The organism is Mesorhizobium sp. WSM4816, assembly GCF_055811535.1.
Genome location: NZ_JBVVQR010000017.1, coordinates 57,672 through 114,860, shown reverse-complemented (window position 1 = coordinate 114,860; position 57,189 = coordinate 57,672). Strand labels below are relative to the sequence as shown.

General features: G+C 60.0%; 50 protein-coding genes and 5 pseudogenes (1 of these 55 cut by a window edge). 32 read left to right on the top strand and 23 right to left on the bottom strand.

Features of this window, described 5'->3' with window-relative positions:
* From AC0L3H_RS19230 to AC0L3H_RS19200, 7 genes and pseudogenes are all read right to left on the bottom strand, one after another.
* Positions 1-601, bottom strand: partial view of a hypothetical protein gene (locus AC0L3H_RS19230; protein WP_473586515.1) — the 5' portion only. 1,640 nt of this gene lie to the left of the window's left edge; the window shows 601 of its 2,241 coding nt (coding positions 1-601); its start codon is at positions 599-601; its stop codon lies off the left edge, out of view.
* A gap of 7 nt (positions 602-608) precedes the next feature.
* The gene (locus AC0L3H_RS19225) at positions 609-1,808 is read right to left on the bottom strand and encodes an MBL fold metallo-hydrolase (RefSeq protein ID WP_473586528.1); all 1,200 of its coding nucleotides are present in this window, start codon (positions 1,806-1,808) and stop codon (positions 609-611) included.
* A 916-nt stretch (positions 1,809-2,724) separates the two neighbouring features.
* On the bottom strand, positions 2,725-3,213 hold the full coding sequence (locus AC0L3H_RS19220) for a hypothetical protein (RefSeq protein ID WP_473586514.1): 489 nt from the start codon (positions 3,211-3,213) through the stop codon (positions 2,725-2,727).
* A gap of 140 nt (positions 3,214-3,353) precedes the next feature.
* A complete protein-coding gene (locus AC0L3H_RS19215) occupies positions 3,354-3,542 on the bottom strand; it encodes a hypothetical protein (RefSeq protein WP_473586513.1) in 189 nt (62 codons plus the stop codon).
* Entirely contained in the window at positions 3,539-4,066 is a 528-nt protein-coding gene (locus AC0L3H_RS19210; RefSeq protein WP_473586512.1) for a hypothetical protein, read from the bottom strand. Before AC0L3H_RS19210 ends, AC0L3H_RS19215 begins: the two co-directional genes overlap by 4 nt.
* 103 nt (positions 4,067-4,169) lie before the next feature.
* A complete protein-coding gene (locus tag AC0L3H_RS19205) occupies positions 4,170-4,460 on the bottom strand; it encodes a hypothetical protein (RefSeq protein WP_473586511.1) in 291 nt (96 codons plus the stop codon).
* A 693-nt stretch (positions 4,461-5,153) separates the two neighbouring features.
* Positions 5,154-5,347: pseudogene (locus AC0L3H_RS19200) on the bottom strand (IS630 family transposase); the annotation flags it as partial.
* 114 nt (positions 5,348-5,461) lie between these two features.
* Between AC0L3H_RS19200 and AC0L3H_RS19195 the strand changes: the two are divergent.
* Positions 5,462-5,917 carry a toll/interleukin-1 receptor domain-containing protein gene (locus tag AC0L3H_RS19195; protein WP_473586510.1) on the top strand — a complete coding sequence of 152 codons (456 nt, stop codon included), beginning with the start codon at positions 5,462-5,464 and terminating at the stop codon, positions 5,915-5,917.
* A gap of 21 nt (positions 5,918-5,938) precedes the next feature.
* Positions 5,939-6,466, top strand: coding sequence for an nSTAND1 domain-containing NTPase (locus AC0L3H_RS19190; RefSeq protein ID WP_473586527.1), 528 nt, complete (start codon positions 5,939-5,941; stop codon positions 6,464-6,466).
* Here the strand turns inward: AC0L3H_RS19190 and gmd are convergent.
* The 9 genes from gmd to AC0L3H_RS19145 all read right to left on the bottom strand — a co-directional run bounded on the left by gmd (position 6,353) and on the right by AC0L3H_RS19145 (position 16,144).
* Complete coding sequence (gene gmd / locus AC0L3H_RS19185) at positions 6,353-7,423, bottom strand: GDP-mannose 4,6-dehydratase (RefSeq protein ID WP_473586509.1); 1,071 nt, start codon at positions 7,421-7,423, stop codon at positions 6,353-6,355. The genes AC0L3H_RS19190 and gmd overlap by 114 nt on opposite strands.
* Positions 7,424-7,884: 461 nt before the next feature.
* Entirely contained in the window at positions 7,885-8,457 is a 573-nt protein-coding gene (locus AC0L3H_RS19180) for an FkbM family methyltransferase (RefSeq protein WP_473586508.1), read from the bottom strand.
* An 800-nt stretch (positions 8,458-9,257) separates the two neighbouring features.
* The gene (locus AC0L3H_RS19175; RefSeq protein WP_473586507.1) at positions 9,258-10,046 is read right to left on the bottom strand and encodes a hypothetical protein; all 789 of its coding nucleotides are present in this window, start codon (positions 10,044-10,046) and stop codon (positions 9,258-9,260) included.
* Between the two features lie 37 nt (positions 10,047-10,083).
* Positions 10,084-11,424: an NAD(P)H-dependent oxidoreductase gene (locus tag AC0L3H_RS19170; protein ID WP_473586506.1), complete on the bottom strand. Its 1,341-nt coding sequence runs from the start codon at positions 11,422-11,424 to the stop codon at positions 10,084-10,086.
* Between the two features lie 46 nt (positions 11,425-11,470).
* Positions 11,471-12,004, bottom strand: coding sequence for a dTDP-4-dehydrorhamnose 3,5-epimerase (rfbC, locus tag AC0L3H_RS19165; RefSeq protein ID WP_473586505.1), 534 nt, complete (start codon positions 12,002-12,004; stop codon positions 11,471-11,473).
* A 102-nt stretch (positions 12,005-12,106) separates the two neighbouring features.
* On the bottom strand, positions 12,107-13,189 hold the full coding sequence (locus AC0L3H_RS19160) for a GHMP family kinase ATP-binding protein (protein WP_287120579.1): 1,083 nt from the start codon (positions 13,187-13,189) through the stop codon (positions 12,107-12,109).
* A gap of 33 nt (positions 13,190-13,222) precedes the next feature.
* On the bottom strand, positions 13,223-14,278 hold the full coding sequence (locus AC0L3H_RS19155) for an NAD-dependent epimerase/dehydratase family protein (RefSeq protein WP_473586504.1): 1,056 nt from the start codon (positions 14,276-14,278) through the stop codon (positions 13,223-13,225).
* Entirely contained in the window at positions 14,271-15,539 is a 1,269-nt protein-coding gene (locus AC0L3H_RS19150; RefSeq protein WP_473586503.1) for an HAD-IIIA family hydrolase, read from the bottom strand. The genes AC0L3H_RS19155 and AC0L3H_RS19150 overlap by 8 nt, the downstream gene beginning before the upstream one ends.
* Positions 15,536-16,144, bottom strand: a complete 609-nt coding sequence (locus tag AC0L3H_RS19145; protein WP_165848545.1) for an SIS domain-containing protein — start codon at positions 16,142-16,144, stop codon at positions 15,536-15,538. The genes AC0L3H_RS19150 and AC0L3H_RS19145 overlap by 4 nt, the downstream gene beginning before the upstream one ends.
* 184 nt (positions 16,145-16,328) lie before the next feature.
* On the opposite strand from AC0L3H_RS19145, the pseudogene AC0L3H_RS19140 reads away from it, so the two are divergent.
* From AC0L3H_RS19140 to AC0L3H_RS19100, 9 genes and pseudogenes are all read left to right on the top strand, one after another.
* A pseudogene (locus AC0L3H_RS19140) lies at positions 16,329-16,424 on the top strand (bifunctional Delta(1)-pyrroline-2-carboxylate/Delta(1)-piperideine-2-carboxylate reductase); the annotation flags it as partial.
* A 180-nt stretch (positions 16,425-16,604) separates the two neighbouring features.
* Positions 16,605-17,411, top strand: a complete 807-nt coding sequence (locus AC0L3H_RS19135; RefSeq protein WP_473586502.1) for a WecB/TagA/CpsF family glycosyltransferase — start codon at positions 16,605-16,607, stop codon at positions 17,409-17,411.
* A gap of 163 nt (positions 17,412-17,574) precedes the next feature.
* Positions 17,575-18,894 carry an oligosaccharide flippase family protein gene (locus tag AC0L3H_RS19130; protein WP_473586501.1) on the top strand — a complete coding sequence of 440 codons (1,320 nt, stop codon included), beginning with the start codon at positions 17,575-17,577 and terminating at the stop codon, positions 18,892-18,894.
* An 11-nt stretch (positions 18,895-18,905) separates the two neighbouring features.
* Complete coding sequence (locus tag AC0L3H_RS19125) at positions 18,906-20,675, top strand: Wzz/FepE/Etk N-terminal domain-containing protein (protein ID WP_473586500.1); 1,770 nt, start codon at positions 18,906-18,908, stop codon at positions 20,673-20,675.
* Positions 20,672-21,982 carry an O-antigen ligase family protein gene (locus tag AC0L3H_RS19120; RefSeq protein ID WP_473586499.1) on the top strand — a complete coding sequence of 437 codons (1,311 nt, stop codon included), beginning with the start codon at positions 20,672-20,674 and terminating at the stop codon, positions 21,980-21,982. Before AC0L3H_RS19125 ends, AC0L3H_RS19120 begins: the two co-directional genes overlap by 4 nt.
* Before the next feature lie 307 nt (positions 21,983-22,289).
* The gene (locus AC0L3H_RS19115; protein ID WP_287237975.1) at positions 22,290-23,588 is read left to right on the top strand and encodes a polysaccharide biosynthesis/export family protein; all 1,299 of its coding nucleotides are present in this window, start codon (positions 22,290-22,292) and stop codon (positions 23,586-23,588) included.
* A complete protein-coding gene (locus AC0L3H_RS19110; RefSeq protein WP_473586498.1) occupies positions 23,494-24,792 on the top strand; it encodes a glycosyltransferase family 4 protein in 1,299 nt (432 codons plus the stop codon). The genes AC0L3H_RS19115 and AC0L3H_RS19110 overlap by 95 nt, the downstream gene beginning before the upstream one ends.
* 243 nt (positions 24,793-25,035) lie before the next feature.
* Entirely contained in the window at positions 25,036-26,241 is a 1,206-nt protein-coding gene (locus tag AC0L3H_RS19105; protein ID WP_473586497.1) for a glycosyltransferase family 4 protein, read from the top strand.
* Complete coding sequence (locus AC0L3H_RS19100) at positions 26,238-26,642, top strand: recombinase family protein (RefSeq protein ID WP_473586496.1); 405 nt, start codon at positions 26,238-26,240, stop codon at positions 26,640-26,642. Before AC0L3H_RS19105 ends, AC0L3H_RS19100 begins: the two co-directional genes overlap by 4 nt.
* Before the next feature lie 34 nt (positions 26,643-26,676).
* Here the strand turns inward: AC0L3H_RS19100 and AC0L3H_RS19095 are convergent, their stop codons facing one another.
* The gene (locus tag AC0L3H_RS19095; protein WP_473586495.1) at positions 26,677-27,768 is read right to left on the bottom strand and encodes a hypothetical protein; all 1,092 of its coding nucleotides are present in this window, start codon (positions 27,766-27,768) and stop codon (positions 26,677-26,679) included.
* Positions 27,769-28,103: 335 nt separating this feature from the next.
* Here AC0L3H_RS19095 and AC0L3H_RS19090 point away from each other — a divergent pair, with 335 nt between their 5' ends.
* The 6 genes and pseudogenes from AC0L3H_RS19090 to AC0L3H_RS19065 form a co-directional block, all read left to right on the top strand.
* A complete protein-coding gene (locus tag AC0L3H_RS19090; RefSeq protein WP_473586494.1) occupies positions 28,104-29,762 on the top strand; it encodes a GMC family oxidoreductase in 1,659 nt (552 codons plus the stop codon).
* A 34-nt stretch (positions 29,763-29,796) separates the two neighbouring features.
* Positions 29,797-31,119, top strand: a complete 1,323-nt coding sequence (locus tag AC0L3H_RS19085; protein WP_473586493.1) for a glycosyltransferase — start codon at positions 29,797-29,799, stop codon at positions 31,117-31,119.
* A 276-nt stretch (positions 31,120-31,395) separates the two neighbouring features.
* Complete coding sequence (locus AC0L3H_RS19080; RefSeq protein WP_473586492.1) at positions 31,396-32,835, top strand: exopolysaccharide biosynthesis polyprenyl glycosylphosphotransferase; 1,440 nt, start codon at positions 31,396-31,398, stop codon at positions 32,833-32,835.
* Between the two features lie 326 nt (positions 32,836-33,161).
* Positions 33,162-34,421 (top strand): PqqD family peptide modification chaperone, encoded by a 1,260-nt coding sequence (locus tag AC0L3H_RS19075; RefSeq protein WP_473586491.1) that lies wholly within the window; start codon positions 33,162-33,164, stop codon positions 34,419-34,421.
* The gene (locus tag AC0L3H_RS19070; RefSeq protein ID WP_473586490.1) at positions 34,418-35,419 is read left to right on the top strand and encodes a nucleotidyltransferase family protein; all 1,002 of its coding nucleotides are present in this window, start codon (positions 34,418-34,420) and stop codon (positions 35,417-35,419) included. Before AC0L3H_RS19075 ends, AC0L3H_RS19070 begins: the two co-directional genes overlap by 4 nt.
* A 102-nt stretch (positions 35,420-35,521) precedes the next feature.
* Positions 35,522-35,719 (top strand): annotated as a pseudogene (locus tag AC0L3H_RS19065) (hypothetical protein); the annotation flags it as partial.
* Between the two features lie 256 nt (positions 35,720-35,975).
* On the opposite strand, the gene AC0L3H_RS19060 reads toward AC0L3H_RS19065, so the two are convergent.
* From AC0L3H_RS19060 to AC0L3H_RS19050, 3 genes are all read right to left on the bottom strand, one after another.
* On the bottom strand, positions 35,976-37,229 hold the full coding sequence (locus AC0L3H_RS19060) for an HlyD family type I secretion periplasmic adaptor subunit (RefSeq protein ID WP_473586526.1): 1,254 nt from the start codon (positions 37,227-37,229) through the stop codon (positions 35,976-35,978).
* Between the two features lie 265 nt (positions 37,230-37,494).
* Positions 37,495-39,288 (bottom strand): type I secretion system permease/ATPase, encoded by a 1,794-nt coding sequence (locus AC0L3H_RS19055; RefSeq protein ID WP_473586489.1) that lies wholly within the window; start codon positions 39,286-39,288, stop codon positions 37,495-37,497.
* Positions 39,289-39,502: 214 nt separating this feature from the next.
* A complete protein-coding gene (locus tag AC0L3H_RS19050; RefSeq protein ID WP_473586488.1) occupies positions 39,503-40,378 on the bottom strand; it encodes a right-handed parallel beta-helix repeat-containing protein in 876 nt (291 codons plus the stop codon).
* On the opposite strand from AC0L3H_RS19050, the gene AC0L3H_RS19045 reads away from it, so the two are divergent.
* The 3 genes and pseudogenes from AC0L3H_RS19045 to AC0L3H_RS19035 all read left to right on the top strand — a co-directional run.
* Positions 40,359-40,898 carry a hypothetical protein gene (locus AC0L3H_RS19045; RefSeq protein ID WP_473586487.1) on the top strand — a complete coding sequence of 180 codons (540 nt, stop codon included), beginning with the start codon at positions 40,359-40,361 and terminating at the stop codon, positions 40,896-40,898. The genes AC0L3H_RS19050 and AC0L3H_RS19045 overlap by 20 nt on opposite strands.
* Before the next feature lie 296 nt (positions 40,899-41,194).
* Positions 41,195-41,434, top strand: a complete 240-nt coding sequence (locus AC0L3H_RS19040) for a hypothetical protein (protein WP_473586486.1) — start codon at positions 41,195-41,197, stop codon at positions 41,432-41,434.
* A gap of 36 nt (positions 41,435-41,470) precedes the next feature.
* Positions 41,471-41,688 (top strand): annotated as a pseudogene (locus tag AC0L3H_RS19035) (transposase); the annotation flags it as partial.
* A gap of 1,339 nt (positions 41,689-43,027) precedes the next feature.
* Here the strand turns inward: AC0L3H_RS19035 and AC0L3H_RS19030 are convergent.
* Together AC0L3H_RS19030 and AC0L3H_RS19025 are read right to left on the bottom strand one after the other, a co-directional pair.
* On the bottom strand, positions 43,028-43,867 hold the full coding sequence (locus tag AC0L3H_RS19030) for a LuxR C-terminal-related transcriptional regulator (RefSeq protein WP_473586485.1): 840 nt from the start codon (positions 43,865-43,867) through the stop codon (positions 43,028-43,030).
* A gap of 680 nt (positions 43,868-44,547) precedes the next feature.
* The gene (locus AC0L3H_RS19025) at positions 44,548-44,706 is read right to left on the bottom strand and encodes a hypothetical protein (RefSeq protein WP_473586484.1); all 159 of its coding nucleotides are present in this window, start codon (positions 44,704-44,706) and stop codon (positions 44,548-44,550) included.
* A gap of 1,541 nt (positions 44,707-46,247) precedes the next feature.
* Between AC0L3H_RS19025 and AC0L3H_RS19020 the strand changes: the two genes are divergently transcribed.
* The 5 genes from AC0L3H_RS19020 (at position 46,248) to AC0L3H_RS19000 (ending at position 50,721) form a co-directional block, all read left to right on the top strand.
* Positions 46,248-47,207, top strand: coding sequence for an MBL fold metallo-hydrolase (locus tag AC0L3H_RS19020; protein ID WP_473586483.1), 960 nt, complete (start codon positions 46,248-46,250; stop codon positions 47,205-47,207).
* 51 nt (positions 47,208-47,258) lie between these two features.
* On the top strand, positions 47,259-47,510 hold the full coding sequence (locus AC0L3H_RS19015) for a (2Fe-2S)-binding protein (protein ID WP_473586482.1): 252 nt from the start codon (positions 47,259-47,261) through the stop codon (positions 47,508-47,510).
* A gap of 99 nt (positions 47,511-47,609) precedes the next feature.
* Positions 47,610-47,777 carry a hypothetical protein gene (locus AC0L3H_RS19010; protein ID WP_473514872.1) on the top strand — a complete coding sequence of 56 codons (168 nt, stop codon included), beginning with the start codon at positions 47,610-47,612 and terminating at the stop codon, positions 47,775-47,777.
* Between the two features lie 85 nt (positions 47,778-47,862).
* Complete coding sequence (locus tag AC0L3H_RS19005) at positions 47,863-49,116, top strand: cytochrome b (RefSeq protein ID WP_473586481.1); 1,254 nt, start codon at positions 47,863-47,865, stop codon at positions 49,114-49,116.
* 51 nt (positions 49,117-49,167) lie between these two features.
* Complete coding sequence (locus tag AC0L3H_RS19000) at positions 49,168-50,721, top strand: mechanosensitive ion channel family protein (protein WP_473586480.1); 1,554 nt, start codon at positions 49,168-49,170, stop codon at positions 50,719-50,721.
* A gap of 353 nt (positions 50,722-51,074) precedes the next feature.
* On the opposite strand, the gene AC0L3H_RS18995 is transcribed toward AC0L3H_RS19000, so the two are convergent.
* The gene (locus AC0L3H_RS18995) at positions 51,075-51,515 is read right to left on the bottom strand and encodes a sensor histidine kinase (protein WP_473586479.1); all 441 of its coding nucleotides are present in this window, start codon (positions 51,513-51,515) and stop codon (positions 51,075-51,077) included.
* Between the two features lie 677 nt (positions 51,516-52,192).
* Here AC0L3H_RS18995 and AC0L3H_RS18990 point away from each other — a divergent pair.
* The 7 genes and pseudogenes from AC0L3H_RS18990 to AC0L3H_RS18960 all read left to right on the top strand — a co-directional run bounded on the left by AC0L3H_RS18990 (position 52,193) and on the right by AC0L3H_RS18960 (position 57,001).
* A complete protein-coding gene (locus AC0L3H_RS18990; RefSeq protein ID WP_473586478.1) occupies positions 52,193-52,978 on the top strand; it encodes an alpha/beta fold hydrolase in 786 nt (261 codons plus the stop codon).
* Positions 52,979-53,039: 61 nt separating this feature from the next.
* A pseudogene (locus AC0L3H_RS18985) lies at positions 53,040-53,135 on the top strand (NmrA family transcriptional regulator); the annotation flags it as partial.
* Positions 53,136-53,471: 336 nt separating this feature from the next.
* Positions 53,472-54,242 (top strand): SDR family oxidoreductase, encoded by a 771-nt coding sequence (locus AC0L3H_RS18980; RefSeq protein WP_473586477.1) that lies wholly within the window; start codon positions 53,472-53,474, stop codon positions 54,240-54,242.
* Positions 54,243-54,441: 199 nt separating this feature from the next.
* Entirely contained in the window at positions 54,442-55,272 is an 831-nt protein-coding gene (locus tag AC0L3H_RS18975; RefSeq protein ID WP_473586476.1) for an alpha/beta fold hydrolase, read from the top strand.
* 97 nt (positions 55,273-55,369) lie between these two features.
* Entirely contained in the window at positions 55,370-55,786 is a 417-nt protein-coding gene (locus AC0L3H_RS18970; protein ID WP_473586475.1) for a cupin domain-containing protein, read from the top strand.
* A 97-nt stretch (positions 55,787-55,883) separates the two neighbouring features.
* Positions 55,884-56,321, top strand: a complete 438-nt coding sequence (locus AC0L3H_RS18965; RefSeq protein WP_473586474.1) for a CBS domain-containing protein — start codon at positions 55,884-55,886, stop codon at positions 56,319-56,321.
* 62 nt (positions 56,322-56,383) lie between these two features.
* Complete coding sequence (locus AC0L3H_RS18960) at positions 56,384-57,001, top strand: glutathione binding-like protein (RefSeq protein ID WP_473586473.1); 618 nt, start codon at positions 56,384-56,386, stop codon at positions 56,999-57,001.
* Positions 57,002-57,189 lie beyond the last annotated feature (188 nt).

The window sequence follows — 57,189 nt, the reverse complement described above, 5'->3', positions numbered from 1 at the left end:
AATCCCCGCGGTCGACCTGGAAGAGCCACCGTATGAAGTTTGAGCGAAGCCAGACGCTGCCGGCATCTTTGCCGATCCGCTTGGCGAGGAGATACTCGCGGTCGACCACGACTTCATGCAGCACGATGTCGCGGTTGACCGGTTCCCAGCCATGCTTGGCATTGGCAAGGCTGCCGATCGCGGCTCGCTTGAACCAGACGCACATCTGCTCGACGATCGCCATGATGCCTGCATCCACGAGGTCGTGCTGGGCAAAGAATTCATCCGGAGAGCCGTCGACCAGGCACGGCACCGGAAGGGACTTTCCGTCGCCCGGGGCGAGGTGGGGCATGGCCGCCGGGAAGTCAGCCCGCAGTCGGAATGAAGGGCAACGGCGCGGGTAGTCGCCGCGCAGCACGACGTCGACGCGTTCAACTGCCCGCACGCCCGTATCGCTTTGCCCGGCCAATCTGGCCGCGTTGGGCAGCTCGATGGCGAGCTCGAGCGTCAGGGCCGCCTGGGCATCATCAACGCCGGCGAGGCCGGCGCTGACGACGTAGGGATAGCCTGATACGACACGCAGGAAGTGGTCTGCGTGTCGCTGCATGTCAGCCTTGGCCATAGCCGTGCTACCTGCGGCCCCGCGACCCGTGGCCCCGGGCCACCGTGGGGATCGCCGAAATGCCGATCGCTGCGGCAACCTTCTTGGCGGCCACTCGGTGGCTGAAGGAAGGGCCGGCGTGGGTGATCGAGAACTCGACCGGGCGGGAGTTCTTTTCCCAGTATTCCTCGGTACAATGGAACCGGTCGGATGCCGTGATCGAGACGTACTCGCGCTTAGCACGCTCGTGCGGCGGATTCGGCTCTTCCTTCTTGATCGGGTTGCAACTGGCGACGATGTGAGCACCCTTGCGGGTCTGCGACAGGGCATTGCGGGCATCCGGCGAGACCTTCACGTCCTCGCCCATTTCCGACCAGCGATCATGGCTCAGCGTCCGCCACGAACAGTGGTGCGGGGTTTCCATGACGTCGTAGCTGAACCAGTCCGGATTGATGTCCTTGTGGCGTCGCCACAGGCGGTCCCAGATCTCGACGCTAGCATCGCCGCCGGTCAGGAAGCGGCAGGCGTCGTCCGTGCCGTCGGCCATGATCGAGAACCGCAGGATCACCGAGGAGTTGTTCTTCGACAGTAGCTCGATCAGTTCTTCGGCGTCTTCCTGGTTCGGGTCGATGTAGATCGGGGCCAGCAAGCGCGCCTCGAACTGGCCGTCCTCGTTGCGGTTGGCGGCGGTGATCAACTCATCCTGCAGGATGACGATCTCCATGATCTCGTCGGTGTTGCCGTCACGATCCTTGCCGATGATCAGGATCCGGTCGCCGTCACCGGTGCCGTCAAGTCCCTTTTCGCGGAAAAGAGCGACGCGCCGCCGCGCTTCCTTCGCCCATGCCTTGGCGTCGTCGCCCAGCTTGTGCTGGGAGCTCGCGCGGCGGAACACGATCGGCGATGACCACATTTCCCGGATCAGGATGCGGTCGTCGTCCTCGTCTTCCGGGTACTCGTCCGGCGGCCCGAGATGGAAGTGGTTGCGAAGGCCGCTGACATGGTCGACGTCTGGATGCGAGATGAGGAGGGCGTCGACATAGGGGCGTCCCTCGTCATCGCGCGGCAGCCGGTCCTTCAGGTCCTGTGCAACATCGTGGACATCCTCGTCCTCACCATCCGCCGACGCGCGGATGTTGACGTCGATGAGGATGTTCTGGCCGTTGTCGAGGGCAATAAGTGCCATGTCCCCGTTGCCCACGGGGTAAAACGTAAGATTCGCCGACATTTGACGCGGTCCTGTGCTTGCCTGTCCGGTCGTCTTGGGAGGACTCGACCGGAGCGGGCTCATGGAGCCCAGGCTTGTCACTGGGGCCTTGGAGCACTAGGACCGTACTTGTTGAAGGTCTCGGGCTAGCGGTGAGCTGCGAGCGACAGCGTCTGGGCAATACCGCAGCTCGAAACAAACGAAGGCAGTCGGCGCAATATGCCGGCTGCCTTTTTTAGTGGCATGGCTCGAGTTTGATGTAAATACGGAGATGGCGTGCGTGCACTGTGTCAACAAGAAAATGGTCTACATTGCTGACATATTGTCACAGACTCAATCCATCACATTGGGACGTTCCTGCAGTTGCACAAGGGCTGGCTGTCGGCGGTCAGGACTTTTTCGAGCCAACCCAGACCGTCGGTCCAAGTTAACCTTGATCTGGTCTTCGACCTGACAAGCACGATGCGGCCGCGAAGCGGCTTGTTCGGTCGGCAGAGATACGTCGGCCTCACGATGGTGTAGCACCGAAACCCGACAGTCCGCTGCGGGCCACTGCTGCCATTCTGGAGCATAGCTCCGACCGTTCGCTAATGAGGTTAGCTAAAGTCGACTGTATGGCGTCACGGGTCCATGCGGAACGATACGGGAAGATTTCTGATTTTGGCCCACGAAAAACTCAACAAAACCAACGATTTTAATACACCCTCCGGGCCCACCATTCAGTCCGCCGGATTTCCGGGTTTTTCGCCCGTCTCAGAATAGCTACGACATGTCCGTGGGTTAGCGCCGAGTAGTGGCCAACACTTGGCTGGGGCTCCGCAGTGAGCGTCCAAAACACCTGACTTTTGGCCCGCCCGTCTCTGTCGGGCGAATTCCGTAGCCAAGTGTTTGGCAAAGCGATGGTTGGCTGATCAGCCAGATGCACGCCGGATTGGTGTCAGAAGCCGAGGAGTGCAGTCTGGCTGGTCCAGGCGTGTGGCAGGTCAGAGACCCGCGAGAGTCTGTGCGCCGTCAGTTGGACAGGCTGATCACCGGCAACGATGCTGGCCGTTACTTTCGGAGCGAGGAACGCGAAGGGAAGAAGTCGGCTCACCTCAGACGTGTCGGTGCCGTTGAGCATGGCAACGTCGGTGAGGCTGCGGTTGGCTCCGTCCGTAAGTTGCTCCAGGTAGAGGCGGGCTCGACGCACAAGGTCGATCAAGGCGCCATCTGGTTCTCGGCTGATGTTGGACCCGTCTGTAAGCACGATCCGCGTCTCGACACCGCGCCGCTTCATACCGATTGGACATTCGATCGAAGTTACTTGGGCGCTATCGTTGGGAGGCAGAGTACGGTCGAGAAGCAATTCCGATAGCGAGCGGCGATCGAGTTCGATCGTCAACGATCCGGGCTTGAGGGTGATTCTCCGAACGATCTTTCGAAGCATAAATCGCTTCGCTTCCGCAGTGTCTGATGCCCAGCACAACCGCATCACTTCTGCCCGCCGCATCGCCGACTGAATTTCGCCACCGTCGGCCCATTGCTGAATCCAACCAGACAGTTGGGCCTGATCACTGAGAATTCGATTCAGGCGATGCTCAACAACTGATTCAAGTGCGGGCGCTGGAAGACGCCAAGGGGGTTCATTCCTCCGGCGACCTCATACCCGTTCAGAAAATGGGCAAAGCGGCCCGACTGATCCCAGTCGAATGGTGCGGGCATCGCCGAGAAGTCACCCTTCAGGGCCTGCCGTTCCCATTTGAGAAGCCTCGTCATTCGGCGGCCTCCGCCAGCACGCTGAGCCGCGGCCGGATCAACGAGACAAATCGATTTGCGGCATCGCAGAGCCAGTCGAGTTGCTGTTCGTCGCCGGCAAGGTCCGACCGTGGCCTGAACATGCCGAGTTCAGCATGGAAGGGTGCGGCGGATTTCAATCGGGTGACCAGGTCAAGGCCACTTTCGCTGCGCAATTCTGCAATGTCGTTGTGGAACCCATCAAAAAGGTTCTGACCGTCCTCGCCGTGAAAGGTCAGGAACAGGCCGACCTCGGCTCTGGTGCCGGCTGAGCGAAAGCCAGTTATCCAGCCAAGCGGCTCGGGCAGCGGAATCCTGACCCAATTGTCGCCGCCGTGGCGTGGCGGCAGCTGGTCGGCATGGTCGAACTGAACCTGGTCTATGAAGCGCTGCCAGAATGCGCGATTGACGCCTCGCCGGTTGGCTCGCTCTGGATCGACAACACTTTCCATAGTTTCGTCAGAAGCGGCACTGACAATTTCTGGAGCCTCCAGCTGGAGCGGCATGCCGCCGCCGTCGACCAAAACCCTTTGCTGGAGAACTTCGGTGCGTAGCGGCACGGAAGGCAATACAACCAGGTTTCCGGAGGCCGCCTGCCAAAGCTGGATCTCAAGCAATGTCAGCTGCGCCAGGCCGGCGCCTTGCGAATTTAGATGCTCGGCAATCGCGCGTATCCGAGCGGATGCCATCTCCGGCGATAATGAGCTGAAAGTCACCGAGCTTCAGTGACCGCGTCACGGCATCGACGAAAGGGGCCTCTTTAAGCTCAGGCCATTTTGCCTTCGCCAGGTCAAAGATCCGATTTTGTCCAGCAATGGCCAACTTGCGTTTCAGCCCCGCGGTCAGATCGCCAAAGCTCCAGCGGCGCAGTAGGGCGGCATATTCGACGACTTGTGCCAATACCTCGCGGCGTGCCTGCGGATTGCGCCAAAGCTTGCACTCAATAATCGGCCGGTCCTTGCCACGCCCAGAATATCCGCGAACACTGTCCCGCCAGCGCGGGGAATGGCCAGCTCCCGGCACAGGGGGACGACATCGCCCCCACCGCCATCAAGGCGATCGGCCACGATCAAGGCGGGATGCCGAAACAGCAAGTCTTGCAGCCAATGCTCGTCATAAGCATGCTGCGACAGAGCATTCCAACCTGGCGCTTGGCCTGAGGCAGGCGATGGGTTTCGTATTAGAGATCGGCGGGCCAATGGTTCGGTAACCGTCGAATTGAGGTCTGAAAATAATAAAGCACACATTTTGAAGATCTCCATCTAATCATATCGTCATGAAGACGGAAGTCATCATTGACGAATTCCGAAATTTAGTTTCGAAAAACTTCGATAGGTCATGACAATTTGTTAGAGTTACTTGTGCTCGTTGTGTTTGACAGTCAACTCGAATTGTTGGTGTCAATTTCTTCCGGCGAGCGAATTGGCTGTTAAGAGCTGTTTCGAAAGTCGCTCCGGCGAGTCATACGGTGGTGGTTTCGAGAGCCGGAGCGCAGCGGACATTTGGGTCCGTTAGCACCGGAAGCGCAGAAAACGCCATCAGATGGTCGTCGGAGCAGAATTTCCAAACAGGCTCTTAGCCAAGCACACTGCGTCCAAGGAGCCGCGCGCCAAGCAGCATTGGCCCCGTCATGCCGCCCAGCCGCAGGCCGGCCGTGAAGGTGGTGATCTTCCAATGGCCGTGAGGAACGGCCGCCCGGCATCGTTCGCCGCTCAGGCTGCGTCCAGCATCCGCGCCATCTTTGTGGATGCCGCGGTCTCATCGATGAAGATCAGCCTGTCGGGGTCGAAAGAGGCAACCTGCAGCCTAGTGCTCGACCATTTCTGCACAGGCTTCAGGGGGCACCCAGCTTACATGTGCGTCAATGTAAGAGCCCAACGCCAACTTCCGAGAGATGGCTGATGATGGGCGTGGCGAGGAATAGTATGTTCTTCAAAGGGTTTCGCTTGTGGTGTATTGTCTACTGGAACTTTGCGGACAACCACAGGAATCCCGATCAAAGCGGATGGGCTTGGGGTCCGAAAGTGTCTCGCATTTTGTCAGTCACTCAAGCCGGGACGGCCCCGCGGGCCGTCGAGGTGCGCGATTGGTTGGTCGCCAACGGCTGGGACGATGTGTTCCTCGATCTCGACCCGGTGCGCGGACTGGCCCCGGGTGAGCGGTGGCAGAACGCCTTGAGGGCGGCGGCCGACCGCTGGGAGGCGGTGGTGTTTCTAATTTCGCTAGATTGGCTGAACTCGCGCTGGTGCCTGTCGGAATATCTGCTTGCCAAGCAACTCGGCAAGCGATTGTTTCCGGTAATCATAGATGACGTCGAGATCTCCGGCGGACATGGCGGCCGACCACCAGGCCGTTGACTTAGTGCTCGATGTGCAAGGCTGGGAACGGCTCAAGCAGGGCCTCAACGTCTTGATGCCAAAAGCTTCAGCTTTCCGCCCGGCCGACGGCCATATCCGGGATTCGAACCTCTGACCGAGGAAGACGCTGCCATCTTCTTCGGCCGCGACACTCAGGTTCTTCGCGCTCTGGACCGGCTGCGGCTGATGCGCGATGCCGGCGCCGAGCGGGCGCTCGTGGTTCTGGGCGCTTCAGGAGCCGGCAAGTCGTCGTTCCTGGAAGCGGGGTTGTGGCCGCGCCTACGCCGGATGACATTCGCTTCGATCAGCAAGTTGTCGAGCAGGATCGGCCGGGACCTCGCAGTTTTCTTCTCCAATCGCCGCGCCGCGGTGGCCAGCCACGAATACGCGTTTTGCGTCGAGCCGATAAGTGTAGTCCATAACCGGTGGCCCACTCTAGACGCTACTGTCCATGTGCCAGGTCTCTCGCTCCAGACGTTTCAGATCGGCGGCCACCATTTCCGCCACCAGGTCGCTGAACGTCGTCTTAGGCGACCAGCCGAGCTTTGAGCGGGCTTTCGCCGGATTTCCCATCAGGAGATCGACGTCCGTCGGACGGAAATGGCGTGGGTCGACTCGGACGAGGATCTCTCCTGTCTTGCGATCCCGGCCGATCTCGTCCACCCCCTTACCTTCCCAGACGATGACGCGGCCGACTGCCCGAAAGGCACGTTCCACGAACTCGCGCACCGAATGGATTTCGCCCGTGGCGAGGACGAAGTCGTCAGGCTCGGCGTGCAGGAGAATCCGCCACATGCCCTCCACATAGTCGCGAGCATGCCCCCAGTCGCGTTTCGCGTCCAGATTTCCAAGATAGAGGGTGGACTGAAAGCCTCGCTCGATACCTGCAACCGCACGTGTGATCTTGCGGGTCACAAACGTCTCGCCGCGCGTGGGGCCTTCATGATTAAACAGTATGCCATTGGAAGCGAACATTCCGTACGCTTCACGGTAAGTGATCGTGATCCAATAGGCATAGAGTTTGGCCGCCGCATAGGGAGAGCGCGGGTAGAACGGCGTCTTCTCCGTCTGGGGCACCTCCTGGACTTTGCCGAACAGCTCGGAGGTTGACGCTTGATAAAAGCGCACCCGCTCTTCCATCTTCAGGATGCGTATGGCTTCAAGCAGCCTGAGTGTGCCAAGGGCATCGGCGTTGCCGGTATATTCCGGCGTCTCGAAGCTTACCTGGACATGGCTTTGAGCCGCAAGATTGTAGATTTCGGTAGGGCGCGTCTGCTGAATGATACGAATGAGATTGGTCGCATCGGTCAGGTCGGCGTAGTGGAGAAAGAAGCGTGCGTCCGGTTCGTGCGGATCGACGTAGATGTCGTCGATGCGTTCGGTATTGAAGGAGGACGATCTGCGTTTCAGTCCGTGGACAGTATAGCCTTTCTCCAGCAGCAGTCTGGCAAGGTAGGCACCGTCCTGACCGGTCACACCAGTTATGAGCGCAATGCGATCTGTCATCGTGTCCCATCCAATCGTTGAGGGCTGTGGTGGCGCCGTCGACCTACGGTCCGCCCCCGCGCTCCTCAAATGAAAGGCGAAAGCGCTTTGTTCGACCAGAGTGTCATTGTGGGAGGCACGCCACCAAACGGAGGTAATCCCACCGCTCAATGCCCGTCACAGCTACTTCCCGTGCGTCCCTTTCTGCTTGGCTAGCCTCGTCGGACGTAGCCGCCCGCCGCGAGCCGTCAGTTCACAAGCGCTTGCGCCACCGCTTCTCCGCGAGCTGCTTGCCGCCCATGCTGCCGTCGGCAATGCCGAACATGTGGGTCGTCTGACCAGTGCGGCGCGGGCCATGCCGGCTGAGAAACGTTCGCGTCCAGCCTGCATCTCGGGTCACCTGGCAAGCGTGGCGTCGGGGCGCTTGTTGCCGACGATCCCCGCCACCGGCGGCGGCTTGTCGAAAATTCTCGTAAGGCTTGTTATCGCGTCAGCAAAAATGACAATTCGTGGCCCGCAGGAGAAACATGGAACAGGGTGTACCCCTGGCCCTTTATCGCTTCTACTGTTCGGTAGGTTTGCTCCACCGGAGTGCGGTGCCACCAGTGGTGAAACTCGACGAGAATCTGTCTCGGTAAGACATCAGATCCAAGCACCTGTGGAAGGACGTCGTGCTCTGCCCCCTCAACGTCGAGTTTCAGCACATCGATAGTTGCCAGTCCGAGCATATCCAGGATAGTAGAGTAACGCCTCACGTTGCAGATAATGCTCTTGCCTGTAACCATCTTCGTGGAAAAATTGCCGCGTGTATCATCTTCGGACACAGCAAACGTCTGCTCCCCGTCGAAATTAGATATTCCAAAGGGGTAGATCCGCACAGTGGGGGGTAATTCCTGAGCGGCAATCCAGTCAAGACTGGCCGGAGTCGGATCAAACCCAAAGACCTTTGCGCCGAATACTTTGCTGATTTCCTGATCAAATGAGATGTCATCCCCTAAGCCAAAGGAAAGAACAATAGGGGAGGGAGTACCTAGAAGAGGTTCGACCGCAACCACCCAACCTCCATATACGGAACCGAGTTTTTGTGTAGGAACAGAGCATTCGGGCCGGAGAAGATGATCGAAGCCTAAGGCCGCTCTTACAACGCGCTTACAATACCGGAGCCAATCTGGATTGTACATCAATAGTGCCTTTGGCTTATTCGTAGTAGCTGTTCCGCTTGACTGCGCCGTCCTCACCATGTCCAAAATGGACAAGAGCGCCAGATGGGTTCAGTCTGGCCTAACGCGGAGGGGCTATCGCCCTGTGAATTTTACATCAATTCCCTCCCGCGACCAGAGTGTCATTGTGGCCGGCACTCCAGCAAAAGGAGGTAATCCCCATCGCTCGGCGTTCGTAACAGATGCTGCGGGAGCGTCGCCTTGGGCTCGCCAACGTCTTCGCCCTACTGCATAGGAAGCCGCCCCGCTGCGAGCGTCGGCTCACGAGTCCCTACGCCGATGCCCCTGTCCGAGGGCTGCGTGCCGGCTACTTGCGGAGCCGAAGAAGTGGTGATCCTGTTCGTTGCGGAGCTGAACGCAGGGGAGGGCGGGCCTTCGCGGTTCGAACGAAATTGACCCTGGGCTTCGCCGAGCGGAGCGATCGGGCTTTTTGAACAGCGGCCGCGCGACGTAGTGGGTACTCGAAATGGCAGAGATAATAGGGCCAGTGGAAGCCGTATGGGGAGCCTTATCCAGCTGCCGGATGCATATTTTTGATCCGTTGCATTGTGTAATTCGCCGCTGTTGCGAACCCTTCAGCATGATTGTTGTTGCTTGGCCAAGATGACATTTCCTGGCCGGCTTCACACCAGTTCCTATTGGAGAAGCCCTTTGGCAAGTTCGCGCAAGTCCTGAAACGCAATAACAAGGTATGAGACCAGAAAGCTGCACAGATAGAAGCTTGATGCGGCGCCGCGCTCCCACCGGAGAAACAAGGCGCCGAGTTCAAGGCTCGGGCGCGTTTGTGCTAGCCATGCCAGGGTCGCGGCCAAGGCGAGGCTACCCAGAGCATTGGTCGGGTAATGCAGCCCCAAGTAGACTCGCGCAAGCTCTATCACCAAGGTGCAGGCCAGGGCGAGGAGTCCGAGTTCGAAGCGAACGAGAAGAATGGCGATCGCTAAACCCGCGAACAGAACCGCTCGCTCACTGGGGAACCCGGGGCTGCCGGCGAACGGCGCTGAGCGCAGAACGGCAGCGTCGCCCAGAACCTCCGGGATATGAAGCCCAAGTGCGGCGTCAAAAATCGGCTTTGGCGTCGTCGGCAGAGTGCCCTGCAGGAAATGCGCGACGAGCGCCGCGAGGACAGCTGCGCAGACGCCGCTCACCAGCCTTGCCCTCGATTCCGGCCTGTCATGGGCGAACCAGCAATACCAAAGCAAGGACACAGCTATAGCGCCCTCGGTTGTTGGGTAGACGGCACCGAAAGCGAGCCGGCTGGCGAAGGGCTGATTGCTCGCTACGGTGTTGATGGCCTTTACGAGGGGCCTGTCGATCCAATCCGGGTTAAGGGCCAGGAAAGTCGTACCCACAAAGAGGAGGCAAAGCGCGGCGGCATGCTTCAGGTAATGGAAGTCGGATAGCGTTCGCGCCATCGGTTCGGCCATCTCGAACCTCCTCGGGCTCGGTCTGCGGAACATCCCGCTAACTAAGCGGTTGTAGAACCTCGCGCTGCGGTGACGCGGCAGAGCTGCCGAAGAAGACAAGATCCTGCGCCCGGCGCAGCGCGTCGCACAGCCGCCCTATCGGAAGCTCGATGTCGTCATAGCCGAGCACCTCGTCGCGCTTGACGTCGCGCAGCAGTCGGCAGCCCTCGGCGAGCCCGATCGGCACAAGCCGCTCGGCGTGCACCGTCGGCGCGTTCTCGCAGAGGCCATAGGTCATGTAATATCCGAGGCCGTCGAGGATCTCTCCGGCACTAAGGTCCCGCTTGGCGGCGGCCACCACGTCAACGGTCGGCGCGCCCAGGGGCGCAATCGCAGCATCGCGGAAGATCGCGGCCCTCGCCACCGTGAAGGGCACCTCGAAATGACACAGATGATAAGGCCAATAGAAACAGTAGAGCGGCCCGGGGCCCATCTTGTAGAGTGACAGATAGTGTTTCTCGACGGCATTTTCTGTGGTGCCAAGAACGAAGACGCCGGGGTTGGGCATGGCGCCGACACAATAATCAACTACCCCCGGCCCCTCGAGGAGCTGATTGAGTGGATACCAGCCGACCGCCTCCTGGATCGGGGTCCCGGGCTCGACCACAGGCCCGTACATGCCGCGCTTGGCCACCAGCATGCCTGTGGCGTTGGCGACGATGGCGTTCTCGAATGAGATCTTCGTGCCGTCCGCGAAGGAGGTGACCATCGGGGCCTTCATCCCCCACTTCTTGGCAAATCCCTCCTGGGTCGTCGGATTTCGGTAGGGATCGTGCAGGCCCTTGATGTTCCCGCAAAGCACGGGACGTATACCCAGGCCCCTGACCCAACGGTAGAGGTTCATGATGACGCCCGGCTGATCCCCCTCCACATTGGTGAGGATCACGCCTGCCCGGTCGGCATACACTTTCAGGATTGGGCCGATCGTGCCGTCGAGTTCGGCATTCATCAGGGCGACATGCTTGCCGTGCCGGATCGCGCGCATTGTGACGTGGGCAGCGAACTCGATCGTGCCTGTCGCCTCGACGACGATGTCGATGCCTTCGGCCTCGCAAATGTGCATCGGGTCCGCCGTGATCGCGCGGCGGCCGCGGGCCACGAGATCCTCAAGCGCTTTGGTGCTGGTCGCCTCCGTCACATCGTCCGCGCCTGCAGCGGCATAGGTCTCTCGCGCCTTTTCCACGTGTCTGTTGGAAATGGCTACGAGTTTCATGCCCGGAACATGTCGCAGCATCTGCATCGCGATGCCTCGGGCCATGAAACCGGCCCCCACCATACCCACGCGAATTGGACGCCCCTCAGCCTGGAGCAACTCCAACTCCCTGTCGACGATGAACATTTGCGTCTCCTCTGTAGCGCTCCCGCAAGTTCGTCGGCGAGAAAGGTCATTCGGCGTAGTCCGGCCAAGTTCGGTCCTTATCTGAGATCACCGCCGGCTCATCCACTGGCCACTTCACGGCGAAAGCAGAATCGTTCCAACGAACACCGCGTTCGGCTGCCGGTGCATAGAATTCGGAGACGAGATACGTGGCCTCGGTGTGGTTCTCAATGGTGAGAAAGGCGTTCGCGCAGCCCTTCGGTATCACCAGCATCCGTTGGTTCGCCGCGGAGAGTTCCACAGTGAAGTGCTTCTTATAGGTGGGCGACTCGGGCCGCAGGTCGATCAGCACGTCGTACAGGCTGCCCCGGATACAGCGAAGCATCTTGTCCTCGCCATGGGGAGCCAGCTGGTAGTGGAAGCCGCGCAGTGTATGCTTGTGCCTGTTGTATGAAATATTCATCTGCACGACATGATCCGGAAGCCCCTGCTCGGCAAATTCCCGCGAACACCAGCCGCGTGCGAAAAAGCCCCGCTCGTCTTCGAACTTCTGCAGTTCCACCAGGGTGGCGCCGGGAATATCGGTCTTTGTGAAAAGCATCGTAGATCCATTGATCAAATGAGTGTAACGTCGGGTCGCATCTCCGACGCTCTCCTGATGGTTGCTCGCGCCGGCGATCCGCTTGTGCGATCGGGGACGGCATTAGACTTGCGCCGGATGCAAGAGCCGCGAGCCGTGGACTTCATAGCCGATAGGCACATAGGCTAGGTGTGAAAGTGCGCGTCTTACGCTTTCTCGGCGTTCCGGCTTGACCGCGAACATAAGGAACCCGCCGCCGCCGGCGCCGCACAGCTTGCCGCCTTCCGCACCTGCGTCCCTGGCGAGGTCGTAGTGGCCATTGATCGCCGCGTTACTCACGCGGGACGCCAAACTCCGCTTCATCTCCCACCCTGCGTGAAGGACGGCACCGAAGCGTTCTATGTCGATGACGGGCTCCGAAAAGATCTCCTGAAGCATGAAGGCATCGTCCCGCATCCGCCTGAGCGTATCGAGATTGCTTGACGTGTTCGCCTTCTGCTCTGCCAGCACGGAACTGGCCGGTCGCTGATGCGATGTCCAGAACATCATCAGGTTGCTGAAGAGATGTTCGACGGCGCCATTGCGCACCCGCTGCGGCTCGACCGTTACCGCGCCGCCAGGCTGGAAGCGGAACAGGTTCATGCCCCCGAACGCGGCGGCATACTGGTCCTGCTTGCCAATCGGCTCCTTGAGGATGTGCATCTCGATGTGACATGCCTCTTCGGCGAGTTGGCCAGGGGTGACACGTTCTCCCCGGAATGCATGCAGGGCGTTGAGCAGTCCCACCGTGAACGAGCTCGACCCCCCCATGCCCGTCGAGGCCGGCATGTCTCCGACCGTCGAGATGTAAATCGGCGGTTCGATCTCCAGGAAACGCAGGCATTCGCGGGCGATGTTGTTCTTGATCTCCCCAATGGTGTTTACCTGCTCTGTCTGTGAATAGTTCAAGCGGATAGGTTCATTAAAGATCTCGCTGTGACGCTTGACGGTGACATAGATGTATTTGTCCACTGCCGCGCTGAAGACCGCGCCGCAATCGAGATTGTAGAAATCGGGCAGGTCGGTACCGCCGCCAGCAAAACTGACGCGCAAAGGAGTGCGCGTCAGGACGAGAGACGGTAGACGCTGTGCAGCGCGGTCGATGATGGTCGGAAGGTCCAGTCCTGAGCGGCGCCCCACGGCTTTGGTGTCGTCTAGCTGTTCCATATTTTGCCCTCACGAAAATCAACGGAATGAAAATTAGGCAACACGCGGCTGTGCGGTTCGCCAGCGCAGCTGATCATCGAGCATCCCCGCCTTGAGCAAATGATCGAGCCAGCGCAGCCGCGTGAAGCGCTTGTCGGTAAAGTCTTCAAATCTAAGTGCGATCGAGCGGAACGCCTCGTAAAGCTCCTGCGCTCCCTTTCGCGCCGTCGACTGAAACTCGAAATCCGGGAAAGTCCGTGAGAACTTGCCGAAGTCCGCCTTGTAGGTCCTTTGGTCCGCGCCTGGCTTCGGTGTCATTGTGAGCTGAGCGCCGGGGACGGCCTCAACGGCGATCTCTGCTATCTCGCGCACCTGAAGATTGAGGCTTTCAACACCCATGTTGAACGCCTCATTGTGGATGTCCTGTAGCGGCGCCTCCAGCATCAATTTGAAATAACGCGCGACATCCTGGACATGAACCACGGGCCGCCATGGCGTGCCATCGCTATGGACTTCGACACGTCCAGTTGTGAAGGCGCTGCCCATGAAATTGTTCAGCACGGTGTCGAAGCGCATTCGCGGCGAGAGACCATAGACGGTGCCGTTGCGGCAATAGACGGGCGAGAACCGGTCGTCCGCCAGCGCGCGCAGCGCTTCTTCGGCAACAGCCTTCGATCTTGCGTACTCTGTTTGCGGCGCCAGCGGGGCGGTTTCGTCGACGACGGCGGCTTTCGACATGCCATACATGATGCAGGAGGAGGAAAATAGGAATCGCCGGATGCCGGCCGCTTTGGCCATCGTGGCCAGACGAACTGTCCCTTGCGCATTGATCTGCCTCGTCCAATCCGCGTTGAGATTTCCGATCGGGTCGTTCGAGAGTGCCGCCAGATGGATCACTGCGTCAAAGCCCTGGAGATCCGGGGGTTCGATGGCGCGCAGATCCTTTGTGATCTCGGGGACACTGGTATTGTCGGCTCCCAGGGTGCACGCATGAAAATATCCCATGTCCAGCCCGACCACCTCATAGCCCGCCGTCTGCAACACGGGCACCATGACAGAACCGAGATATCCATTGTGTCCGGTGACGAGAACGCGTGTTGGTTCATTCATGTCTGCCCTGCTCCGCTTTCGAAAGGAGTTGACGGGTGAGGTCCAGAAGCGAGCATTGCTCGCTTACTTGCGCATATAGGCAGTCCGCGGCTTCGGCCGCTTGACGGTCACGATCGTCATCGCCGACAAAGAGTGTGCGTGTGAGGTCGAGATCAAAGTCGCGCTGTGCCTGATACAGCATGCCGGGTTTGGGCTTGCGGCAGTCGCAGCCGTCGTCCCAGCCGTGTGGGCAGTGGTAGATCTCCGCGATCTTGCCGCCGACGGCTTCGGACTCGGCGCACATGCGCTGGTGAATCGCCTCGAGATCAGCGGCGGTCATCGCTCCGCGCGCTATCCCTGCCTGGTTCGAGATGACGACTATGCGGTAGCCGGCCTCGTTCAGAAGGGCCAACGCCTGCTTTGCACCCGGAACCCACTCCCATTGGTCCCATGAACACACATATTGAGCCCGTGGCGGTCTACAGTTGAGTACGCCGTCCCTATCTACGAGCATGGTTTTTTCGCGCCTCATAAAGCGCTCCGTTGCGGGTAGACGCTCGATCGAGCCCACGCTGTAATAGCGGTGCTCGCTCACGAAGCCGGCGAGGCGATGCTGCGTCGCGAGCGGCGTGTAGATGGCCTCCTCGAAGAGGGTGTCCTCGTCGGGCAGGAGTTCGAGGGCGAGATCGGTCAGTATGGCATAGCTGATCTCGACTCCCTGCAGCCCGGGCGTGGTGCGGAGCCGGTCGAAGACGGTAACATTGTCGTCCGCATCAAGGATCACGCTGCCGCGTGAATAGCCGTCCTTGTTGCTGTAGACCGTGATCATTCCAGGCTTGCCGGCCGCACAGAAGCGTTGCCACAGCCGCTCCATGCGCATCGGCCAGTAATTGTCACAATACAGCAGCAGGAAGCAGGGATCTATGAGGTGACGGGCATTTGATACCCGGCTGCTGGTGAGGTCGTCGGGACGGGTGACGGCATATTCGATACTGAGGCCGAACCTGCTGCCGTCGCCGAAGTGGTCCATCACCACATGGGGCAAATACCCGAGTAGAAGAAGAACCCTTTCGAACCCCTCCTGCCGCAGCTGTTCGATCTGGTATTCCAAAAAAGGGCGGCCGAGCACCGGCACCATTGGTTTCGGGCGGTCGAGTGTGATCGGCCGCATGCGCGTGCCACGCCCGCCGGCCACGATGACCGCCTGGCGCGGCCGGCTGTAGGTGCGGCCCTCGACATCTGCCTTTTGCAGGCAGGGCGAGCTCGGCAGGACAATATTCATTGACCGCGCTCCGGTCGGTCGGCGACGAGGTATCGCGTGATGGCATGACAGATCGCTGCGTGGGCGTCCTCGACGAGTTCGTAGGTGCCTTTTTCAGACCGCACCCATACTGGCTGATCGACGAGCTCTTTAAGCGTGCCGCCGTCAAAACCGACAATGCCGATCGTGGCTACCTTCCTTTCGCGAGCGAGTTCGACTGCCCGCACGAGATTAAGCGAGTTCCCGCTGGCTGAAATCACTATGAGCACGTCACCCGGCTTGGCGAAGTTCTCCATCTGGCCGGCAAAGATACGCTCGTAGCCTTCGTCATTGCCGAGCGCCGTCATCCAGGAGACGTTGTCTGTCAGGCCCATGACCCGGATTGGCTGCCTTCCCGAGCGCTTCGTGGCCTTACCGAGGTCATTGACCCAGTGGGAGGCGGTCGCTGCGCTGCCGCCGTTGCCGGCGACGAAGACTGTGCCGCCCGCATCGCGTACGGCGCGCAGCATCTGTATCGCCTCCTGCACGGCATCCGTATCGATCTGCGCCAATGCGATGCACAGCGATGCCAGATAATCCTGCGTGAATTCCTTAGGCTGCAACCAGAGGGCATCATCCGCGAACATTTGCAACATCCCACCACTCCCTGATCGATCGCGAGCTCTGTCACCTCGATTGCTGCAATAGGTGAGCCATCATCACAGCGTGCGAGCACTTCGAGTTCAATTGCTATTCCGAACGGGAAGCTGGTGGGCGGCGCCCATCGGACGTACCTAAAAGGAATATCCCTTGTTCTCTCCGTTGCGGCCGGCAGGCGGCCATATCGGCGTCAAGATCGTCACGGTGTCGCCCGACAACAATGCCGTAGGCAAACCCGCGGTGATGGGGCTTTACCTCCTGCTCGAGCGCGACGGGCTGCGCATTTCATCCGCTCTTTCGGCACCACGGAGAGAACAAAGGATATTCCTTTTAGCTACCTCCGGCGAGCGCGCCGCCCGCCAGCTTCCCGTTCGGAATAGCAATTGAACTCGAAGTGCTCGCACGCTGTGATGATGGCTCACCTATTGCAGCAATCGAGGCTGTGGCATGACAGAGCTCGCGATTGATCAGGGACACGCGATCGATCAGGGACAGTTGCGCGAGCAAGTGCTTGGGATACCCGTGCACGCCCTGGATTTGGCGCAGGCAGTCAACTGTGTCTTCGACTGGGCCCTACGGCGGGAGAGCCGAACGGTTTTCCTGTGCAATGTCCACAGTGTCGTCACCGCCCGCCGCAATCGCGCCCATGCCGAAGCCATAGATAGCGCCGACCTTGTCGCGCCGGATGGAGCGCCGGTGGCCTGGATGCTGAGGCGGCAGGGACACGCGGATCAGCCGCGCATCAGCGGACCGGACCTGATGTGGATTTGTTGCCGGAGGGCATCGGAACTCGGCACGGCAATGTTCCTGTACGGCGGCAGCCCGGGCACCCTCCAGCGTCTCGGAGGGTGCATTCGAACCGAGTTTGCCGGCATAAACATCGTGGGCTCTTACTCACCTCCGCGCCGCCCTCTGTCGACCGAGGAAGATGAGGCAGTGGTCAGAATGATCAATCAGTCCGGTGCGAGGATCGTGTGGGTGGGACTCGGATGTCCCAAGCAGGAAAGCTGGATGCAGGCGCATCGCGGCCGGATCAATGCGGTCATGCTGGGGGTAGGAGCAGCTTTTGATTTCCACGCCGGAGACGTCAAGCGGGCGCCGCAATGGATGCAGAAGAGCGGGCTGGAATGGCTGCACCGGCTCTTCCAGGATCCCCGCCGCCTGGCGAGCAGGTATCTCGTGACGAACAGCCTGTTCATACTGGCTTTGCTGCAGGCGTTGCTGCTTCCCAGGCACAGACTTCGTGACGGTTAGAGGGAGGCGGAACCAGTGAACACGCTCGGACCGCCGTATTGCTGATCTGCGCCAACTCCTTCAGGGGCGGCTGTTCTTCGGCGCTGCTGCTGGGAGGCGGCGCTGCCCATATCTGGACGGTGTGGTTTGCATTGCCTCGACAGGCACCTGACTGGAGGCTACCATGACTCTGAGCAAACAGGCCGCCAGTCTGGCTGTCCTGCATGTCACCGACGTCCTGCAGCCGCTGATCATCTTGCCCTATGCCGGGCGTGTCCTCGGACCCATGAGTTTCGGGCAGTACGCGTATGCGCTCGCCATCGGACAACTCGCTGCCTCCGTCGTGGCCTATGGTTTTCATTGGACCGCGCAGCGCAGGGTTGCTTCCCTTCGATACGAACCGGCGGCGATCGCGTCACTCGTTGCTCAGGTCATGGCCACCAAGGCAGTGCTGTTCGTTGCCGTATGCCTGGTTGGCCTTGTGCTGGCCGGCGACGTCCTGGCGCTCAGTAGGCCGACATTCCTGTGCGCGATGCTCTCGGCCGCCGGCAGCATTATTTTTCCGGCCTGGCTCTTCGTCGGCCTGGAACGTGCCTGGCAGGCGGCCGTCGCGGTGGTTGTTGCTCGCGTTCTGGCGCTCGTCTGCTTCGTCGCCATGGTCGCATCACCTGACCAGGTCGCGCTCGCCGTTGCCATCCAGAGCGCAGTTCCCGTCGTCAGTGGCGTCATCTGCTTACCTTTCATCCTTCCGATTGGGTTCGGCGGCTTCAGGTCCGTGACGCTTTCAACGATTGGAATGCAGCTGCGCAATGGCTGGAGGGGATGCCTCTTCTTAGCCGTGGAGACTGCCCTCTTCACCCTCCCCGTCGCCCTTGTCGGGCATTTCGAAGGTTATGTCGCAGCCGGACAATATTCTGTCGCCGAAAAATTCCTATTAGCCGCGCGGGTATTTTTCAAGTTGCTTATGGATACCTTCATACCGAGGGTTTCATACTACGCTCATGTCGACCCGGCTGCCGGGATACGACTGATAAGGATATCACTATTCACCGTAGCAGGCGGAGCGGCGATGAGTATTGTAATGTTCTTTGTTGCCCCATATATAATATTGATCCTCTTCGGAGATGAATTTTCAGGGGCGATACCTATCGTGCGCGCAATGGCCATTATACCATTGCTGATGAACATAAATACATTCACAGCAAATATATTCATGTTTAGTTACGGCTATGAAAATGAATGGGCCGTCCTTAACGTATCCGGTCTGCTAGTATTCCTGGTGGCCACATATTTTTTGTCTTTCGTCATGGCGGAGCAAGCCATTGTTTATGCACTGGTGGCGAAGGAAGTCGTCGTGCTGGTGGTTTCAGCCGGCTTCTTCCTCATTGGCGGAGCGGCCGCCCTTCGCACGGTGGCGGCTTGCGACGCAGGCCGGGCGCGAGGATATCCGCCGGCGTCCCAATCCGCGCCGTTGGAGCACGACGCCGATCGTTTCCGGTCGTAGGAGAGCATAGTATGTTCGCCACTGATCACTTTGTCCTTCAGCCGCCGGGCTCGCCTCATCAGCCGATCCCCCCCAAGGATCGCGACGAGCTGACGGCGAAAGACATCTTGAGATTTGTTCGAAGCAGTTGGCGCCTTTGCCTCCTCTGGATCGTTGTGAGCCTTGGTGTCGGCGGCGCATATGCGGTCCTTTCGCCTGGATATTACACCGCCTATGCGACAATCCTCCTTTCATCTCCGCCCGCTTCGCAACCGGGCGAAGCTGAGGCAGATGAGCGGGTCTATGTAGAGAGCCAGATACAGGTCATTCAGTCGGACGAGGTCGTCGGACGCGTTGTTGACCACACTGCCTTAGCGGAAGACGAAGAGTTTGTGATGGATGACAGCTTGCGCGCGCGGATCTCCAGCTATGTGCGGAGCCAATTGGCGTCTCTCTTCGGCACCGAACTGCCGACGACGGAGCCAAATATTCGGCATGAGGCGATGGTCCTTGTGAGGCGCGCGTTTTCCGTCCATCAGCTGGGTTCCTCCCGCGCCGTCGAGATCGGGGTCACCTCTTCCGATCCTCAGTTCTCGGCCATGCTCGCGAACGCGATCGCGGGCGGTTACATCGGAAGTCAGCGCGAACGCCGGCAGGCGGCTCGCGCGGAAGAAACATCTGATCTGCACAAGCGGCTGGCGGAACTTCGGGAAAAGGCTTTCGTGACCGAATCACCGAAGAAACTCCCATCGGACCCTGAATCTGCGGAGAGGGCAAGAGTCCTTTTCCGCGAGCAGCAGAGCGCGGCCGAGGTTTATCGCTCGCTTTACAATGCCCTTCTGCAGCGGACCCACTCCGATTTTAGCGCCTCGTCGCTGATCCCGAGCGCAAGGGTCATCACCGCGGCCGAACCGCCTCGCCAACGCAGTTGGCCGCCAACGGTCCTGATGGTAGCGCTCTCCGCTATGGCCGGTGGGATTGCCGGCGTTGGTCATGCATTGATCAGGCAGGCAATGAACCACCGCCTGATGACGGTCGAGGATGTGCACAGGTCGACCGGCCTCGATCGGATAGTAGGGATCCCCAGAATTCCCCGCCGCAGGTGGAATGTCGTGGGGCCATGCGAGCAGTCTTTGCAGCCCGTCTACTCAAAGGACGCTCCCGAGCTTCACAGCTCGCTGAGCAAGATTGCCACCCGGATGCGCGGAGTTCAGGGCCGCCAAGTGAGCAAGGTTGCCACCCGGATGCGCGGAGTTCAGGGCCGCCAAGGCGGATTTGTAATCGGCGTTGCTTCACCCCTCGGCAAGTCCGGAAGCTCCACGGTGGCGGTTCATCTCGCAAGGGTCATTGCGGCGACCGGGCAAAAGACACTGCTCGTTGATGCCAATTGGCAAAAGCCATCAATGGACCAGCCAATGCTGAACGCGGAGCCAGCTCGCAAGCTCGCCAGGGCGTTTGCCACCATTCCCGCGGATCAGGAAGGGCTGGAAGTTCTGGTTCTCAGGCCCACGGGGTCAATCTCCGACTTGAATGCCTCGCTCTCCATCTCCGCTGCACTCCAGCATCTGCAGCAAGAATACAGTTGTATAGTGGTTGATTTTCACAGCACCGACCGCACCGCTGATCTGGAAGCGGCCATGGGCGTCATCAGCGAGGTCCTCCTGGTGCTGAAGGCACGCCGCACTTTCGCGGACCACCTCGAGGGAATCCTGCGCATCATCCCTGCAGAGAAACTCTCGGCAGTAATTTTGACCAGGATCAACCGTGCGGCTTTCAGTCCTAACCGGGAATACAGGCCATGACCTCGCCAGCGACATTGTCACGCAGGAAGGGTTCAGAGCCGGTCGACCTCGTTTGCAGCCATTCCCCTGACGTGCTCGACTACACCCTCTTTCTCTCCGGCATTTGGCTGGCCTGCGCCCTCGCAATATCCCTGCGCCTGCTTGGCCCTTTCTTCATAGTGATCCCGGTCGGTTTCTGTCTGGCCTATGCCGTGCTGCGGCAGACGGTGCCGCCCCGTCTGCTGGCGGTCTACACCGCCTTCTGCCTCTTCATTGCCCTGCTGTCCAGATACGGGCTGATGCCGGATTCCTGGCAGGTTCACTTCCTTCAAGAAGCAGTCATAAGGCAAATCGTCCCGATTGTGGGATTCTTCGCCGTCGCATGGGCATCCAAGGCTTATTTCCGCCGCAGGCTGATGAGCGGCAATGCTTTTTTTGGTGCACCCGTTTTCCTGTTCCTGTCTCTCGTTGTCGCGCCGGCGGTGATGTTTCAGCAGGACGTGCAATATCAGGGCGCATCTCCGCAAGCCACGATACCGATTCTTTATGGTTCGCTGATCAATAACATGGTCATTGCCATTTTTTTCATTGCAGGCGGTATTTTTCTGACGAACGACTGGCGCCGATACGGCGGCATTTTGCTCTTATTGGGAATAGCCCTCGCCAGCCCCTTGGCTCAGTTCAAGGTGCTCGCGGTCACGATCATCGTGATTCTAATTGGCGTGCCCGGCCGTTTGATGGCCGCAGCTCTGGCGACCGCACTGACTTCGGCCTGTGCCGTCGGGCTGAACTTCATACCTCAAACCTTTGCTCTGGACCCGAACTCCGGGATCCGACTCGAGTTCATTTCGGACGCACTCGCATCCCTTGCGGATACATACGGATTTGGCATCGGATTTGGGAAGGAATCGGTCCGATGGCGATATGAGTTTCCCGGGTTCGAGGATATTACCTTTCTTCCCGACACCAGGAATATTACGCATGCCAAAATGCTTGAGATACTCTCGACAGGAATTCACAATTCGTTCTTTCAAGCCATATTGCGGACGGGGATCATTGGTTTCATTTTGATCGTGTCTGCCATTTTGGTTGCCTTCCCGCCAAATCGACTGCCACGCGGTGTTCGCAATCATGCGTCCACAGTCTTCATCACGATTTTCCTCGCCATGTTCGTCAATCCAGTCCTAGAGAGCCCTGTACAGATTGTGGGAGTTGGTTTCTCATACGGCTATTTGATTGCACTTCGCGCCAGCGTTCCGGCCTTGGCTGTGGAACCCCCTCCAGTTGAACCGGGTCGAACGCAGCATTGCGCTTGTTCATACGTCTGACGGAACATGGATGCGGCCCACCCGACATCGGCGGGCTATCGGTCTCGGTAGAAGGGGATCGCGTTGTACCGATTTTGGCGCGGCAGGAGCAGGAGAGCCGTCCGCTGATGTGCCCGCTCATGCGGCGGCGCCGTGCCGCTTCCATGAGGAGTGCCTCGAAAGAGCCAGCGAGCCAGCCATTTTGCCTCGGCCTCGGCTATGCCTCCTCTGGTAGCATAGGGCCATCCACTGCGCAGGTTCGCCCGCGCCGGAGAAACCCGTGCTAAGTCGCCCGTAGAGATACGGGAGCAACCCGTTGGGGGAACCCATGAAGCTGTTGAGATCCTTGTTGTCGGCGCTGTCGATGACCATGGCTTCGACCCGCCTCGCTTCGTTCGCTGGCGCCATCGCTCTGATTCCGACAGCGGCACTTGCCGACTACACGCTACAGCCCGGAGATACGCTGGAAGTATCGGTCCCTGGTATTCCGGATTTCAGGCAGCGATTGCTGATCGGAGTGGACGGCGAAGTGAATTTGGCGCTGGTTGGAGCGGTTCAAGTCAGCGGCCTTTCCATTCAACAAGCGCAGGAAATAATCGCTGGCAGTCTCGCCAGCAAGCAGTATCAGCGGGGGACCGCGGACGGCCGTGAAGTAACGCACCTGATCCAGACCGACCAGGTCTTCGTTTCGCTTGCCGAATACCGGCCCATCTATGTTTATGGTGATGTGGCCAAGCCGGGAGAGTACATCTTCCGGCCGGGTATGACCGTCCGACAGGCTGTGGCGGTTGCGGGTGGCTACAGCGCTGCCCAGGTTCGCATCGCCAATCCGCTCATGGAGGCGGCCGATTTCCGTTCCGAGTACAAAGCCCTATGGGCGCAATTCGCAACGGAACAGGCTCGCATTTGGCGCCTTCGCACCGAACTCGGCGAAGAAGTCGAACATGTCAAGAACGTGCCGGTGCCTGAGGCGCTCGCCGAACGATTGAAGCAAACGGCAACAGCGCATATCGAAGCTCGTCTGTCAGACAGTGAAAAGGACAAGGAGCTTCTGCGACGTGCTGTCGAGGAGACTAACCTGCAACTGGGGCTCCTGTCTGAAAAGAAGAAGAAGGACGAAGAGGGAAGCCAGGCCGACGCCGACGATTACGAGAGCGTCAGGACGCTGTTTCAGAAGGGCCTGGCGCCGACCACGCGCCTATCTGAAGCCCGTCGAGCGGTGCTTATGTCATCAACCCAACTGCTCGATACGATCGTCCAGGCCTCGAACATCGAGCGCCAGCGCGGCGAATATGTCAGACAGATGAACAAGATCGACAGTGAACGACAAATCGCGGCCTTGGGAGAGCTACAGGAGGCCTATATGAATCTGGCCCAGATCTCGGCGCGTCTTGAGGGTACCGCGCAGAAGCTGGCGCTTACAGGTCAAGCGCAATCCACCTTGCTGATAGCCGCGGGTCGGCCCGAGATAACAGTCCATAGAAAGCGAGAGCAGGGCGCCGAGACGCTCCCCGGCAGCGAAGATCTCGGGCTTGCGCCCGGCGACGTTGTGGAGGTCGTTCTGCCAAAGGTCGACTTTTCCGGAGCCGTCGCGTCGTCGCCACGGGCGTCCGGGATGCCGAATTGAGATTCGGACGGGGCGGACTGCGATGCGTGTTTTAATGGTTCATAATTTCTACCAGATAAGGGCCGGAGAGGACAGCGTGGTTCGGGAGGAGCTCGCGTGCCTCAAGCAGAATGGGGTCGAGGTCGAGCTGTTCTCAGCCACGAATGACGATATCGTGCGGGTCGCGCGGAAGATTTCTACCGCCCTGGGGGTTGTCTACAACTCTCATTCACGGCGGGCACTGTCCCGAAAATTGGCGGAATTTTCACCGGATGTCGTCCATATCCACAATTTCTTTCCTCTCCTGAGCCCCTCCATCCTGGATGCGTGCCGCGAGGCCGGCGTGCCATCAGTAATGACCTTGCACAATTTCAGGATCCTCTGTCCCAGTGCCTTGCTTTATCCCGATGAGAGGCTTCGGGAGCGAAGTCTCCGCCACGCCTGCTGGTGGACTGTTCCGAAGAAGGTCTACAGGAATTCCCTGGCGGGCACGCTCGCCCTTGCCGCAATGGTCGAGTTTCACAAGAGAGCCGGCACCTGGTCCCGCAAGGTCGAGCGCTTCATTGCCCTCACTGACTGGGCCAGGCGCAAGCTTGTGGAAGGCGGCCTGCCGGCCGAACGCATCGTCGTCAAGCCCAACGCTGTTGCCAGGCCGCCGATCTTCGGTGACCTTCGTCGCAATGGAGGGCTGTTCGTCGGGCGACTGGATGAGCACCACAAGGGAGTGGCCACGCTGCTCGAGGCGTGGAAGGAGATCGACTATCCGCTGCGGATCATCGGCGACGGGCCGTTGGCTCCGCTTGTCGAGCAATCTGCGTGCGAGCGCGTGGAATATCTCGGGCGTCAGTCGCGCGAGACGGTGCTGAAGGAGATGCAGACTGCAGCATTCCTGCTCTTTCCGTCGAAAGGGTATGAATTGTTTCCCATGACAGTCATCGAGGCCTTCGCAAGCCGGCTGCCGGTCATCTGCTCGGATCTGCCGTGGATCAAAGGGGTCGTGGAGCCAGACGTCACCGGCCTTGTCGTTCCTGTCGGCAATGCCGGCGCGTTGGCCGATCAGGTGCGCTGGGCGCTTTCAAACCGATCTGCCTTGGAGGAAGTGGCAGGCCGGGCCTATGCCGCCTATCAGGAGCAGTACACGCCCGAAGCAAACTTCAATCGGCTGATGGCCATCTATGAACCCCTGGTCAGGCGCCCGATCCGGGCCTTCGCGGCGGTGTCGTAAGGTGGGCCGGAACATACGCCGGCAGGAACCGACCAGGGCTGCCCATAGGGCAGACCAAGCTTCACGCGTTAACGAGCGCAGTGCGGGCCGGGGTACTCCCATTTTTCGTTTATCGATTGCCCCGAGGATCGATCCTGCCGCCTCGCATACTTCGGAGAGGTCCTCTTTTGCTTCCATTGCTGAAACACGGTGCAACGGGAGGCTGCGGCCGCCCGCAGGCACCTATTGTGACGGTTTGATCGAATGCGCATTGTCTTGACCCGGCGCGAACCTTTGGATTCACCTGATGGTGTGAGCATCTTCATTGTGGCACTTGCCCAGGCGTTGCTCGAACTGGGGCACCAGGTGCAGATCGTGGTCGGCACCTTCGAAAGCCCCGCAAAATTTCAGCGACTTCTTTCGCCTCGCCTCGAGTTGCCGATAATCGGATTGAGCCGCACGCCTTTGACCGGACCGGCCTCAGTCGCGGCATGGCTGCGGGCGATCGGTATCATCAATCGGTTCCGGCCGGACCTCGTCATCCACAGCGAGACGGTGCCGCTACCGCTGCGTGGCACGATCGTCCAGATCGTTCACGATCTCGAGAGACGGAAAGGGGCGCTTGCGGCAGCATGGCGAGCCATTCGACGCGCGAGCATGCGGCGCTGCCACTACGTCGTCGCCTCCACGACCGAGCTTCAGGAGGAACTGGTGCGAGATCTTGGCCTGCCAAGGGACCAAATCCTGAAAATTCCCAAATGCATCGATCGCCAGTCATATGCGTCTCGTGGGCTGGCAGAGCGCGAGCGGGCAATCCTCCATGCCGGCACCTCGCCCTACAAGGTGCCGGAGGCGACGATCCGGGCATTCGGCGCCCTCAACGACCCTTCCGTACGGCTCTACGTGACGGGTGGCATCACAAGACCGGTGCGGGAGGCGGTCGATGCTCTTCCTGAACCGATAAGGCGGCACGTAGTCCTTCTCGGCATGGCAGAGGGAGCACGCGTTCGCGAGCTACACAGCCGCGTTCGCGTCGCCGCTTTCCCCACGCGCTATACGGTTCCTGTCGCCTCAGCAACGGTGATGGAGGCGATCGCCAGCGGCACACCCATCGTCGGGACTTCAAGGCTCAGCCGGGATCTCCTCGCGGATGGCGTGAATGGGGCAGTGGTCGAACCACAGCCCGAGGCGATGGCCGCAACGCTAAAGGCGGTGCTGGACGATGATGACCTTTGGTCGCGTTTGTCGGCGGGTGCCCGCGAGAGGGTTAGACAGTTCGATGCTCGCGGTGTTGCAAAGCAATATCTGGAGCTCGCGAACCCCTCCGGATTGCGGTCCAACATCGGAATCTCGGTGAAGGGGGAGGAAGACAAAGGGACTGACGAACCGCGGCTCGCAGATCGTCGGCGGCTTGTCGGTTTCCTTGCATCCCATTCCATGAAAGCTTCTTACGGTTGGGGAATGCGATGATCATCGGCTACTGTCGTATCAACACCTTCGAACCCGCTGCCAGGCTGGAGGCGCAAAAGCTTTATCTTGCCCGCTTGGGAGCCGAGAACTTCTTCTGCGAGAAGACCAGCATATTCGGTTCGACGCCGGAGTTGGAGAGGGCGATCGCATGTGCCAGGAAAGGAGACGTGATTGCGGTCACGAAGCCGTACCGTGTTGCGCGCACAACCCGCGAAGTGCTGGCGCTCATCGAAAGGCTTGGCACCAAGGATGTCGGTCTTCGCATCGTCGACACACCTCTCGATACGAGCACGACGACGGGACGCATGATTCTTGCATCAGCGCCTCTCTGGACGCTTGGGATGTCCCCGTCGCGGTCAATGCTGTCAGACCTGCTTCTCTTTTGGCGTCGTCGTCGGTAGGGCCTCGTCGGATTCGACGCGCCAGCGCACTCTCTCACTGCCAGTTGAAGGCAAGCCGCAATGGCGGTCTGGGATCAAATGCCTTGCGCTCGATGGACCAACCGGCATGCACGGCCGCCCTTTGCCAGATGATGTTGCGGGGATTGGCGAGCGCGTAGACGCAGCAGTCCCTAACACTGTGCTTTTCAGCGCCTTCTGATATCCGGGCATGGAACGACAGGCCGTTGGATGTCGGGGCGTCCCTGCCGTCCCGTGGCCCATTGTAGGTGTCCCGGCTCCGGCAGCGGTTGAACGAGCAACCGCCACTGCCGACCTTACCCTGCGGAACGGCCGAGAAGGCGCCGTTGCCCTGTTTAACGGCATCGACGTCATCGACCCGGCAATTGAAGCTTCCCTCCAGCATGACGCCAGCGCCCGTGGGGCTGTTGTTGTAGAAGACGAGTCCACGTCGAATCGTACAGCGATCCGAGTGAAACGCGGAAATATTGTCCTCGGTCCAGGAGGTGGGCCCGTTCTCGGCCGAGAAATCTTCCAGGCTCGTATCCGGAGAGCGGTTGAACTGCACATTCTGTCCACGGGGGAACGGCCCGCGCGCGTCGTGGAGTTCGAGGAAGCTCATCTGGGTGCCTGGACAGTCGACAACATAGATATTGGAGGAGCCGCGGGACGCCTTGACACGGATGATGATCGCATCGAGGCAGCTTTCCAGCTCTATGTTGTTGCGGTTCTGGCTTGGTCCGGTCCCCGAGGGGGGAACGCCGACATGATCGATCTCGAGATCCTGCAAGCGTATTCCGGCGGCTCCCCGGGCGTATATCCCGCTGCCCATGGCATGACGAATGCGGCAGCTGCGGACGATGACGCCCTGATGGAGTGCCGTGATCCCGTTGTCATGGGGGGCATAAATGTCAAGATTTTCAATGATCTGCCCATCCGCACGCGTGAGCACGGGTCCGCTTGGACGCAGAAAGGAGACGGCACCCCCGAACCATTTACCGCCCGATCCCCCCTGGGCCGGATGCACCGCTGGACCGACGACACCCGAGGCAGGCAGCGCCAGCAGCCCGGCAAGGAGACGGCGCCGGTTAAGGCGCGGGGATTCAAGAGACTGCCGGCCGCGCGACATGGAATCTATCAGCAGTTCGGGTGCTAAACGTCGACTCGGCTTGTGCGGAGACGTCGAGGTGGCCAACGAGATGCAGATAAACCCAACCTCTCGGCAAGGCGGCTTCTTCGGCTAGGTTGTTGTCAGGCATCCCCATTTCCCCTGTGCGCCAGCGGCGTAGGTTCCCGAAGAATGCACATCGGCGGCAGGCTTATGCCCGCACAGGACTCCGCACACCATCTCTCCATTCCGCCCGCCGCGAAAGCCCTTCATAAGGCTTAATTCCGATGGGCAATGTGCCATCTGCCGGATTCCCTGCCATTCTCCGAAGCTGGTAATAAGCGGAGCGCGAGGCGATGTCGGTTGAAGCGGACGTCTTTGACTACGTGATCGTCGGAGCCGGGGCGGGAGGCTGCGTCTTGGCCAATCGTCTGGCGTCTGACGGGACCAATACGGTCTGCCTGCTCGAGGCGGGGCCGCCCGACAGCAGCATCCTTCTGCACATTCCGGCGGGACTCTACAAGACATCCTCGAATCCGAAATATGCCTGGAAGTTCGAAACGGAGCCTAGTCCAGGGACGGCCAACCGTTCTATTCCGATGTCGCAGGGCAAGACACTAGGCGGTTCGACCGCAATTAACGGCATGAACTACAACCGCGGCGCGGCTGCGGACTTCGACGAGTGGGCCCTCCAGGGCAATCGAGGCTGGGGCTACGCCGACGTGCTGCCCTATTTCAAGAGAACCGAGCGGAGGCTTGGGACATGCGATCCCTTCTACCGCGGGACGGACGGACTGCTTCCAGTTACAGACTGCGATTGGCGACATCCGCTATGTGATGCATTCATCGAGGCCGCGCTCAATGCCGGTATCCCGCGTAATCCCGACTACAATTCAGCAAGCCAGGCCGGCGTGGGCTACTATCAGCGCTATATCGACAACGGATGGCGCGTGAGCGCAGCGCGGGCTTTCCTACGGCCGATCGCCAGAAAGAAGAACTTGGACGTCCGCACGAACGCGCAGGCCACTGCCGTCCTGTTCGAGGGAAAGCGTGCCATCGGCGTTCGATATGCACGAGGAGGGCCGAGTCGTCCCACGAGCTTTGTGAAGGCCCGTCGGGAGGTGATCCTCTCCGCTGGCGCGGCGAACTCACCAAAGCTGCTGCAGCTGTCAGGCGTCGGTGCTGCGAGTATGCTCTCCGGCCTTGGAATTCCGGTCGTGCACGAATTGCCCGGTGTCGGTGCAAATGTTCAGGACCATTACATCGTCCACCTGATCGCCCGGGTGGAGGGCATCGAAACGGTCAGCGGAAACGGCGTCGCCCTCCTGCGCGAGGCAGCGAAATGGATGCTGGGCCGCCCGAACTTTCTCGCCGTCAGCCCGTCGCTCGTCTACGGGTTCGCCAACTCGCGGGATCTTCACTCCACCCCCGATATCCAGCTTGACCTTGCCCTGGGCAATTATACCGATCACGGCGCGCGGCGGTTTCCGGTGATCAAGCTTGGCTACTATCAGTTGCGGCCGAAGAGCATCGGACATGTTCGGGCGGTCTCGGCAGACCCGTTTCAAGCTCCGCTCATCCAGCCCAACTATCTCGCCGATGATCAGGACCGACTGGTCGTTATCAACGGCATGAGGACTGTGCAGCAGCTGTTTCGGGCCCCCGAGCTAAGGCGCTACAACTGCACGGAAGAGCTTCCCAGCCCGAAAATAACGGACGACGCCGACCGGCTCCAGTTTGCCCGCGAAATCGGGCTGACCGCCTATCATTTGTGCGGATCGTGCCGGATGGGCCCATCCGACAGTGTTGAATCTGTCGTGGACCACCAGTTGCGGGTCCACGGCCTCAAGGGCCTGCGGGTCGTTGATGCTTCCATCATGCCCTCCGTTCCCTCGGCCAACACTTCGGCCGCTGTCTTTATGATCGCGGAAAAGGCAGCAGACATGATCCTGGGTCGGCAACCCCTCCCGCCACTGAAGCACCATGCGCCGGGCCAACCTGCGGCGGCCGAATAGTTGAAAGTCGAACGACAACTGCCGGGAGAATTCCTTGAAGAGACGTACACTGGTTGCCTCTGAATTCAATGCGAAGGACCGGGCTCACTTTGCGTTGGCGTATGAGTTTTGCCGCATCGTTGCCGAATGCGAGGATGCCGATCTGATCGCCCCCGGCATCGACAACTACCTGACGAGACACTTTCACGCAATCTTGCCAAAGCACGATCCTCACAACGTCCAGCGTGACTTCAACAGACTGACGAGCGCGATTCGCAAAGGGCTTGGCTTGAGGAACGCACCAACCATGGAATATGTTCGGCTCACCCAAGACTATGACCTTTTCTTCTTCGTCGCTTGGAGCCCGCAAAGTCTTGTTGAATTGTCTCGGATCCACGACTGGCGCGGCCGCTGCAAGGTTGCTGTCGCGTATCTGTTCGAACTCTGGTCGAGCACGCTCGAAGAGGACCGCCAATATCTGAAGCTCCTGGACCAGTTCGACCACGTGTTCCTGTTGCACAGCGCGTGCATACCGCGCCTGCCTCAATACACCCGCACGCCCTGTTCCTTTCTTGCCACGGCTGTCGACGGCCTCATTGCAACGCCGTACCTGTCGCCGGTCAAACGCGTGATCGACGTATACTCGATCGGCAACCGAGCCGCGAAGATACACGGACAGCTTCTGAAGCTGGCCGAAGAGCGGGACGACTTCTTCTATCTCTACGACACGCTCGCAAGCACAGATTCCCGGGTCAGGGACTGGCATGAGCATCGGTTGCTGCTCGCCAATATCATCAGGCGAACGCGCTACTTCATGGCTTTCAGTCCAGCGGCACTTGCAAACTCCAAGTCCGTCACGGTTGCCGGCGAGCAGGTGCTGCCTGCCCGTTTCTTCGAAGGGGCCGCGGGCGGCGCCGTCATGCTTGGGACCGCGCCGCAATGCGCCGAATTCGATAAGCACTTTGACTGGCAAGACGCGGTGATCGAGGTATCACCAGACTCGAGCAGTGTCGCAGACGTAATTGGCGAACTCGACGCAAACCCCCGCCGCACTGAATTGTTGCGCAGGACAAACGCGGTCCGTTGCCTAGAGATGCACGATTGGGTTTACCGTTGGGAGCACATCCTTGTCACGATCGGAATGGAGCCGTTCCCGCGACTCCATATTCGCAAGTCGCTGCTGCGACAGATCGCCGCCGATGCGATGGCGCCTCGCCTAGACGATCGGGCCCGAAAGCGGGAACCGCTTTCGGGTTCAAACGGTGCTCAAACAATGAGAAAGAGCGGCAGTTCCGAACCGGTTGCTTCCGTCGGAGCGTCCCCCCGCTCCAGTGCTGCGCGCGAGAGCATTTCACTTCGAGCTACTCCGAAGAGCTAACAGGCGCCGGAAGCGGGCAAGGAGAAGGTCGTGTGTCCGCCGGCTCTGCCCTTTCGGGTTAGAGCTTATGCCGAATTGGCTTCGCACAGTGTGGCTGCCATTCTCTCAACTCCAAGAACCGAGTGCTGCCGCAAACACGGCAATCGAACTTCGAAAGGGGCAATCACCGCAGGCGGCGGATGCAGTCACGCTAGGCATTTCGGCGATTTTCAGCGGAGGAGGGGGCGGTCGTCACGACATGGTGGATGGATGCGGCTTTGAACGCAGGTGAACGTCATGGCACTTCTTCATGAAGACCCCCGTGCGGGCGTCACGTCAATCGCCCCGCGGTGGAACGTCAAGGGCAATGTTCTTCTGCAGTCGTTTCCGCTTCTCGAGGCAATGTCCGTCGTGCTGCTCAGCATGGTCTCGGGAAAGGTATATGATCTTGTGAGTTTCGGACATTTCGGCGAGTACGGCCGGAACTTCGGGCTTGGTGTTGTTGTAGCCGCCCTTTTTTCGACTTCCGCATATGCGCGCGGCCTATATCTGAGTTCCGAGCCGCGGTCGCTGGCCTCACAGATCAAGGAGGTCGTGCTGATCTGGACGGCGGTCTTTCTTTGCCTGTCGGTTGTGGCGCATACACTCAAGGTGGGAGACATGTTTTCGCGCCAAGCCGTTATGCTGTTCTTCGTGACGGGACTTGGCGGCATCATCTTCGTGCGCTTGGGCGCCGGACGACTGTTTGCCTCCTTGACCAGGTCGGACATGCTTGCCAAACCGCAAGTAGTGATCGTAACGCAATCGGACGTGCGCGTGCCAAGTGGCGTAGTCCAGGCAATCGAGGCTTCCGGATGCGACGTCTGCCAAACGATTACATTGCCGGCGGCATCCAGCGAGGGCTCGCTCCTTGAGTGTATGGAAAAGCTCATTGAACATGTGCGTCGGCGTTCTGTCGACGAGATAGTCCTTGCTGTCAGTTGGGCTGACATTTCCCTGATTGAGAAAATCACCGCTCACCTTTGCGTGGTTCCGGTACCCGTAAGGCTCCTTCCGGACCACGTCGTTAGCGCGCTCTTGAAGCGGCCTGTCGTCAACCTGGGGGGGACGAGGGCGATAGAACTGCAACGCGCGCCCCTAACGACGCCTCAGCTGCTTACGAAGCGGCTCTTCGACCTTGTGTTGACCACTGCCGCCCTTCCATTTCTTCTGCCCCCTCTGGCCTTTGTAGCGGGGCTGATTGCGCTCGAATCCGGGAGGCCGGTGCTCTTCTGTCAGCGTCGGGCCGGGTTCAATGGCCGCACGTTCAAGATCTATAAGTTCCGAACGATGACGATCCTGGAGGACGGGCCTGTTGTCCCTCAAGCCTGCAGGGGCGATCGCCGCGTCACCCGCGTTGGGCGCATATTGAGAAGGTTCAGTATCGACGAGATTCCGCAGCTGTGGAACGTGCTGAAGGGCGACATGTCTTTGATAGGCCCGCGGCCGCACGCGCTGGCGCATGACAGCGAATACAGTCAGATCATTTCTCTCTATCCGGCTCGGCACAAGGTGAAGCCGGGGATCACCGGCTGGGCACAAATAAATGGCTGCCGCGGCGCGACGCCGCATGTATACATGATGATCAAGCGTGTCGAACACGATATGTGGTACGTCAACAACTGGTCGGTCTGGCTCGACGTAAAGATCCTGCTTCTGACCATCCCCCGCATCTGGACGGGGCGAAACGCCTTCTAGCCCAACTTTGCCGATTCGAGGCCGCTGGAGGCGATTTTGTGTGGCCAGTGATTGATTTGCAAGGAGTGGCGGCTGGCAGACGACCCCATCAATTAACTGCCAAAGCGACACCTCACTCGGAAAGAGCGAACCTCTTCTTCGACGCTATCAGTTGAATACCACTTTGGGTGAGGCTCGACACCATGAGATGTGCGGCTCTATTACCAAAGGCGCAGATCAGTGGGAAACACAGCGACCGCTCAATGGATAACCTGCGACTTCAAGCAAAAGTGCCCGCACGGCAACGGCGTTGGCAAGGTACCGCTATGGGAGCGGAGAGGAACGCTATGACTCGATCGATTGACGAAGATCGTGGTTTCTCTGGTCGTGAGTTCCACTCGAATCGAACGATCTCCACGCCCACACAAACGAGGATGACGGCTTCTGTGAGTCCGCAACAAACCCGAACCACTGACCGAACTGCGGGGCCTCCCCTTGTCGAGTATGCTACGGCGAGGTTAGTTCCCCAAGGGCGGCTTGCATGCATCAAAGGGCAAAATATCCTGCTCAGTTCAACGCAGGGGGTAGTTTTTGCGCTCAATGACACTGCGGCTGATATCTGGCGCTCGCTTGAAGAAGGCGTGCCGGTCGAGGCTATCTTGGACGAGATGGCAGCCCGTGGCGTTGATAGGCAAGAGGCCTATGGCTATGTCGAGGCTGCCCTTCAAGACTGGGAACGGCTCGGGCTAATCCAGCCTGCTCCACCGCCGTGCCCAACCGCAGCTCATCAATATATCTGCCAGGTCGTTGCTGTTCCAGGCGTGTGTGTGCGCATACTGTATCCGGCGGCCGTCGCCTTTCCGGCCGCGACCGTATTTCAGCATCTCGAAGTTCGAAACAGGGCCGTCGACGTTCTATTCCATCTGGTTGAGCGTAGGGAGCGGATCCACCTGTTCCGGGATGGCCACTGGACTGACTCCTGTGGTCGAGACGAGATACCCATTATGGTCAAAGGGCAACTGCTGGCCGAAGTGCTTGGGCACAGTGAATATGAACTCGCCCTCCATGCGGCGGCGCTTTTCAAGAACGGCCGCACGCTCCTCCTTTGTGGTAACCCCGGCTCGGGCAAGACGACGCTGACCTTGGCGCTGGTCCACGCGGGGTTTGGCTTCGCGGCAGACGATGTGACACTTCTCGACTCGGCCGGACACGGTATCGGCCTTGCTTTTGCGCCTGCAGTCAAATCGGGATCATGGCCCATTCTGGGAGAATATTTCCCCGAACTCGGCAGGTCTCCGGTTTACCGGCGCCCCGATCGCAGGCGCGTGCGTTTTCTTCTGCCTAAGGATCATGTCCCTCCCGTTCCCCGGCCCGTGGGCTGGGTGGTCATGCTCTGTCGGACGCAGGATGCCAAACCTTCCCTGCGGGTGATTGAGCCGACCGACATCCTGGGTGGCTTGCTGAACGGCGCCTTTGCGCGGAATAAAGAGCTAAGCAGCACCGCGTTCGACGTTCTTTGCCAAGTCATCCGATCGGCACAGGGCTTCTGCCTGACCTATGCCAAATTGGATGACGCGTTGGAACTGCTGAAGGAGGCGTGCCGATGAAGCCCACCAGGGATGCGCTCGAGGCCCTGATCGGGGGACTTAGCGGCCGCCCGGTGGTAACGGCCGACTGGCAGGCGGTAATTGCACTCGCCAACCACACTCTGCTTACGCCGGTCTTGTTCGCCACTTTTTCGCACACGGGCCAGCTTGACCGGCTCCCCGAAGACGTGGGCCAGTATCTTCAGTTCATTTACCGCTGCAACCGGGAACGCAATTTGCGCTTGCGCAGGCAGCTGAATGAAGCCGTTGCTGCCCTCAATCAGTGGGGCGTCGTTCCGGTCCTGCTCAAAGGGGCCGTTCCCTTGTTCCTTTCGTCGAGCGGCAGGGTTCCCGACAGGATCATGAGCGATCTCGACTTGGCTGTGGAAACGGCCAAAGAAGGGGCTGCCCGGGCTTGCCTTGCCAAGCTTGGCTATGCCGAAGTGACGGTCGCTGGTGGCATGGCGCGCCCGCAAGACGTCGGTCTCCTGGAGCTCCGGCCGTACCGGGAGATTGACCGCGAGTCCCCGAGGCTTGCCCGCCGTCACGGCCTTAGGGCGAAAATCCCCGCCCCACAGTCGCGGGCCCTCCACTGGATCATGCATGATCTCATCAAGGAGGCGGACTACTGGCGCGGAAGGACCGACTTTCGCCATCTTTATGATCTGGCACGGCTGGCGGAACAGCATAAGCTGGATTGGGCGGTGCTTCGAACATCCTTGCCCGACCAGAGCGCGCGGAACGCGTTCGATACTCAACTCCTGGCATTGAGTCACTTCTTTGGCGTCAGAGCACCGGCGCAATATGTGCGGCGCCCATTGGTTCGCTTTCAACACTGGCGGCGTGTCTTCCCCTTGTATCATCCCGTCCTCGGCGTTCCATTGCGCCTGGTCGGCAATTCGCTGTGGGGTATGTGGCGACTTCTACATGGCGATGGCTTGGGCCGACGGAGTCCGCTCGACTTTGGACGCCGCGCCACTAGCATCCTCCTTGACGGCGATCTCGGGTCAAAGGTGTAGTAATACTTAATTTCCTGAATTGTATCTTGATGGCGCGTTGTCTTCACGAGTCGCATATGATAAATTGTGTGGCTAGTTGTCGCGCTGGCTGGAGTACGTTTGATGAAGAGCGAGAAATATTCCAAAGGAAAGACAGATAAACTTGTCCCGGAAGAACAGGCACGTCGTGAATTTCTAAAGAATGCCGGGCGTTTTGCTGTTGTAACACCTCCATCCATTGCTCTGTTGCTTGGCACGAGCTTGAACTCGCAAGCTATTGCCAAATCGCATGGCGCACGTCCCGGACATGGATCGGGCAGCAAGAAACGCTTCGGCCGCAAGCGTTAGAATGGTTTCTTTGGTCGTTCTGGCCGACCATAGATGACGTGTAGTCCGGAACGCCTAAGTCGGTTGGAGGCGGCCGTGGAAACGGAAGCGCCTTCGCCCGATCTTTGCGCCAGCGGTCATCCACTCTGCCATATTGCCGCGTCTCTGCGGTCTACCCTGATTCCGTCTAAGACCTGATCCCGTCTAAGAGAAGGGGTTGACCCCAGGATGCCAGCAGCCCGGCAAAGGCTCAGTTTTCGCGCATGCCGAGACGGAACGCGTCCGTCAGAGGTTGCGTCAAGTAGGACAGCACGGTCGTCTCGCCGGTCGCAACGATCACCTCCGCCGGCATGCCGGGCCTAAGTTTCTCGCGGACCTGTTCGGGGAACTGAGAGACCTGCACGGAAACTTTCAACTCGTAGTAGGGCTCACGCGTCACTTCGTCATGGAGCGCGTCTGCGGCAACGGTCTGCACCTCGCCGATCGCGACCGGCGTCGAGCGAGCCTTGAACGAAGGCAGTCGGATCTCGGCAGGAAGGCCCTCGGCAACATTGTTGATGTCGACCGGCGACATCTTCGCCGAGACGATCAGAGTGTCGTCATCAGGGACGATCTCCATCAAGGTTTCGCCGGGGCGAACCACGGCTCCTATCGTGTGTACCTTAAAGCCTACAACGCGCCCGGATCGCGGTGCGCGTATTTCGGTGCGGTTGAGCACGTCATCTGCAACGTGCAGCTTTTCGCCGGCGTCGGTGAGCTTGGCACTGGTCTCGGCAAACTGTGCCGAGACCTCTTCGATGGCCTCGCGCCCGACTTGCTCGATCTGGAGTCGCGCCTCGCCGATAGTGTGGCGCTCGCCCGCTATTTCGGCAAGGAAGGCACCAAGCTGACCTTGGAGATCGGCCTGCTGCCGTTTGAGCGCGGTCAGCCGCGTGCCCAGAATGATGCCTTGATGGGCTAAGGGCGCCAGCATGTCGTGCTCTTCTGTGATACTCTCGATCTGCAAACGGACAGCCTCGCTTTGGGATTGCATGGCCTCGATCTTCCGTTCGGACTGGGCGATGCGCTCCTGCAAAATGGGAACCTCGTTCGTACGGGCCAAGCGGCGCTTGTTGAACAGTCGCAACTGGTCTTCCATCGCGCGCTGGGCGAGGGGGGCGCTCCCTAGCGTGAGTTCGCGCGGGAAAGTGACCATTTCGGCTCCGTCCAGTTCCGCCTGCAGCCGTGCCTTCTCGGCAAGCAGCGAGAAGACAGCGGACCTCGCGATTTCGCCCTGCGCCTGCGCCTCGGTGAGATCAAGGCGCACGAGCACCTGACCCTCGGTCACATGTGCGTTGGGCGAGACGAGAATGTCGCGCACGATACCGCCCGCAAGGTGCTGAACCGCCTTGCGGTCGGTTTCGACCACAACTGTACCCGAAGCGACCACCGCGCTGTCGAGGCTGGCCAGAGAGGCCCACCCGCCGAGGATGCCGAAGGTCAGCACGACGATGCCAAAGCCCATCCGCGCGGGCTTGCGCCAGTCGCCGGAGAGGTTTGCGTGCGCCGGCTTGTGGTCTGAGCCGGCAAAATCTAAAGGCGCGAAAATCTGCGGGAAGCTAGCTCGAGTCACCCGTCCTGCACGCAAGAGCGCTGAAAGTGTCGGCCCCACCGCGCTTATACAAGCGGAGGCAGGGGTCGAGCGTGCCGTCCGCATCGGGAGCCCGCGAACCCGTGCTATGATTGCTGTCCTTTTCGAGGTGTCAGGCATCATCATTGGGTTCGACTCGTTATGCATCGACGCGTGTCCGGCGGAGGAGAGAGTGCGCTGGATCTGAAACTGGCGGTCCGGCGCGCCCTCCATCCCAGACGGGCCGCCGCGGTGCCGGCGCTACGTTCGGGCCGACGAGCGACGGCAGCAACTGGTCACGACTGCCCATCTGCGCTATTCGTCCTTCCTGCATGATGATCATTCGATCCACCGCCGACAGGAGGTTCGGCCTGTGGGTCACGATCACAACGGTCTTTCCGTCTCTCCGCAACCCTTCGATTGCCCGGATCAGTGCGCGATTCCCATCGCTGTCCAAATTGGCATCAGGCTCATCGAGCACGACGAAGCTCGGCTCGCCAAACAGGGCGCGCGCGAGACCGACCCGCTGCCGCTGCCCACCCGACAGTCCGACTCCATCCTCCCCGATGTCGGTCATATACCCGTTGGGGAGGCGCTGGATCATCTCGTGCGCAGAGGCGAGTGTTGCCGCCTCGGTCACCTGCGCATCGACCGCGTCAGTTCGGAAGCGCGCAATGTTGTCGCGCACGGAACCGGAGAACAGCTCAATATCCTGGGGCAGGTAGCCGAGCGCGGTGCCGAGTTGGTCCGGATCGTAATGGCGCAAATCGTTGCCATCGAGTCGCACGCATCCTTGCGCCGGCGGCGACGCACCCACAAGCGCACGCGCGAGCGAGGATTTGCCCGAGCCCGATAAACCAACGAGGGCGACGACCTCTCCCGCCTTCAGCGTGAACGTCGCGCCCATGACGACCGGCGTGTTCGTACCGGGGGCGAGGACGAAAAGGTTCTCGACGGAAACCGTACCCCTGACGTCAGGCAGACGCACGCGTCCGACAATGGGCGGGTTCTCCTCGAATATGCGTTCCAGGCGCGCATGGGCGCTACGCGCGGACACGATACTTTTCCATTGCGCCACCATGATCTCAATAGGGGCAAGCGCCCGACCCATGATAAGCGACGCCGCAAACAGGACGCCCCCGGAGATTTCCTGGTTAATAGCCAGGTACGCACCGATGCCCATCATGGCCGTTTGAATGGCCATGCGCAGAAACTTGGACAACGCAAGAAGTGTGCCGCCGCGCTCGCCCGCGCTGACGGAGTAACCTAGCGCTTCCTCGCGGATTCCGGTGCACCATGACCGGATAGCGGGCCCCATCCCGAGCCCCCGAATTGCCTCTGCATTGCGCAGCGAGGAGCCCAGCCTGTCGATCGCGCGAGTGTTCGTGAGCGAGGCTCGCAAGAGCAAGCCCTTCGTCGCTCGCTCATTTACGAGTGCGATCGTCACTATCGCCACCGCGCCGACGAGGGCCACAAGGCCGATCAACGGGTGAAGTAGGAAGCAGATCACGATGTAGATCGGAGCCCAGGGCGCGTCCATCAGCGCCATGATGACGCCGCCCGAAATAATGTCGCGCATAAGGTCGAGATCGCGCAGGGTCTGTGCATGATTCGATCCGCGGGCGCGCAGCGCCGAGGAAAGCGCCGCCTCGAAGGCGGGACCAGACAAGAGCCGGTCGAACCGCACGCCAGCCTGCTGGAGGATACGAGCCCGATAATGTTCGAGGGTCCCATAGGTGATCAGCAACACGCCCACGATCACCGAAATAATGACGAGCGTGACGGCATTACGGCTCGTTAGGACGCGATCATAAATTTGCATCGTGTAGAGCGGAGACACGAACATGAGAAGATTGATGAATAGCGAGAGCCCGCCGGCCGCGCAGAGGCCCGGACGGATCTCGCGCAAGGCCACCGCCAGCGGCGAGGGCACGTGCAAGGAGAAATTTGTCATCTATTATCCGAATCCAGTGAAGCGGTCGCGGGCGCTCTAACCCTGGCCATCTTCAGGTCTCTGTTCACGAGGGAGGAAGGCGGCAGGGCAGAGGTCTCATGCAAAAATCCCCCGACGGAACCACCCGCCGAGTTGGTCCGAGCGCGAGCCCTGCCCCATCTCACCGTGCTGAAGTGGGGCGCAACCGACTGCTGCAGCCGGTTGCGCCGCCCGTTTAGACTGCGTAGTCCCAGGCGAACTGGTTATCGACGTGTGCCATTGGGGTGGCGGCGGCATCCTCGTGCACGTCTGCTACGACCGCCTTTGACTTGTCCCAAATGATGTTGTTGGGATTGCCAGGGTTGGTGTAGCTCGAGTTCAGGACGCTGACCCCGCCGGAGCTGACATTCCAGATCAGTCCATTCGACGAGGAAAGCCCGCGGCCTTGATCCTCATTGATACCGTCGAACGACCTCGTGTCATCGAAGGTCACATCGCTCGCGTAGGACGAGAACGCGCCATTGCCCTGATGGATGGCGTCAACGTTCTGCACCCTGCCGCCGGTCGATCCGTTCTCGAACATGACGCCGACGCCGGTCACGGAGTTGTTACCGTCGATCACCCCGTTAGAGATCGTCGTATTCGGGCTGCCATAGACCGAGACGATGTCCTCAGGATGCGAACTACCGGCGTCGTTGACGGCATAGAAGTCGGTCAGCGAACTATTGCCCGAGTTGTTGAACTGGACGAACTGACCGCGCGGCATCGGGCCATGGAAGTTGTAGCCATCGACGTTCGAAAGATCCGCGCCGGGCGAGTTCAGGAGATAGATGCCGGTCGAGCCTTCCCGCACCGTGGTGTTTTGAACGGTCAGGTTCGCGGCGTTTTCTGCGTTGATGTTGTTGATGTTCGGGCTCGTCTCGGCGTCGATTCCCGCCGGCGGGTCGGCGTTGATGACCTCGGTGTTCTCGATGGTGACGCCGGTTGCGCCCGACACCGTCACCCCGTCGCCCTCGACGTGATGAATGCGACAATTGCGCAGGATGACATTGTCGTGCGTAATCGTGACCGCGTCCCCGTTGGTGACGTAGATGTCAAGATTTTCAATCACCTGGCCATCATACTCCGAGTTGATCGCTGTGGTGGTGTGGGTAAGACCCTGCGCCGGCTGCGTGGATGCCGTCGGCGCGGAAGCGGTGGAAGTGGGAGCCTCGGCCGTGACGGTCGATGTCGGGCTCGATGCCGCTGTCTCCGTAGGCGCGGAAGCGGTGGAAGTGGGAGCCTCGGCCGTGACGGTCGATGTCGGGCTCGATGCGGCTGTCTCCGTCGGCGCGGAAGCGGCGGAAGTGGGAGCCTCGGCCGTGACGGTCGATGTCGGGCTCGACGCGGCTGTCTCCGTCGGCGCGGAACCGGTGGAAGTGGGAGCCTCGGCCGTCACGGTCGATGTCGGACTCGACGCGGCTGTCTCCGTCGGCGCGGAAGCGGTGGAAGTGGGAGCCTCGGTCGTCACGGACGAGGTCGGGCTCGATGCGGCTGTCTCCCTATTCTCGCGTGAGTTGTTCAACCATTCCGAGTGTTTCCACAGCATTCCCTTTTCGGAATTCATCAACTTCATGTGTTTCTCCAGTTAAAATATGAATTCACTATAAGTATCACTAAGGACACCCATCGACGATAAACGGAATTTTATCGTCTTAACGAAACTCGGCTTATACAGCCAGAAATTTCGTCTGGTAATATAATGCTAACCTTCATGTCCAGAATACGGCGTGGATAGGGCTATACTGAGACTCTCCCGGGCGATCGGCGCTGCGTTCAAGCCTGCGCCTACGTCGGATTGCAAACGTCGCCTAGTACTCGGATCACGCGTGACCCTACCCCCGAGCAGCAGGAGACAAGGTCATGCATGCTAGTCGGCCAACACAGCATGAGCGTTACCAACACAGTCCGGCACTGCTCGAAACAGGTGATCTACGAGAGCTATCCTGAACTCGGCTACAATTACCGCCTGACTGACCTGCAGGCTGCCATCGGCGTGAGCAACTGCAACGGCTTTGCGCACTCTTCACGCGGCGGAGGCAGCTTGCGGTGCAATAAGGTGAGCGCCTTCGCTGGAAACGCCTGCCGAGCCTTGCTGGACTCGCAGCAACTTGCAAAGCTATTGTAGAATTTCTCCACCTGGTTCGACCAGCGAGGCCATCTGCCCCGGAAGGGAAAGGGCGCGGGCCTTGTCCTGCCCTATTGCGATACCGAGGCGATGCGGGAGCACCTCGCCGAGATCAGCTGGAGCGTCGACGACGGTGCGTATGCGGTGCTCATCCTCGATCAGGCCGGATGGCATGTGACTCCGAAACCGAAGGTGCCGGACAATTGACCCTGATGTTCCTGCCGCCGCGCTCACCGGAACTGAACCCAGTCGAACTTTGACCGACTTGGCACCATTCGCCAATTTGTCATCGTCATAAATCAGAGGTGCGCCGCGTTGCTCCGTTGCACCTTCGACCGTCACGCCACTGGGAGCGGCGTTCCGCGCGATGCGAACCATCTCAGCAGTTGTTGCCTTTGTATTCGGATCAATGAGAAGTAGAGGTCTCATTTCGTCTCCTTTGCCCGGGCAAAGATGAGCAGCCCGCCGCACTTCAATGGACGTGATCATCTGCGCGAGCGGTACGGACAGTATCGAGAGCCGACCATGCCCACGCTTATCACGGCGACGGCCTAACGGATCGCTCCAGAGATGGGCGGGCAATCCCATAATCACAAAACTCGTGAGCCGGCGATCCCCTAGATTCAGTCAAGCAATGAACCGCTCCAGAGGCCGCATGCTTCTTTGATCATCGGCTTTAAAGGACGGATTGCTCTGTTTGGAACGAGAGAGGAACGGACCGATGTCCATATTTGTGCTCGGAATTGATCTTGGCAAGAACGTTTGCAGCCTCGTCGGGCTCGACGAGACCGGCGCCGTTATTCTGCTACGTGGATGACCTCATGCACGGCTTGACGCGCCAGATGAATTAAGACGCGAACATCGACCAAGCCGTCATCTTGGCAATCGTATGGAGGTAACCATAAGCGGAACTGGCCGCCTCATGGTTTTCTTTCATCGGCCCGCGGGAAGCCCCGGTAACCCTGACGGCCGCGCATCGGCGCCACGATGGCCGCCGCCCGGAGCGGATGAAAACCAGGGCTCGTGCCCTTCCCCAAGGCCTCAGGTTTGAGAAATCCGGATAGGCCTCGACGATGCTGCCCTAGGCCTAATGAGGGTGTTTTGGTGTAGGGTTTTCCTAGCGTAGCGTAAGGTTAAAAAAGAAACTATGTGGTTGGCGCGTGGAGGGCCTACACGCGTGTATCTTCCAATCATTTAGATCGTCTGAAAGTCGGAGGATCTCCGTTGTGGGTCTTGGCACGATCGGCAGCATTGCCCAGCTGACCTTGCGCTCGGATCAATTGCCTCGGAACGGTCGCTCAATCTGCAGTGTAAGCAGGCTCGGGGAAGGTGTATCTGCCAACCCATCTTATTGCCTCCTCCATCGTATCGAAATTCTTATGCTGCCCGCTTAGCAGCCCGAAGCCCGTCTCGAGAAACCATTTGCCTTTCGTCGAGTAGGCTCCTCGTCGATCTGGGTGAGGACCGCCACCAGTTGGTCGCATTTCCACACCAGAACCCCCGATTCTCCGCCCTCGACCGTTCCGATCCGCACTTCGCTGAACGAAAATCCAGAAGTAATTTTTGCTTTGCCCACGTTGATAAAGCCCTCAACTACAAAATGGTAGTAACACTGGTGGGGTCCACCTCATGCGCCCCTGCGATGTCGTCTCCACCGCTCGCTACCATCGCGGGGGGATATTGTGAGACGGCTGAGTTGCCATCTTTTCGCTTCGGGGCATTGCCAGATGCGGGAGTAAGCATGCCATGGTTCATCGCCCAAACTGCAGCCTGTGTACGGTTGCGGACCCGAATCTTTCGAAGGATGGCCTTGACGTGTACCTTCACAGTAGCTTCGGCAATGTTAATTTCGCGCGCGATGGCTTTGTTAGACTCCCCTTCGATTAAGCGACGTAGAATACAGTTTTCCCGATTTGACAAAATTTCTAGTTCTTGATCCTCATCATCCACTTTAACGATCACATTTGTTAACTCATCATCTACCGCGTCATGTTTCGGATCATGCCTTATATCCTGAATAAACGTCGAAGTTTCGGCAGGTAACACTGTCTGCCCTAGCATAACCAATTCGAGAGCTTTGATGAAGGTGTCGTAAGCAGCGACTTTTGTCAAATACCCGTCAGCCCCCGCACGAAAAGCTGAAACTATATCGGTCGATAGACAGTGATCGGCTAGCGCGACGACACGGCTGGTCGGATAGATCGCTTTGAATTCTGCAATTTGTGCGAATTCAGCATCCGCATCAGTACCGCCGACATCAATGATGAGCAAGATGGACCGGTGCTGGGCTAGCGGCTTCTGCAGAAGATCGTGAACACAAGCCGCAGAGAAAAGGACCCGAAATTTTGCCGCATCCAGGATTCGACTAAGGCCTTCTCGGAGTAACTCGCTCGGCCCGACAAGTACTGTTACAAAGGATTGTCTTGTCATCATTGCCTCTCGTTCCCGCGGGTCGAGGTACACGCGTCAAGTAGAGCACTCCACGCGCCAACCGCACTCGATGCCCTCGGTTTGAGTCTCTTGCGGTTCCTCACTCGCTCCTTGGCGAGAACAGGTTGGGCAGTGTAAGGACTATTTATAAGCAGTCTCTAACATAGGTTGCTTTTTCGGTAAATTTTCGCCGCAAACCGTCTTCAAGCTAGAACCCAGGGCGCGGCAATCTGCCTGAAGACGCAGGGATGACACGGCTTAGCCATCTCAAGCCGCTGGTAGTCGAACGACGATCGGGTAGTGCCTGCGGCGATTGCAACGGTAGACGAGGATTCCTGAAGGTGGAGGTTGGCGTGGTCAGGTCTGCCGCAATGTGTCAGGCACCTGCACTTATTCGGCAGCACGCTCTCGTCGCGCGATAGGCCCGCGCCGCCGTCGGTCATGATGATCGGACCTGTTTGCATATTGCTCAACACGAACGAGGTTGAGTTTCGTTCGGCCGTCCTTCACCGCAAGCCGGATGCGGATACCGTGTGGTCGAGATAATATCACTGCCCCGCCAGGCCGCGCAGACCAGTCGTCCGGAAACATTTGGCTGGAACTGTTCCAGCGACGGCCGAGGGGTCGTCTTCCAGCAGAGAATTTGCTAATGGCCCATGCGTTGCCGCTCTAGGAGATAGCCGTTACCTGAGATACTCGTTGTTGAATCCGGCTATTTCGACCAGCTTCTTGCGGTTGATCACCTGTACATGGGCGCCCTTGAACGAGACGAGATCGGCCTTTCGGAGTTCCCTCAACGTTCGGTTGACGTGAACGGTGGTGGCCCTGCTCGAAGCTCTCATAGGACAGCCATTGACCGCGGCGGCGAGCTATTTCACGCCGCCTCTCGTGCCCGTCGTGCTTTTTGCTCTCAGCAGGCGTCGGAGTATGCTTCTCCCGCCTGCGTGCCTCGCCGATCTCAAGTCGCACATGGTGGGACCAATGGCTGTCTTTATTCCCTTCTCACTGTGGCTGAGCGTGATGTCTCGTTGATCGAGAGCAAGAGCTAGTGATGGAGAAATGATGTCAGCCGGGGCACGGAACACCCTCACACCCGGAATCGAGATCTCACCGTACTGGTCTGGGCTCGCAGATCTCAGGGTTTGCCACAAGACCTGAGATCGAGTTGTGAGGATGTCTCACCGGTTCGAAGACGATCTGTTCCTTTGGGGTACGAGGTTCCGGTTCCTTCTCAGGATCAGCCCGAGCTTGTCGCTCCTCCTTCGATTTCTTTACTGTGCTGGCCGCGGCCCCGATCGCAAAGGCCACGTAAGGGTTCACGGCTGGTTTGTAGGCACCAATGTGGACGGTCTCTAACGTCGGGTTGTCGATTTTCCAAAGCGGAGTTTTTGGAGCAGATTGGCCCGCTTCGATCTTTGCCCAATAGCCGCGGCCAGGAACGGGTATCTGATAACGCGCGCAAGTCTTGGCCAACCTCGATCAGAAATGTCGAATTGCTGAGCGAGTGTGGCAATGTGTGTCGACCAAACAAGGTCATACAATTCTTGTCGGGTTAAGCTGCGCTGCATTGTGCATTCCGGACGAAATGATGGGGTGAGGCAGACCTGTCGCGCTTCTCATTAGAGCCAAGCAGATGGTGGAAGGCTCAAAGGATATCTTCCGAGACGATCTCATATGGTCGTCTCTATCCGTCCTCGCAACGTTGGTTTGACGCTCTGCGCCGAACCGGATGCCAATTTGCGCCAGCCTTGCTGCAGTGCGCTCGACAACTGAGCCGGCGAGCCGCCGCCAGCCCCGCGATTTGCCATCTCGGCCTGCTTCGCTTTGGAATTCCCTGCTAGCTGCTAAATAATTCCCTGTTAGTGCGTACAGGGAATTTGGCGCTAAAGTATTGAATCTGCGCAGCGATTTGTTAGGGAAAATTGGGCTAGGCCCTCAAAAACCTCGAAATTCACTGTTTTCCGGCGCCTATCAGGGAAAATTGGACAGAGACTGGTTCGCCAGAGACTGTAACCACCACCATTCTTTGTTTTCAATGGGTTATATGGGGCGCTGCCAAGCCGATTTGGCAGCATTTGGCCGCGGCGGCAAGTAAGCTGGTGTCAACACAGCTGGGCGTACTGCCAGCAGGCGAGAGGCTCAGCCGTTGCTCGCTGCTCAAAGCGGCGTCTTCCGACTTTCGCGGGATATCACCCATGCTCGCAACGGGTCTGCCATAGACTTTCGCATCGCCTGACCGGTGCTTCCGTCCGATGGTGGCGCAGGCCGAGGCGGTGCAACTTCCTCCGTAGACGCCAGGTGGCGGTCCATGGAGGCTCATGCCAAATCCACGGGCGCCAGCGGCGGAGGTGGCCGATACGGCCGTGGTCAGCAGGAGACAAACATGACCCTGGACAACATTTCACACCCCTCGATCCAGCATTGCGCCGACAGCCTGAACGCGAAGCACGGCAACGGTAGACCGGAGCCCGAATTGGTTCCGTCGCGCTACGCACTGCAGGTCGGCGACATCGATGTGCTGATCGTCAGCGATGGAGTGCTGCCGATACCAGCCCCGGTTATGGCATACAACGTCGACCCGGCCGTCCGGGCGGCCTGGCTGGACGACATGTTCCTGCCGCCGGACGTGCTCGAGTGGCCGCTGAACGTGGTCGTCGTGCGCAGCGGTGGCCAGACCATACTCGTGGACGCCGGGCTGGGGGCGGACCCGGACTTGCACTTGCCGCGGGCCGGGCGGTTGGTCTCGCGACTGGAGGCCGCCGGCATCGATCTCGCGTCCGTCACCGACGTGGTGCTGACCCATATGCATATGGACCATATCGGCGGGCTGCTCATCGACGGGGTGAAGGACCAGCTGCGTCCGGATCTGCGGATTCACGTGGCGGCCGCCGAGCTCAAGTTCTGGGAGGCGCCCGATTTCTCCCGCGCCTCCATGCCAACGGGGTTCCCGGATGCGCTTCGGCGGGCGGCCAAGCGGTTCGTGAACGAGTACCGCAGCCAGTTGCGGCCGTTTGAGACGGAGCACGAGGTGGCGCCGGGGGTGGTTGTCACGCTCACTGGCGGCCACACCCCCGGGCACAGCGTGGTCCGCCTGGCGTCCGGCGGCGATAGGCTGACCTTCGCCGGCGACGCCGTGTTCCAGGTCGGGTTCGACCAACCCGACTGGCACAACGGCTTCGAACACGACCCTGAGGAGGCGGCCCGCGTCCGCATCAATCTTTTGCGGGAGTTGGCCGCGACCCGTGAGCCGCTGGTGGCCACTCACCTGCCATTCCCTTCCATCTGCCATGTGGCGGTGGACGGCGATGTCTTTCGTTGTGTACCGGCTGTCTGGGACTACTGACCCGCTTGTCGGGTCAGAGCCGCACCAGGTCGGATCGAGACTTATCACGCCATGATCGTGTGCTCGTGCAATGTGTTGAGCGATCAGGATGTCCGCTCCGCCGTCAAGGCGGAGCGGACGTGCTCGATCCGCCAGGTCTATGGCTGTCTCGGCTGCAGCGCCCAGTGCGGCCGTTGCGCGCGTACTATCCGCCGCATCATTGACGAGGCGCTCGCCAGCGCCCGTGCGGCATCCTGCAACGGCGGCGCTCCTGACTCGGCCACCTCGGCCGTCCGGCGCAGCCTTTCAGTCAGGAACCCATAGACCAACGTATCGGACGCATGCGTCCTCGGCGTGATAGTTCGAACACTGGAAAGGCTGGCATGCTTGGGTCCTCCACAACCCAACCAAGGAGCATCGGAAATGACGCTCGGATTCGTTCTTTCGAGGATGCTGCAGATCTTCCTGAGGGTCTGGGCCGTCGACACGACGGCGAAGCCGGTTAGGCGCGGCGGTAACGGGTTTGCTCGCGCGATGGTCCCGCCGATCTACTTACGCGTCCCGTCGAGGAAGGTTCGTGACCGCGAGTGAACCCGCTCATCCGTGTTAAAGGGCGGCTGGCCAAGGAGCGCCGGCCGATATTGATACCGGCAATTTCAAAACCAGAGGCACTCCGATGAGCGGTGGGCATTCCACCTATACTCCCAAGACCAGGATCGGACGCTGGTTCGACGCCCGCCTGCCGGTGCCGCGCCTGGTGCATGATCAGTTCATCGTCTACCCGGTTCCGCGCAACCTGAACTACGCCTATTCGTTCGGCGGCATCCTGTCGATGATGCTGGCCGCGCAGATCGTTACCGGCGTCGTGCTGGCCATGCACTACGCGGCCGACACGACACTGGCCTTCAATTCCGTAGACAAGATCATGCGCGACGTGAATTCCGGCTGGCTGTTGCGCTACCTGCACTCCAACGGCGCGTCGTTCTTCTTCATCGCGGTCTACGTCCATGTCTCCCGTGGCCTCTATTACGGCTCCTACAAGGCGCCGCGCGAACTGCTGTGGGTCCTCGGCTGCACCAACCTTCTGTTGATGATGGCTACGGCGTTCATGGGTTACGTGCTGCCTTGGGGACAAATGTCGTTCTGGGGCGCGACCGTCATCACCGGCTTCTTCAGCGCCATTCCGCTGGTCGGCGAATGGATCCAGCAGCTTCTGCTCGGCGGCTTTGCGGTGGACAATCCGACTCTAAACCGCTTCTTTGCGCTGCATTACCTGCTGCCGTTCATGCTGACGGGCGTCGTCATCCTGCACATCTGGGCGCTTCACGTCGCCGGCCAGACCAATCCGGCAGGCATCGACGTGAAGTCAAAAACCGACGTCGTGGACTTCACGCCCCATGCCACAATGAAAGATGTGCTCGGGGCCGTGGTGTTCCTGCTCGCCTTTGCTTACTTCGTGTTCTACGTGCCGAACTATCTCGGGCATCCAGACAACTACACCGCCGCCGACCCGCTGAAGACGCCGGCGCATATCGTGCCCGAGTGGTACTTCCTGCCCTTCTACGCGATCCTGCGCGCCGTCACCTTCAACATCGGGCCGGTCGACTCGAAGCTCGGCGGGGTGCTCGCCATGTTCGGCGCCATCGCCGTGTTGTTCTTCGTGCCCTGGCTCGACACGTCGAAGGTGCGCTCGTCCGTCTACCGGCCCTGGTACAGGCGGTTCTTCTGGCTGTTTGTCGCCAACGCCCTCTTCCTTGGCTGGCTGGGGTCCAAGCCGGCGGAAGGCTGGTATATCCCCGCCATGCAGGTGTCGACCCTCTACTACTTCGCGTTCTTTCTCGTCGTCATGCCGCTGCTGGGCGCGATCGAGACGCCGCGCCGGCTGCCGAACTCAATAACCGAAGCGATCCTGGAGAAAGGCAAGGATTAACACCGAAGGATCGCTCGTCATGCTCCGAGGCGAGGATTGTGCGAGGGTTTTATGGATTCGGATCCGGTCACGAGCTGGTGGAATGCTCCCCATCTCTACATGGTGCTGGTCGGTCTCGCCGGCATAGTCGTTTGGCACGTCATTCCGCGGCGGCTCTCCACCACCAGGCTGATTGTCCAGATCGCATTCTTCCTTACCATGTCGGTCCTGCTGCTTGACGGAGCCGTGCTCCCCTACGAACCGACACGGGGCACCGAGACAACCGCTAGCGCAATCCTCGTCGGTTCGGCCAAGTTGCTGTGGTGGGTTCACCTCGCCTGGGCGCTGATCGGGTTTGTCCGCATCTATCTCGTGTTCGAGCGAAAGCCGCGCGAGGCGCGCCTTCTGCAGGACCTCGTCGTCGGCGCCGTCTATGTTGGGATGCTGCTGTCCATCCTGGCTTTCGTCTTCGGTGCGCCGGTCGGAACGCTGATCGCCACCTCGGGCGTCTTTGCCATCGTACTCGGACTGGCGCTCCAGAATACGCTGAGCGATGTCTTTTCGGGCATCGCACTCACCCTCGGCCGACCTTATGTGCTTGGGGACTGGATCGTTCTGAGCGACGGCACCGAAGGCCGCGTTGTGGAGACCAACTGGCGATCGACCCACCTGCTCACTTTGGCGCACAACGTGGTGGCGCTGCCGAACAGCTTCCTCGCGAAGCTAGGGCTGACCAATGTCAGCAGCCCTGAGGAGAGCCATGGGCTGTCCGTCACGATAAGATTGGCGCCGACCAAGATGCCGGCGATCGTCGCGGACGTCATGAACGCGGCCTTACAAAGCAGCAACACAATACTGAGGGAGCCGCCGCCAGTGGTCGCCATCAAAGCCCTGGATGCGACGGCGATCGAGGTCGATTTGTTTTTTCGGGTCGCAAATGTTGGCCAGCGTATTCCAGCGACGAACGAAATCTTCGATCTTGTCTACCGTCATTCCAAGTCCGCGGGTTTGCGGCTGGCAATGCCACCCTCCTCTTCGATTCTCATGAATGACTTGCCGAACGAAGAGACGGCAAATCTCGCAGAAGTCACGCCGATCAAGCTTATAAATGCCATACCAGTATTCTCGGGGTTGACGGACAACGAAAAAGAAGCCCTCGCGGCAACGGTTACGGTGCGCACCTATCGCAAGGGCGACATCATAGCACGACAGGGAGAGATGCTGCCCTCCCTCATGATTGTTCGGACGGGCATCATTGTCCGAGAGCGCGGCGAAGATGACGCCCAGCCGCAGGAGATCGGCCACCTCGCTCCCGGCGACTTTTTCGGAGAGACCGGTCTGCTCGCGGGCATTGGCGAGACCTCGACCTTGCGCGCGATGAGCCACGTCGTGGTCTACGAGATTGACCAGCAAAGCTTCGCGCCCCTGCTGCTCGACCGGCCCGAAATGGCTGAAGATCTTGCGGCGGTCCTCTCAGCCAGAATGTCCCTCGGCGGTAGCCGCACCGGACAAGAGCACACGGATTCGAAATTCGCGCTGCTCAAAGCCATGCAGACGATCTTTCACCCAATACCGTTCCGGCGCGGTTTAAGCGCCGGCAGACCGGGCGCACAAGAAGGGAGGTAGGCATGAGCATCCGACAAACCGGCGTCACAGATATCGTTTTGCCGGTGTCTAGTGAACCGGTGAGCGGTTTCAAGGTACGGCGCGTATTGCCCTCCAGGTATTGGGCGAATGGTCGGCCCCTTTGTCCTCTTCGAGCAGATGGGGCCAGCCGTGTTCAATACCACCAGGGTTTGGACGCGAGACCGCATTCCCATACAGGCTTGGCGGCCATGACCTACCTGGTCGATGGGAGATCGTCCACCGGGACAGTCTCGATAAGGTGCAGGCTCTCGCCCCGGTGAAGTCAGCTGGATCCGAGAGGCATACCCATAATATGAGGATGCTGGTCATCGAACTCTCCTCCTGGCTTGCTGTTAATCCTGCCGGGCCTCCATGGCGGGCAGGCGCAATATCACTGTCGTGCCCGAGCCGACGGCGCTTTCGATATCGACCCGCCCGCCGTGGCGCTCGGCAAAATGCTTCACCATCGGCAGGCCGACGCCGCCCAGGCCAGTGCCCTTGGTGGTGAAAAAGAGATCGAAGGCGTGGAGCACGGTCTCCCGCGTCATTCCGATTCCACTGTCTTCGATACGGAGCTCGACGACAGTGCCAGGATCCAGAACGACCGCGGCGGCGTTTATCGAGATCAACCCGCCGTCCGGCATCGCGTCGCGCGCGTTGAATACGAGATTCAAGACCGCGTTCTGCAAACCCAGCGGATCGCATTTTGCAGCGGGTAGATCGCGTCCAAGGCGAACTTCGAGACGAACGTTCGGCTCCCATGCGCTTCGGACAAGGTTTTCGACCTCGGCCAAGCAGGCGCCCACGCTTGCATGTTCCGGCGCTCGATGACTTGCCGCGGCCCGGCCGACCGTCTCCCTGACAAGCGCGGCGGCTTGCTGCAGGGCGGTCCTGGCGCTGGCGATTACGGGGTCGAGAGCTGGAGCCGTCGAGACGCTCGGGTCGCGGGCGACCTGATTCAGTGCAGATGAAGCGACCTGAATAAGATTGCCCAGATCATGAACAATGCCGGCCGTCGACTGCTCTGCCGGCGGGTCGGACAGGGGAACATCAGTAGTTCGGTCAAAGACATGATTGTCGGCCGTGCCTGATCTTGTTTCCGCGCCTGACATTTTCATGCCCTCGTTTGTTAGGTCGACCCTGGCAATCCGATCGTGTGAGGACACTATATTGAGGAGCATTTCCGGGTCGATTGGATGGAGGACGAGGGCGAGCCATACGGCGGTATATGTCTCGCTGCAGTTTTCGCCGGATTGATCGCCATGGCGGCGCGGCCTTGCCCCGGCGATGCGTTCGATCGATGCCGGGAACCTACCCGTGCGCCGACCACCGGCTACAGCTGCCACTCCCCCCGGGGTGCATCGTCCTAGACTTTCGGATCGCCTGACCGAGCCGTCCGTCGAATATTTTCGCGCGCCAAGTGGGCGCATTCTTCTCGGTATCGGACGACCCGCCGCACAGGAGAAGACACGTGCACAAGATCATCAGAGCTCTGGCCCTTGTTTACGCATGTTGCGTGTCGGACAGCGCGACGACGCAGGCCGCGGACCATCAGACAAAACCGACGATCGTGCTGGTGCACGGGGCCTTTGCTGAATCGTCGAGCTGGAACGGCGTCATCGCCGAGCTCAACAGGGACGGTTTCCGGACCATCGCTGCGGCCAACCCACTTCGCGGCGTTGCAACCGATGCGGCCGCCGTATCGGCCGTCATCGGATCCATCGGCGGACCGGTCGTCCTGGTAGGCCATTCTTACGGCGGGCCGGTCATCACCGAGGCAGCTAACGGGAAGAACAATGTGAAAGCGCTGGTCTATGTGGCCGGATTCGCCCCGGACAAAGGCGAGTCCAGTCTCACGCTTTCGGGGAAGTTCCCAGGCAGCACGCTTGGCGAGGCGCTCCTGTCGGTGGCGCGGCCGGATGGAGGACAGGACCTCTACATCCAGCCGGAAAAGTTTCACCTGCAGTTCGCGGCCGATGTGACGGCAGCGCAGGCCAGCCTGATGGCGGCGACACAACGCCCGGTGGCTGACGCCGCCCTGGCAGAACCCTCTGGCGCGCCTTCTTGGAAGACAATTCCATCCTACGTGATCTACGGCTCGGCGGATCGGAATATCCCGCCGGCGGTCATGAAGTTCATGGCCGAGCGCGCGCATTCGGTGAAGACCATCGTCGTCGAGGGCGGGTCGCACGCGTTGATGGTCTCGCGTCCAGAAGCGATCGCCTTGCTCATAGAGGAAGCCGCATCGGCGCAGTGACGAAACCGGCCGCCTCGCGCCGGCTGCATTCAACAAGTGCAAGCCCCCAGGAGACATCGACATGAAAATCGTGGTCATTGGCGGCACTCGGTACATCCGGTTAGCGACCGTCGAGAGGTTGCGTCAACAGGGGCACGACGTCGTGGCGGCGTCGCCGCAACGTCGTGCCCTCACAACAGCGGCACCTCATGATCCCGGCCACGCTGGCAGACCTCTTCGGGAATTCCTCGAGAACACCGCCTCCGTCCTGCGCCACCTATGGCACGGCCGACAGCTTTGGCTTCGGCTACTACGGCAGCGTCTCGGAGGTCCTGGGTTAGGGCCAAGCGAGGGACGGCTGCGAAGACAGTGTCGCTTGAGCCAGGCCCTTGCCCTAGCGGTCGAGCGAGTCGCGGACGCGCGTCGCTCTCATCGAGGAATTCAGGGCCGGCACGGTTAGAGCCGCCGGCGTTGTTCCAAGTAGATATTTTCGAAGTCAGAACAGGAGAATGAAATGAAAATCGTAATCATCGGTGGCACCGGACTTATCGGCTCCAAGACCGTCGCAAGGCTGAGCGTGAAGGGCCACGACGTGTTGGCGGCGTCGCCAAGTGGCGGCGTCAACACCTTCACCGGTGAAGGATTGGATAAGGCTCTTGCCGGGGCGGATGTTGTCATCGACCTCGCCAATTCGCCGTCGTTCGAGGACAAGGCCGTTCTCGAGTTCTTCGAAACAGCCGGAAAGAACCTGCTCGCGGCGGAGAAGGCCGCCGGCGTAAAGCATCACATTGCGCTCTCGGTAGTCGGGGCGGAGCGCCTGCCCCGGAGCGGCTACCTGCGTGCTAAGATGGCTCAGGAGAAGCTGATCAGGGAGTCGGGAATTCCCTACACGATCGTTCACTCGACCCAGTTCTTCGAGTTCCTTGGCGGCATTGTGCAGTCGGCAACCGTCGGCGACACGGTCTCGGTATCGTCGGCCTACTTCCAGCCCATCGCCGCAGACGATGTTGCAGAGGTGATGGCTGACGTGGCGCTCTCCCAGCCGATTAACGGCGTGATGGAGATCGGCGGCCCCGAGCCCTTCCGCATGAACGAACTGGTCGTGCGTTTTCTGCAGCTCGCCAACGATCCCAGGAAGGTGATCGGTGATCCTCATGCGCTCTATTTCGGGACCGAGCTAGACGACCGCTCGCTTGTCCCGGGCGCGGGCGCCCGCATCGGTTCGACGCCGTTCGAAGACTGGTTCGACCACGCCCCGTCTCGGCGAAGCGGTGTTGCGGCGTAACGCCGGCATCTGAAGACAACCCGCAAGGGAAACGACGATGGACCACAAGTTGCCCATTGCGCCTCAGGCAAGTCGCCGAGCCCTCCTCCTCGGCGCAGCGGCCGCCGGCATTGCAACCGGCCTGCCCAAATATGCGCTCGGGCAAGGGACAGCCGGCCAGGAATCGAACTCATCCCTCTCTCAAGAAGGATCGAAAGATATGAGTACTATCACCACCAAGAATGGCACCGAGATCTACTACAAGGACTGGGGTCCGAAGGATGCCCAACCGATCGTCTTCCATCACGGCTGGCCGCTCAGCGCCGACGACTGGGACACGCAGATGCTTTTCTTCGTCGGGCATGGATATCGCACCATAGCCCATGACCGGCGCGGGCACGGCCGTTCCGCGCAGGTGAGCGACGGTCACGATATGGATCACTATGCTGCCGACGCGGCGGCGGTGGTCGAGCATCTCGGTCTGAGGGACGCAATCCATATCGGCCACTCAACCGGCGGCGGCGAAGCCGCTCATTACGTCGCCCGCCACGGCAAAGGGCGCGCCGCGAAGCTCGTCCTCATCGGCGCGGTGCCGCCAATCATGGTGAAGACGCCGGCCAATCCTGGGGGCCTTCCGATCGAAGTGTTCGACGGGCTGCGCAAGTCGCTCGCCGACAACCGCGCGCAGTTTTACATCGATTTCCCATCGGGCCCCTTCTACAGCTTCAATCGGCCTGGTGCGAAAGCGAACCCGGGCATCATCCAGAACTGGTGGCGGCAGGGCATGATGGGCAGCGCCAAGGCGCACTACGACGGCATCAAGGCCTTTTCGGAAACCGATTTCACCGACGACCTCAAGATTATCGACGTGCCGACACTCGTCATGCACGGCACCGACGATCAGATCGTGCCCATTGCCGATTCCGCGCCGTTATCCGCAAAGCTTCTGAAGAACGGCACGCTGAAGATCTATGAGGGCTTCCCGCACGGGATGTGTACCACGCATGCCGATGTGGTGAACCCCGACTTGCTCACCTTCATCAGGTCCTAGGCTCGCGCCGATTCTCAGGCGAGAGCCCGATCGCCGGTCGTCCTCCCCTCCGGCCGGCGATCACCCACAATCTCAACCGCAAACTGGAGCCAGACAAATGATCAGGACCATACTTTACAGCACCGCTGCTCTCGCGGCGTTCATCGCCACCGCCGCGCTGGCCGACGATACGGCTTTCAAGAACGTGAAGCTGGTCTACGACCATCCGCTTCCCAACGTTCCGGGCAAGAGCATGAGGGGCGTGCTCGTTCACTACGAGCCTGGCGACAGTTCGCCCGCACATCTCCACCCCAAGTCAGCCTTCATCTACGCCACAGTTCTCGAAGGCGCGATCAAGAGCCAGGTCAATGACGGGCCGGTGACCACTTATCGCGCCGGCGAAAGCTGGTCGGAGTACCCCGGCGATCGCCACAGGGTCAGCCAGAATGCCAGCGCGACCGAGCCCGCACGGCTGCTGGCCGTCTTCGTCGTCGACAGCGGCGAGACCGAACTTGTGCTCCCCTACGAAGAATAAGGTCGGAATCAATCGCCCTGTTTTAACAGGAAAGCGCCGCGCCGCCGGAGTGTTTGAAGAACTTGGCGGCACGGCACGCAACCAAGGACGGCCGCAAATGCTCATCGACAAACTGCATGCCTTCACGTCGTCGCGCCTCGCCGTGGTCGACTTCGATGCAACGGTGCAAGCGGCCGCTCTTTCGCTTTCCAGGCCTGGCATCGGCCTCGTTGTGGTGTGCAATGCAGGCGGGAGCGCAGAGGGCGTGCTCAGCAAATCTGATCTCGTACGCCATCTCACCAGCCCGACCTCAAAGACGCGGCCGGCGTCCGACCTGATGAGCAGATCCATCGTCTCGTGCAGTCCGCAGGACGATGTCCATGACGTATGGCAGACAATGGCGGCGCGAAGCCTGCAAAACATTCCGGTAATCGACGTCGGCGCCAGGCCTCTCGGCATACTGGACATACGCGACGCGATGAAAGTGTTGTTCGAGCAGGAAGAAATGCAGGAGCGGATGCTCTTCAACTATGTCGCCGGCGTCGGCTACCGCTAACGCTTTTTTGCCGGCAGCGATGCCGCGCCTCCTCCAGGCATATCCCGAAAAGGATCGTGAAGATGAAACTATACTACAGCCCGCTTGCGTGCAGTTTGGCCGATCACATCGCCCTACTCGAGGCTGGCGTGCCATTCGAGCGGGAGAGCGTCAACCTGAAGACCAAGCGGACGGCATCAGGGGCCGATTTCAACGATGTAACGCGAAAGGGCTACGTTCCGGCGCTGGTGCTGGACAGCGGAGAAATCCTCACCGAGAACATCGCCGTCCTCGATTGGCTCGCTACGGAGTATCCAACGCTCGGTATTCCAGGAAACCTTGGCCGCACGCGCGTGTTAGAAGCGCTGGTTTTCATCTCGACCGAGGTGCACCGCAGCTTCAAGCCGATGTGGCATGCCAGCAGCGAAACCCAAAAGGCACAGGCAAGAGCGACGATCTCCAAGCTGCTGGACATACTCTCGGAGAGTCTTGCGGGCAACTACCTGTTTGGCGCAACGCCCAGCGTGGCCGACTTTTACCTTTTCGTGATGCTGCTATGGGCCGAGCGCTTCGACGTCTCCGCTCCCGCGCAGTTGGTCGCTCTGCGTCAGCGCATGGCGAACCGTCCGGCCGTGCAAGAGGCCATGCGGAACGAGGGGCTGATCTCGGCAAATGACCGCGAAGCATCCACCGCCGCCTGAGGCGGCGGTGGCCCCCTCTTCGGCAGCCTTCGGCCGTTCCGATCGATTGGACGCCAATGGGAGCGGCTTGGTGGCTGACGCAGCACCGCGGGCATCAGAGGTCCAGCACCAAGACGTGCAACTCGGCGAGGCGTTGGAGCTGACCTTCCCAGCGAGTGATCCGATCGCGGTGTTCGTTCCGGAGCGCT

Coding starts and splice junctions, on each gene's coding strand:
- AC0L3H_RS19225 (WP_473586528.1), bottom strand. CDS start 1,808: ATGTCGGCGAATCTTACGTTTTACCCCGTGGGCAACGGGGACATGGCA.
- AC0L3H_RS19220 (WP_473586514.1), bottom strand. CDS start 3,213: ATGCTTCGAAAGATCGTTCGGAGAATCACCCTCAAGCCCGGATCGTTG.
- AC0L3H_RS19215 (WP_473586513.1), bottom strand. CDS start 3,542: ATGACGAGGCTTCTCAAATGGGAACGGCAGGCCCTGAAGGGTGACTTC.
- AC0L3H_RS19210 (WP_473586512.1), bottom strand. CDS start 4,066: ATGCCGCTCCAGCTGGAGGCTCCAGAAATTGTCAGTGCCGCTTCTGAC.
- AC0L3H_RS19195 (WP_473586510.1), top strand. CDS start 5,462: ATGATGGGCGTGGCGAGGAATAGTATGTTCTTCAAAGGGTTTCGCTTG.
- gmd (WP_473586509.1), bottom strand. CDS start 7,423: ATGACAGATCGCATTGCGCTCATAACTGGTGTGACCGGTCAGGACGGT.
- AC0L3H_RS19175 (WP_473586507.1), bottom strand. CDS start 10,046: ATGGCCGAACCGATGGCGCGAACGCTATCCGACTTCCATTACCTGAAG.
- AC0L3H_RS19170 (WP_473586506.1), bottom strand. CDS start 11,424: ATGTTCATCGTCGACAGGGAGTTGGAGTTGCTCCAGGCTGAGGGGCGT.
- rfbC (WP_473586505.1), bottom strand. CDS start 12,004: ATGCTTTTCACAAAGACCGATATTCCCGGCGCCACCCTGGTGGAACTG.
- AC0L3H_RS19160 (WP_287120579.1), bottom strand. CDS start 13,189: ATGGAACAGCTAGACGACACCAAAGCCGTGGGGCGCCGCTCAGGACTG.
- AC0L3H_RS19155 (WP_473586504.1), bottom strand. CDS start 14,278: ATGAATGAACCAACACGCGTTCTCGTCACCGGACACAATGGATATCTC.
- AC0L3H_RS19150 (WP_473586503.1), bottom strand. CDS start 15,539: ATGAATATTGTCCTGCCGAGCTCGCCCTGCCTGCAAAAGGCAGATGTC.
- AC0L3H_RS19145 (WP_165848545.1), bottom strand. CDS start 16,144: ATGTTCGCGGATGATGCCCTCTGGTTGCAGCCTAAGGAATTCACGCAG.
- AC0L3H_RS19135 (WP_473586502.1), top strand. CDS start 16,605: ATGACAGAGCTCGCGATTGATCAGGGACACGCGATCGATCAGGGACAG.
- AC0L3H_RS19130 (WP_473586501.1), top strand. CDS start 17,575: ATGACTCTGAGCAAACAGGCCGCCAGTCTGGCTGTCCTGCATGTCACC.
- AC0L3H_RS19125 (WP_473586500.1), top strand. CDS start 18,906: ATGTTCGCCACTGATCACTTTGTCCTTCAGCCGCCGGGCTCGCCTCAT.
- AC0L3H_RS19120 (WP_473586499.1), top strand. CDS start 20,672: ATGACCTCGCCAGCGACATTGTCACGCAGGAAGGGTTCAGAGCCGGTC.
- AC0L3H_RS19115 (WP_287237975.1), top strand. CDS start 22,290: ATGAAGCTGTTGAGATCCTTGTTGTCGGCGCTGTCGATGACCATGGCT.
- AC0L3H_RS19105 (WP_473586497.1), top strand. CDS start 25,036: ATGCGCATTGTCTTGACCCGGCGCGAACCTTTGGATTCACCTGATGGT.
- AC0L3H_RS19100 (WP_473586496.1), top strand. CDS start 26,238: ATGATCATCGGCTACTGTCGTATCAACACCTTCGAACCCGCTGCCAGG.
- AC0L3H_RS19095 (WP_473586495.1), bottom strand. CDS start 27,768: ATGTCGCGCGGCCGGCAGTCTCTTGAATCCCCGCGCCTTAACCGGCGC.
- AC0L3H_RS19090 (WP_473586494.1), top strand. CDS start 28,104: ATGTCGGTTGAAGCGGACGTCTTTGACTACGTGATCGTCGGAGCCGGG.
- AC0L3H_RS19080 (WP_473586492.1), top strand. CDS start 31,396: ATGGCACTTCTTCATGAAGACCCCCGTGCGGGCGTCACGTCAATCGCC.
- AC0L3H_RS19075 (WP_473586491.1), top strand. CDS start 33,162: ATGACTCGATCGATTGACGAAGATCGTGGTTTCTCTGGTCGTGAGTTC.
- AC0L3H_RS19070 (WP_473586490.1), top strand. CDS start 34,418: ATGAAGCCCACCAGGGATGCGCTCGAGGCCCTGATCGGGGGACTTAGC.
- AC0L3H_RS19060 (WP_473586526.1), bottom strand. CDS start 37,229: ATGGGCTTTGGCATCGTCGTGCTGACCTTCGGCATCCTCGGCGGGTGG.
- AC0L3H_RS19055 (WP_473586489.1), bottom strand. CDS start 39,288: ATGACAAATTTCTCCTTGCACGTGCCCTCGCCGCTGGCGGTGGCCTTG.
- AC0L3H_RS19045 (WP_473586487.1), top strand. CDS start 40,359: ATGTCAAGATTTTCAATCACCTGGCCATCATACTCCGAGTTGATCGCT.
- AC0L3H_RS19040 (WP_473586486.1), top strand. CDS start 41,195: ATGAGCGTTACCAACACAGTCCGGCACTGCTCGAAACAGGTGATCTAC.
- AC0L3H_RS19030 (WP_473586485.1), bottom strand. CDS start 43,867: ATGATGACAAGACAATCCTTTGTAACAGTACTTGTCGGGCCGAGCGAG.
- AC0L3H_RS19025 (WP_473586484.1), bottom strand. CDS start 44,706: ATGAGAGCTTCGAGCAGGGCCACCACCGTTCACGTCAACCGAACGTTG.
- AC0L3H_RS19020 (WP_473586483.1), top strand. CDS start 46,248: ATGACCCTGGACAACATTTCACACCCCTCGATCCAGCATTGCGCCGAC.
- AC0L3H_RS19015 (WP_473586482.1), top strand. CDS start 47,259: ATGATCGTGTGCTCGTGCAATGTGTTGAGCGATCAGGATGTCCGCTCC.
- AC0L3H_RS19010 (WP_473514872.1), top strand. CDS start 47,610: ATGACGCTCGGATTCGTTCTTTCGAGGATGCTGCAGATCTTCCTGAGG.
- AC0L3H_RS19005 (WP_473586481.1), top strand. CDS start 47,863: ATGAGCGGTGGGCATTCCACCTATACTCCCAAGACCAGGATCGGACGC.
- AC0L3H_RS19000 (WP_473586480.1), top strand. CDS start 49,168: ATGGATTCGGATCCGGTCACGAGCTGGTGGAATGCTCCCCATCTCTAC.
- AC0L3H_RS18980 (WP_473586477.1), top strand. CDS start 53,472: ATGAAAATCGTAATCATCGGTGGCACCGGACTTATCGGCTCCAAGACC.
- AC0L3H_RS18975 (WP_473586476.1), top strand. CDS start 54,442: ATGAGTACTATCACCACCAAGAATGGCACCGAGATCTACTACAAGGAC.
- AC0L3H_RS18970 (WP_473586475.1), top strand. CDS start 55,370: ATGATCAGGACCATACTTTACAGCACCGCTGCTCTCGCGGCGTTCATC.
- AC0L3H_RS18965 (WP_473586474.1), top strand. CDS start 55,884: ATGCTCATCGACAAACTGCATGCCTTCACGTCGTCGCGCCTCGCCGTG.
- AC0L3H_RS18960 (WP_473586473.1), top strand. CDS start 56,384: ATGAAACTATACTACAGCCCGCTTGCGTGCAGTTTGGCCGATCACATC.